This window comes from Neobacillus piezotolerans (assembly GCF_003362805.1).
Classification (GTDB): Bacteria; Bacillota; Bacilli; order Bacillales; family Cytobacillaceae; genus Bacillus_D; species Bacillus_D piezotolerans.
Genome location: NZ_QNQT01000001.1, coordinates 1 through 55,511, shown reverse-complemented (window position 1 = coordinate 55,511; position 55,511 = coordinate 1). Strand labels below are relative to the sequence as shown.

66 protein-coding genes, 1 pseudogene and 1 riboswitch are annotated in these 55,511 nt (G+C 44.8%); of the genes and pseudogenes, 23 read left to right on the top strand and 44 right to left on the bottom strand.

Annotated elements, in window-relative coordinates; all coding sequences use genetic code 11:
- Positions 1 to 148: 148 nt before the first annotated feature.
- From DRW41_RS00325 to DRW41_RS00270, 12 genes are all read right to left on the bottom strand, one after another.
- Positions 149 to 1,114 carry an alpha/beta hydrolase gene (locus DRW41_RS00325; protein WP_181884349.1) on the bottom strand — a complete coding sequence of 322 codons (966 nt, stop codon included), beginning with the start codon at positions 1,112 to 1,114 and terminating at the stop codon, positions 149 to 151.
- Between the two features lie 27 nt (positions 1,115 to 1,141).
- The gene (locus DRW41_RS00320) at positions 1,142 to 1,660 is read right to left on the bottom strand and encodes a helix-turn-helix domain-containing protein (RefSeq protein WP_115449967.1); all 519 of its coding nucleotides are present in this window, start codon (positions 1,658 to 1,660) and stop codon (positions 1,142 to 1,144) included.
- 267 nt (positions 1,661 to 1,927) lie between these two features.
- A complete protein-coding gene (locus DRW41_RS00315) occupies positions 1,928 to 2,407 on the bottom strand; it encodes a branched-chain amino acid aminotransferase (RefSeq protein ID WP_115449966.1) in 480 nt (159 codons plus the stop codon).
- Positions 2,408 to 2,585: 178 nt separating this feature from the next.
- Entirely contained in the window at positions 2,586 to 2,957 is a 372-nt protein-coding gene (locus DRW41_RS00310; RefSeq protein WP_181884348.1) for a DUF3899 domain-containing protein, read from the bottom strand.
- 78 nt (positions 2,958 to 3,035) lie between these two features.
- Positions 3,036 to 4,670 carry a peptide ABC transporter substrate-binding protein gene (locus tag DRW41_RS00305; RefSeq protein WP_115449964.1) on the bottom strand — a complete coding sequence of 545 codons (1,635 nt, stop codon included), beginning with the start codon at positions 4,668 to 4,670 and terminating at the stop codon, positions 3,036 to 3,038.
- Positions 4,671 to 4,682: 12 nt separating this feature from the next.
- Positions 4,683 to 5,693: an ABC transporter ATP-binding protein gene (locus tag DRW41_RS00300; protein ID WP_115449963.1), complete on the bottom strand. Its 1,011-nt coding sequence runs from the start codon at positions 5,691 to 5,693 to the stop codon at positions 4,683 to 4,685.
- On the bottom strand, positions 5,693 to 6,709 hold the full coding sequence (locus tag DRW41_RS00295; RefSeq protein ID WP_115449962.1) for an ABC transporter ATP-binding protein: 1,017 nt from the start codon (positions 6,707 to 6,709) through the stop codon (positions 5,693 to 5,695). The genes DRW41_RS00300 and DRW41_RS00295 overlap by 1 nt, the downstream gene beginning before the upstream one ends.
- A gap of 12 nt (positions 6,710 to 6,721) precedes the next feature.
- Positions 6,722 to 7,663 carry an ABC transporter permease gene (locus tag DRW41_RS00290; RefSeq protein WP_115449961.1) on the bottom strand — a complete coding sequence of 314 codons (942 nt, stop codon included), beginning with the start codon at positions 7,661 to 7,663 and terminating at the stop codon, positions 6,722 to 6,724.
- A 1-nt stretch (position 7,664) separates the two neighbouring features.
- Positions 7,665 to 8,591 carry an ABC transporter permease gene (locus DRW41_RS00285; protein ID WP_115450856.1) on the bottom strand — a complete coding sequence of 309 codons (927 nt, stop codon included), beginning with the start codon at positions 8,589 to 8,591 and terminating at the stop codon, positions 7,665 to 7,667.
- A gap of 180 nt (positions 8,592 to 8,771) precedes the next feature.
- Positions 8,772 to 9,623 carry a M55 family metallopeptidase gene (locus DRW41_RS00280; RefSeq protein ID WP_115449960.1) on the bottom strand — a complete coding sequence of 284 codons (852 nt, stop codon included), beginning with the start codon at positions 9,621 to 9,623 and terminating at the stop codon, positions 8,772 to 8,774.
- Positions 9,624 to 9,695: 72 nt separating this feature from the next.
- Positions 9,696 to 10,757, bottom strand: coding sequence for a M42 family metallopeptidase (locus DRW41_RS00275; RefSeq protein WP_115449959.1), 1,062 nt, complete (start codon positions 10,755 to 10,757; stop codon positions 9,696 to 9,698).
- A 12-nt stretch (positions 10,758 to 10,769) separates the two neighbouring features.
- Positions 10,770 to 11,216 carry an Lrp/AsnC family transcriptional regulator gene (locus DRW41_RS00270; protein WP_115449958.1) on the bottom strand — a complete coding sequence of 149 codons (447 nt, stop codon included), beginning with the start codon at positions 11,214 to 11,216 and terminating at the stop codon, positions 10,770 to 10,772.
- 311 nt (positions 11,217 to 11,527) lie between these two features.
- Between DRW41_RS00270 and DRW41_RS00265 the strand changes: the two genes are divergently transcribed.
- On the top strand, positions 11,528 to 12,247 hold the full coding sequence (locus DRW41_RS00265) for a suppressor of fused domain protein (protein ID WP_115449957.1): 720 nt from the start codon (positions 11,528 to 11,530) through the stop codon (positions 12,245 to 12,247).
- A gap of 72 nt (positions 12,248 to 12,319) precedes the next feature.
- On the opposite strand, the gene DRW41_RS00260 is transcribed toward DRW41_RS00265, so the two are convergent.
- Positions 12,320 to 13,258 carry a VanW family protein gene (locus DRW41_RS00260; RefSeq protein WP_342771975.1) on the bottom strand — a complete coding sequence of 313 codons (939 nt, stop codon included), beginning with the start codon at positions 13,256 to 13,258 and terminating at the stop codon, positions 12,320 to 12,322.
- Positions 13,259 to 13,635: 377 nt separating this feature from the next.
- On the opposite strand from DRW41_RS00260, the gene DRW41_RS00255 reads away from it, so the two are divergent.
- Both DRW41_RS00255 and DRW41_RS00250 read left to right on the top strand, forming a co-directional pair.
- Complete coding sequence (locus tag DRW41_RS00255) at positions 13,636 to 14,865, top strand: RNA-guided endonuclease TnpB family protein (protein WP_115449955.1); 1,230 nt, start codon at positions 13,636 to 13,638, stop codon at positions 14,863 to 14,865.
- Between the two features lie 242 nt (positions 14,866 to 15,107).
- Positions 15,108 to 15,284 (top strand): STAS domain-containing protein, encoded by a 177-nt coding sequence (locus DRW41_RS00250; protein ID WP_115449954.1) that lies wholly within the window; start codon positions 15,108 to 15,110, stop codon positions 15,282 to 15,284.
- 439 nt (positions 15,285 to 15,723) lie between these two features.
- Here the strand turns inward: DRW41_RS00250 and DRW41_RS00245 are convergent, their stop codons facing one another.
- A complete protein-coding gene (locus DRW41_RS00245) occupies positions 15,724 to 16,035 on the bottom strand; it encodes a winged helix-turn-helix transcriptional regulator (protein ID WP_115449953.1) in 312 nt (103 codons plus the stop codon).
- 152 nt (positions 16,036 to 16,187) lie between these two features.
- Between DRW41_RS00245 and DRW41_RS00240 the strand changes: the two genes are divergently transcribed.
- Genes DRW41_RS00240 through DRW41_RS00230 form a run of 3 tightly spaced genes read left to right on the top strand, consistent with a single transcriptional unit; the run spans position 16,188 to position 18,751 of the window.
- Entirely contained in the window at positions 16,188 to 17,033 is an 846-nt protein-coding gene (locus tag DRW41_RS00240) for a VOC family protein (protein ID WP_115449952.1), read from the top strand.
- A gap of 38 nt (positions 17,034 to 17,071) precedes the next feature.
- Positions 17,072 to 18,118 carry an LLM class flavin-dependent oxidoreductase gene (locus DRW41_RS00235; protein ID WP_115450855.1) on the top strand — a complete coding sequence of 349 codons (1,047 nt, stop codon included), beginning with the start codon at positions 17,072 to 17,074 and terminating at the stop codon, positions 18,116 to 18,118.
- Between the two features lie 36 nt (positions 18,119 to 18,154).
- A complete protein-coding gene (locus DRW41_RS00230; protein WP_115449951.1) occupies positions 18,155 to 18,751 on the top strand; it encodes an NADPH-dependent FMN reductase in 597 nt (198 codons plus the stop codon).
- A gap of 599 nt (positions 18,752 to 19,350) precedes the next feature.
- Here DRW41_RS00230 and DRW41_RS00225 read toward each other — a convergent pair.
- The 12 genes and pseudogenes from DRW41_RS00225 to DRW41_RS00170 all read right to left on the bottom strand — a co-directional run bounded on the left by DRW41_RS00225 (position 19,351) and on the right by DRW41_RS00170 (position 28,026).
- A complete protein-coding gene (locus DRW41_RS00225; protein WP_245959296.1) occupies positions 19,351 to 19,863 on the bottom strand; it encodes an NUDIX hydrolase in 513 nt (170 codons plus the stop codon).
- 77 nt (positions 19,864 to 19,940) lie between these two features.
- A complete protein-coding gene (locus tag DRW41_RS00220; protein WP_115449950.1) occupies positions 19,941 to 20,300 on the bottom strand; it encodes a hypothetical protein in 360 nt (119 codons plus the stop codon).
- Between the two features lie 105 nt (positions 20,301 to 20,405).
- The gene (locus tag DRW41_RS00215; protein ID WP_115449949.1) at positions 20,406 to 20,735 is read right to left on the bottom strand and encodes a hypothetical protein; all 330 of its coding nucleotides are present in this window, start codon (positions 20,733 to 20,735) and stop codon (positions 20,406 to 20,408) included.
- 278 nt (positions 20,736 to 21,013) lie between these two features.
- Positions 21,014 to 22,468 carry a right-handed parallel beta-helix repeat-containing protein gene (locus DRW41_RS00210; protein ID WP_115449948.1) on the bottom strand — a complete coding sequence of 485 codons (1,455 nt, stop codon included), beginning with the start codon at positions 22,466 to 22,468 and terminating at the stop codon, positions 21,014 to 21,016.
- A gap of 343 nt (positions 22,469 to 22,811) precedes the next feature.
- On the bottom strand, positions 22,812 to 23,324 hold the full coding sequence (locus DRW41_RS00205; protein ID WP_115449947.1) for a DinB family protein: 513 nt from the start codon (positions 23,322 to 23,324) through the stop codon (positions 22,812 to 22,814).
- Between the two features lie 97 nt (positions 23,325 to 23,421).
- On the bottom strand, positions 23,422 to 24,693 hold the full coding sequence (locus DRW41_RS00200; RefSeq protein ID WP_115449946.1) for an RNA polymerase sigma factor: 1,272 nt from the start codon (positions 24,691 to 24,693) through the stop codon (positions 23,422 to 23,424).
- A gap of 47 nt (positions 24,694 to 24,740) precedes the next feature.
- On the bottom strand, positions 24,741 to 25,103 hold the full coding sequence (locus DRW41_RS00195; RefSeq protein WP_115449945.1) for a YciI family protein: 363 nt from the start codon (positions 25,101 to 25,103) through the stop codon (positions 24,741 to 24,743).
- Between the two features lie 272 nt (positions 25,104 to 25,375).
- Entirely contained in the window at positions 25,376 to 25,621 is a 246-nt protein-coding gene (locus tag DRW41_RS00190) for a cytoplasmic protein (RefSeq protein ID WP_115449944.1), read from the bottom strand.
- 252 nt (positions 25,622 to 25,873) lie between these two features.
- Positions 25,874 to 26,371: a DUF1572 family protein gene (locus tag DRW41_RS00185; protein WP_115449943.1), complete on the bottom strand. Its 498-nt coding sequence runs from the start codon at positions 26,369 to 26,371 to the stop codon at positions 25,874 to 25,876.
- Between the two features lie 86 nt (positions 26,372 to 26,457).
- Positions 26,458 to 26,692, bottom strand: a pseudogene (locus tag DRW41_RS00180) (DinB family protein); the annotation flags it as partial.
- Between the two features lie 39 nt (positions 26,693 to 26,731).
- Complete coding sequence (locus DRW41_RS00175; protein WP_115449942.1) at positions 26,732 to 27,412, bottom strand: hypothetical protein; 681 nt, start codon at positions 27,410 to 27,412, stop codon at positions 26,732 to 26,734.
- A 173-nt stretch (positions 27,413 to 27,585) separates the two neighbouring features.
- Positions 27,586 to 28,026: an SRPBCC family protein gene (locus tag DRW41_RS00170; RefSeq protein ID WP_115449941.1), complete on the bottom strand. Its 441-nt coding sequence runs from the start codon at positions 28,024 to 28,026 to the stop codon at positions 27,586 to 27,588.
- 346 nt (positions 28,027 to 28,372) lie between these two features.
- Between DRW41_RS00170 and DRW41_RS00165 the strand changes: the two genes are divergently transcribed.
- The 3 genes from DRW41_RS00165 (at position 28,373) to DRW41_RS00155 (ending at position 29,536) form a co-directional block, all read left to right on the top strand.
- A complete protein-coding gene (locus tag DRW41_RS00165) occupies positions 28,373 to 28,819 on the top strand; it encodes a hypothetical protein (RefSeq protein ID WP_115449940.1) in 447 nt (148 codons plus the stop codon).
- A gap of 290 nt (positions 28,820 to 29,109) precedes the next feature.
- Entirely contained in the window at positions 29,110 to 29,307 is a 198-nt protein-coding gene (locus DRW41_RS22750) for a hypothetical protein (protein ID WP_115449939.1), read from the top strand.
- A gap of 31 nt (positions 29,308 to 29,338) precedes the next feature.
- The gene (locus DRW41_RS00155; RefSeq protein ID WP_115449938.1) at positions 29,339 to 29,536 is read left to right on the top strand and encodes a hypothetical protein; all 198 of its coding nucleotides are present in this window, start codon (positions 29,339 to 29,341) and stop codon (positions 29,534 to 29,536) included.
- Between the two features lie 114 nt (positions 29,537 to 29,650).
- On the opposite strand, the gene DRW41_RS00150 is transcribed toward DRW41_RS00155, so the two are convergent.
- Together DRW41_RS00150 and DRW41_RS00145 are read right to left on the bottom strand one after the other, a co-directional pair.
- The gene (locus DRW41_RS00150) at positions 29,651 to 30,943 is read right to left on the bottom strand and encodes an Nramp family divalent metal transporter (RefSeq protein WP_115449937.1); all 1,293 of its coding nucleotides are present in this window, start codon (positions 30,941 to 30,943) and stop codon (positions 29,651 to 29,653) included.
- Between the two features lie 228 nt (positions 30,944 to 31,171).
- A complete protein-coding gene (locus DRW41_RS00145) occupies positions 31,172 to 31,627 on the bottom strand; it encodes a GNAT family N-acetyltransferase (protein ID WP_115449936.1) in 456 nt (151 codons plus the stop codon).
- Between the two features lie 193 nt (positions 31,628 to 31,820).
- Between DRW41_RS00145 and DRW41_RS00140 the strand changes: the two genes are divergently transcribed.
- A complete protein-coding gene (locus DRW41_RS00140) occupies positions 31,821 to 32,234 on the top strand; it encodes an ester cyclase (RefSeq protein ID WP_115449935.1) in 414 nt (137 codons plus the stop codon).
- Between the two features lie 55 nt (positions 32,235 to 32,289).
- On the opposite strand, the gene DRW41_RS00135 is transcribed toward DRW41_RS00140, so the two are convergent.
- From DRW41_RS00135 to DRW41_RS00110, 6 genes are all read right to left on the bottom strand, one after another.
- A complete protein-coding gene (locus DRW41_RS00135; RefSeq protein WP_115449934.1) occupies positions 32,290 to 33,078 on the bottom strand; it encodes a TatD family hydrolase in 789 nt (262 codons plus the stop codon).
- Positions 33,065 to 33,823, bottom strand: coding sequence for an ABC transporter ATP-binding protein (locus tag DRW41_RS00130; protein WP_115449933.1), 759 nt, complete (start codon positions 33,821 to 33,823; stop codon positions 33,065 to 33,067). Before DRW41_RS00130 ends, DRW41_RS00135 begins: the two co-directional genes overlap by 14 nt.
- Positions 33,823 to 34,584: an ABC transporter permease gene (locus DRW41_RS00125; protein WP_115449932.1), complete on the bottom strand. Its 762-nt coding sequence runs from the start codon at positions 34,582 to 34,584 to the stop codon at positions 33,823 to 33,825. The genes DRW41_RS00130 and DRW41_RS00125 overlap by 1 nt, the downstream gene beginning before the upstream one ends.
- Complete coding sequence (locus tag DRW41_RS00120) at positions 34,581 to 34,874, bottom strand: thiamine-binding protein (RefSeq protein ID WP_115449931.1); 294 nt, start codon at positions 34,872 to 34,874, stop codon at positions 34,581 to 34,583. Before DRW41_RS00120 ends, DRW41_RS00125 begins: the two co-directional genes overlap by 4 nt.
- Positions 34,875 to 34,887: 13 nt before the next feature.
- Positions 34,888 to 35,880 (bottom strand): ABC transporter substrate-binding protein, encoded by a 993-nt coding sequence (locus tag DRW41_RS00115; RefSeq protein ID WP_115449930.1) that lies wholly within the window; start codon positions 35,878 to 35,880, stop codon positions 34,888 to 34,890.
- Positions 35,881 to 36,048: 168 nt separating this feature from the next.
- Positions 36,049 to 36,156, bottom strand: a riboswitch (TPP riboswitch).
- A 61-nt stretch (positions 36,157 to 36,217) separates the two neighbouring features.
- Positions 36,218 to 36,871 carry a DsbA family oxidoreductase gene (locus DRW41_RS00110; RefSeq protein ID WP_281272279.1) on the bottom strand — a complete coding sequence of 218 codons (654 nt, stop codon included), beginning with the start codon at positions 36,869 to 36,871 and terminating at the stop codon, positions 36,218 to 36,220.
- A 189-nt stretch (positions 36,872 to 37,060) separates the two neighbouring features.
- Between DRW41_RS00110 and DRW41_RS00105 the strand changes: the two genes are divergently transcribed.
- Complete coding sequence (locus tag DRW41_RS00105) at positions 37,061 to 37,324, top strand: hypothetical protein (protein WP_115449928.1); 264 nt, start codon at positions 37,061 to 37,063, stop codon at positions 37,322 to 37,324.
- A gap of 189 nt (positions 37,325 to 37,513) precedes the next feature.
- Positions 37,514 to 37,693 carry a hypothetical protein gene (locus DRW41_RS22745; RefSeq protein ID WP_181884346.1) on the top strand — a complete coding sequence of 60 codons (180 nt, stop codon included), beginning with the start codon at positions 37,514 to 37,516 and terminating at the stop codon, positions 37,691 to 37,693.
- Between the two features lie 101 nt (positions 37,694 to 37,794).
- Here DRW41_RS22745 and DRW41_RS00100 read toward each other — a convergent pair whose 3' ends face one another.
- On the bottom strand, positions 37,795 to 38,655 hold the full coding sequence (locus DRW41_RS00100; RefSeq protein WP_115449927.1) for an AraC family transcriptional regulator: 861 nt from the start codon (positions 38,653 to 38,655) through the stop codon (positions 37,795 to 37,797).
- 219 nt (positions 38,656 to 38,874) lie between these two features.
- On the opposite strand from DRW41_RS00100, the gene DRW41_RS00095 reads away from it, so the two are divergent.
- Complete coding sequence (locus tag DRW41_RS00095) at positions 38,875 to 39,693, top strand: cobalamin-binding protein (RefSeq protein ID WP_115449926.1); 819 nt, start codon at positions 38,875 to 38,877, stop codon at positions 39,691 to 39,693.
- 151 nt (positions 39,694 to 39,844) lie between these two features.
- Here DRW41_RS00095 and DRW41_RS00090 read toward each other — a convergent pair whose 3' ends face one another.
- Positions 39,845 to 41,005, bottom strand: a complete 1,161-nt coding sequence (locus DRW41_RS00090) for a DUF4317 domain-containing protein (RefSeq protein ID WP_115449925.1) — start codon at positions 41,003 to 41,005, stop codon at positions 39,845 to 39,847.
- A gap of 236 nt (positions 41,006 to 41,241) precedes the next feature.
- Between DRW41_RS00090 and DRW41_RS00085 the strand changes: the two genes are divergently transcribed.
- The 3 genes from DRW41_RS00085 to DRW41_RS00075 are packed head-to-tail and all read left to right on the top strand — an operon-like array spanning position 41,242 to position 45,360.
- On the top strand, positions 41,242 to 43,053 hold the full coding sequence (locus DRW41_RS00085; protein WP_115449924.1) for a S41 family peptidase: 1,812 nt from the start codon (positions 41,242 to 41,244) through the stop codon (positions 43,051 to 43,053).
- 20 nt (positions 43,054 to 43,073) lie between these two features.
- Positions 43,074 to 44,882, top strand: coding sequence for a S41 family peptidase (locus DRW41_RS00080; protein WP_115449923.1), 1,809 nt, complete (start codon positions 43,074 to 43,076; stop codon positions 44,880 to 44,882).
- Positions 44,883 to 44,910: 28 nt separating this feature from the next.
- Entirely contained in the window at positions 44,911 to 45,360 is a 450-nt protein-coding gene (locus DRW41_RS00075; protein WP_281272274.1) for an NUDIX hydrolase, read from the top strand.
- A gap of 41 nt (positions 45,361 to 45,401) precedes the next feature.
- On the opposite strand, the gene DRW41_RS00070 is transcribed toward DRW41_RS00075, so the two are convergent.
- Positions 45,402 to 45,830: a hypothetical protein gene (locus tag DRW41_RS00070; RefSeq protein ID WP_115449921.1), complete on the bottom strand. Its 429-nt coding sequence runs from the start codon at positions 45,828 to 45,830 to the stop codon at positions 45,402 to 45,404.
- Between the two features lie 113 nt (positions 45,831 to 45,943).
- On the opposite strand from DRW41_RS00070, the gene DRW41_RS00065 reads away from it, so the two are divergent.
- A complete protein-coding gene (locus tag DRW41_RS00065; protein WP_115449920.1) occupies positions 45,944 to 46,504 on the top strand; it encodes a DEAD/DEAH box helicase family protein in 561 nt (186 codons plus the stop codon).
- Between the two features lie 24 nt (positions 46,505 to 46,528).
- Here DRW41_RS00065 and DRW41_RS00060 read toward each other — a convergent pair whose 3' ends face one another.
- A complete protein-coding gene (locus DRW41_RS00060; RefSeq protein WP_115449919.1) occupies positions 46,529 to 47,122 on the bottom strand; it encodes an NUDIX hydrolase in 594 nt (197 codons plus the stop codon).
- Between the two features lie 201 nt (positions 47,123 to 47,323).
- Positions 47,324 to 47,479: a hypothetical protein gene (locus DRW41_RS22740; protein WP_181884345.1), complete on the bottom strand. Its 156-nt coding sequence runs from the start codon at positions 47,477 to 47,479 to the stop codon at positions 47,324 to 47,326.
- 155 nt (positions 47,480 to 47,634) lie between these two features.
- Between DRW41_RS22740 and DRW41_RS00055 the strand changes: the two genes are divergently transcribed.
- From DRW41_RS00055 to DRW41_RS00045, 3 genes are all read left to right on the top strand, one after another.
- A complete protein-coding gene (locus DRW41_RS00055) occupies positions 47,635 to 48,108 on the top strand; it encodes an 8-oxo-dGTP diphosphatase (RefSeq protein ID WP_115449918.1) in 474 nt (157 codons plus the stop codon).
- Positions 48,109 to 48,460: 352 nt separating this feature from the next.
- Positions 48,461 to 48,946 carry an acyl-CoA thioesterase gene (locus DRW41_RS00050; protein ID WP_115449917.1) on the top strand — a complete coding sequence of 162 codons (486 nt, stop codon included), beginning with the start codon at positions 48,461 to 48,463 and terminating at the stop codon, positions 48,944 to 48,946.
- A 122-nt stretch (positions 48,947 to 49,068) separates the two neighbouring features.
- Positions 49,069 to 49,545, top strand: a complete 477-nt coding sequence (locus DRW41_RS00045) for a RidA family protein (protein ID WP_245959295.1) — start codon at positions 49,069 to 49,071, stop codon at positions 49,543 to 49,545.
- Here the strand turns inward: DRW41_RS00045 and DRW41_RS00040 are convergent.
- The 4 genes from DRW41_RS00040 to DRW41_RS00025 all read right to left on the bottom strand — a co-directional run bounded on the left by DRW41_RS00040 (position 49,508) and on the right by DRW41_RS00025 (position 52,529).
- Positions 49,508 to 50,212, bottom strand: a complete 705-nt coding sequence (locus DRW41_RS00040) for a class I SAM-dependent methyltransferase (RefSeq protein ID WP_115449916.1) — start codon at positions 50,210 to 50,212, stop codon at positions 49,508 to 49,510. The two genes, DRW41_RS00045 and DRW41_RS00040, sit on opposite strands and share 38 nt — an antisense overlap.
- A 15-nt stretch (positions 50,213 to 50,227) precedes the next feature.
- Complete coding sequence (locus DRW41_RS00035; RefSeq protein WP_115450853.1) at positions 50,228 to 50,947, bottom strand: nucleotidyltransferase domain-containing protein; 720 nt, start codon at positions 50,945 to 50,947, stop codon at positions 50,228 to 50,230.
- 61 nt (positions 50,948 to 51,008) lie between these two features.
- Complete coding sequence (locus DRW41_RS00030) at positions 51,009 to 52,037, bottom strand: hypothetical protein (protein ID WP_115449915.1); 1,029 nt, start codon at positions 52,035 to 52,037, stop codon at positions 51,009 to 51,011.
- A 12-nt stretch (positions 52,038 to 52,049) separates the two neighbouring features.
- On the bottom strand, positions 52,050 to 52,529 hold the full coding sequence (locus DRW41_RS00025; RefSeq protein ID WP_115449914.1) for a GNAT family N-acetyltransferase: 480 nt from the start codon (positions 52,527 to 52,529) through the stop codon (positions 52,050 to 52,052).
- A 118-nt stretch (positions 52,530 to 52,647) separates the two neighbouring features.
- Here DRW41_RS00025 and DRW41_RS00020 point away from each other — a divergent pair, with 118 nt between their 5' ends.
- Positions 52,648 to 53,190, top strand: a complete 543-nt coding sequence (locus DRW41_RS00020) for a ribonuclease FAU-1 family protein (protein ID WP_115449913.1) — start codon at positions 52,648 to 52,650, stop codon at positions 53,188 to 53,190.
- A gap of 49 nt (positions 53,191 to 53,239) precedes the next feature.
- Here DRW41_RS00020 and DRW41_RS00015 read toward each other — a convergent pair whose 3' ends face one another.
- The gene (locus tag DRW41_RS00015; protein ID WP_245959294.1) at positions 53,240 to 53,743 is read right to left on the bottom strand and encodes an AAA family ATPase; all 504 of its coding nucleotides are present in this window, start codon (positions 53,741 to 53,743) and stop codon (positions 53,240 to 53,242) included.
- Between the two features lie 236 nt (positions 53,744 to 53,979).
- On the opposite strand from DRW41_RS00015, the gene DRW41_RS00010 reads away from it, so the two are divergent.
- Complete coding sequence (locus DRW41_RS00010; RefSeq protein WP_115449911.1) at positions 53,980 to 54,426, top strand: SRPBCC family protein; 447 nt, start codon at positions 53,980 to 53,982, stop codon at positions 54,424 to 54,426.
- A 64-nt stretch (positions 54,427 to 54,490) separates the two neighbouring features.
- On the top strand, positions 54,491 to 54,997 hold the full coding sequence (locus DRW41_RS00005; RefSeq protein ID WP_245959293.1) for a GNAT family N-acetyltransferase: 507 nt from the start codon (positions 54,491 to 54,493) through the stop codon (positions 54,995 to 54,997).
- Positions 54,998 to 55,511: the final 514 nt, after the last annotated feature.

Here is a 55,511-nt window from a genome sequence, read left to right as displayed (position 1 = left end):
ACATTAAGTCAAATTAATTTTACAGATAATTGCGCCTTTTTTGAAAAAACCAGGTTTTTTGTTCATCAACACAAAAACTGCGGGAGAATTAAATCTCCCGCAGTGCTGCACAATCTCTCCACTATCCTTTATTTATGCCAACATTGGTTTAGCCCACATGCTCTTTATGGTTGTTAGCCAGGTAATTTTCATTCAGCCAGCCTTCGAGTTTGGACAATGCTTCTGGATGAAGAGGGCGTTTTAGGATTTCTTTGAATCTCTTCCCAGATTTTAAAATACTGAGTTCCTCGGTTTGAATGCGCAAGCCGTGTTCCATGTCCTTTATGATTGCGAATTCGGACTTCCCTTTGACGAGGGATGGAAGCTCTGCAAGCACTTCTTTGTCTGCCAGATGATCCTTGTCACCGATTACGGCGAGGACGGGACAGCTCATCGATTTTAAGGCTTCACGCGTATTAAATGCGCCATGTTCTCTGTACCATTTTGCAGGCTGTTTAAAGAAAATTTGGACTTTAACAATGTCTTCCTTGGACTGTTTGAATTTTTCCATCATCTTTGCTGCCGAATTTTCGCTTTTTTGTGCAACATTTATAAGCTTAAAGAACTTCCCAAGAACAGGCTTTGCAAGCAATTCATTGCTTCCAAGTTCCCTCTGCTTACTCAGTGCTTCAAAAAGGTTGTCGACCCCGCCTGAAAGGAAGATAACTCCCCCCAATGGCATCGATTTACCCAAAGCAGTGGCTAGAATCGTTCCTTCACTATGTCCGGCTACGATGATTCTCTCCTTATCCACGTTCGGGTTGGCTTGAAGGTATTCTACCGCAGTACGGGCATCTCCCACGAGATCCCACATCCCTGCAGCCATCCAGTTGCCTTCCCGCTTGCCTGTTCCCGGCTTATCATAGCGAAGCGTAACAAAACCAAGTCCAGTAAAGAACTCGGCCAGTTCCTTATAAAGGTTGGTCGTGAGCTTCCCATTCCCTACATTTCCATCGCGGTCCAGCGGCCCTGACCCCGCAATTAGCAGAATGGCAGGGTACACCCCTTCACCCGCCGGCAATGACAATGTTCCATAAATCCGATTTTTCTCTCCAAATACAACTTCTTTTTCCATCCCAATCCCCTCCATTAACTTTCTACATTAATTTTTTTCCGGAATGACAATCGTCGCAAGATTTCGCGGCGTCCGTTCAGAAGATGGCTCATTCTTCATCGCCTCACTAATCAAGCGGCCGATATTTTGGGCAAGTTCCAGGAATTCTTCATCGGTCAGATGCATTCTGGCCACGCGGTAAGTAACGCCGTCCCTTTGCAAATCGAAATCAGTCGATAGATATTGCTCATACGTACCCATTAATTGCGCCAAAAAGGTGAAAAATAACTCTAAATGCTGCTCTTTGCTTATCCTGTCTACATGTATCCGGGCTGTTTGTTTTAGGGCATATACTTTTTCAACTGTTCCCCTGACCTGGTTCTCCTGGACAACTTCAATGAATCCTGCTTCCAGCAGTTTGTTCAAATGGCGGTACAATGTTGCCTGAGGTACATCCTTGATATGGTCCAGGAGTTCAAACGCTGTTCGATGCCGACCGTTCACCAGTGACTGGAGAATCTTCATCCGGACTGGGTGAAGAATAAGTTTAGTACGATCAAAATCCATTCTGAATAACACTCCTCTGATGTTCATTATCAAAATTGATAATATTAGTGCAAAAAATAAGTCATTTAATATTATTATCACTTTTGATAATAATACTATACCTTTAACATGTCAACCTATTTTTCACATAAAAAACAATGCACTCTCCGAATGAGAGATACATTGCTTAATCCAAAGGTTACAGTTCCACTTCTTGTGCCAGGGCAAATAGAAATCCATACACAAGGTTTAACGTTTCTCCAACTGTACGTTCCTCGTTGAAGTCCTTCAATGCCTCAATCGACAAATTGAAATTCCAGATTCCCTCCCCCCGTCAAATACGAGGCTGTAGTCCTTTTTCGGGAATTCGAATTTCTCCTGTAAAAGCTGGTTCAAGGCTTCCCCAAATTTCTTCTGCAGCTTTAATCCGAGCAACGCCTGATAGTTTCGGAAAACATCGTCCACCTCAAGGACGACCGCGTCTGCGTCGACCAGCTCGAACCATTTCGATTCGACGTACAAGAACTGATTCATGTTCTTTTTAAAATAAGAAACTGGCTGCCGCAATACTTCCGCTCCGCCTTTTGAAACCATTTGTTCCGTTTCCTTGTCAGTCAGTTCAATATAAGCATCCTCAAAGCGTTCCGCCGGGTCTCTCCCGCTTAGTGCCCCTTCTTCAATCAAGCCTAGTTTTTCCGCGTATTTTATCTCTTCGGCAAATAAGGATTCATTTTTCTTCAACAATTTCTCCATGTTCGTCTTCAGCATCTCAGTAATCTCCTTTAATCGGGCTCTATATTTGGTTATACCATTTTCCGCCGCGATTAAAAAGTTTGTACCCAATCTTTCAAGCTGATCTTCTTAATCCTGAACCGTTTTACTTAATGGAATCTGAGTACAAAAAAACCGGCTCCTCAGGCTGAACTGCACCTGAATGGGCCGGTTTTTAATAGTAAATAATCAATCCAAGCAAAGAAACGCTGACGGAACTGAAGCCGATTAAAGATGTGTAGGTGATCAGATGGCGAAGCAGGCTGCCTTTAAATTCCGCAAGGCTTTCATCCTCCTTGGCCCGCTCGTCTTCCCGCTCCATTGCCCTGGACTTTGGAGAGATGAATGAACCCACTTTATTGAAGCCTTCCATAAACAAGGTAAGGAATCCTGTTTTTAAAATCAAAAAGATGGCGCTGGCCATGAGGAAGCTGATGCCTGCCAAAAAAGAATGATTAATAAATTCTATCCATGACATAGACAAGACGAATTTCGCAATCAGCCACATAATAATGAATAGTATAAAACCTGCACTCTTTTTGGCCATCATACTTCCTCCCTTAACCAACATGCAGGAAAAAGCGACTAGTGCACTCTTTCCTGCTTTTTTAAAAACAAACCCTACTTATTCAGAAACCTTTTTCGCCCACTTCACATTTGGATAGCGGTTGAAAGGATAAATAATATCTTTGAACTTTGGTGATGTCAGGTATGTGTTGGTATAATGGTAAACCGGAAAGAACGGAAGCTCTTCCATCAGGATATCCTCTGCCTGGTGAAGGAGTTCAAAATGCTTGTCCTTATCCTGTTCAGCCTTTGCCTGGGCCATCAATTTGTCGTATTCCTCATTTACCCAGCGGGAGCGGTTGTTCGGGCTGTCGCCAAGGTAGTAATCGAGGATTACTACCGGATCCAGCAGTGATCCAATCCATCCCATGCGCGCCATCTGGAAGTTGCCTTGATGGGTTGTATCAAGATAGGTTTTCCATTCCTGGTTCGCCAGTTTGACGTCCACACCAAGGTTTTTCTTCAACATTTCCTGGACCGCTTCAGTGATTTTCTTATTGTTTTCGGACGTGTTGTAAATTATTGTAACAGGAGGCAGCGTACTCCAGCCTTCTTCCGCCATTCCCTCTTGCAAAAGTTTCTTCGCTTGTTCACTGTCTTCTTTAAAGTAGTCGCCGCCAACTTCACGGAAATCCCCTTTGGATGTTTCCACTCCTTGAGGAACGAATGCATATGCCGGGGTTTCGCCCGCTTTTGTAATATTCTTTGTTATCGGTTCCCGGTTGATGGCCAATGCGAACGCGCGGCGTACTTTCGCATTCGTAAATGGTTCTTTGGTTACGTTGAACATGTACATGTAGGTTCCAAAGTAAGGAACGTTTTTGTACTCTTTGTTGCTCTTTTCTTGTTCTACAACATCTGTCGGAAGCGTCTGGATCAGGTCAAGCTCCCCAGTTTTGTACATCTGGTAGTATGTTGTCGCGTCGTTCACGACTTTCCAGGTAATCTTTTCGAGTGCGATGTTTTTGCTGTCATAATAGTTCTCGTTCTTTTCCGCGACAACCTGGCTGTCATGCTTCCATTCCGTCATTTTGAACGGCCCGTTGCTGATATAGACGTCTGCTCCGGCGGCCCAGTCCTTATTCTGTTCAACTAGGTCCTTTTTGACCGGATAGAATGTCCTCAAAGTCAAAAGTTCCTCGAAATAGCCAAGAGGATTGTTCAGTTCGACGACGAGGGTATGATCATCCGTTGCTTTTACCCCGACATCTTCAATTGTTCCTTTCCCTTTGTTAAACTCTTCAGCGCCTTTGATGTAATACATATAAAATGCAAATTGCGCCCCTGTATCAGGGTTCATTGTGCGTTTCCAGCTGTACTCAAAATCATGAGCTGTCACCGGTGAGCCGTCGGACCATTTGGCATCGTCACGGATTGTGAACGTATACGTTTTGCCATCATCGGAAACCTTTACATCCTTCGCTGTTCCAAGAACCGGCTTGTCATCCTTGTTTTTTACATACAAGCCTTCAAACGTGTGATCCAAAATCCATGCGGAGGTTGTATCCGTAGCCATAGCCGGATCCAATGAAGGCGGCTCATTAATTGCATTGAGGACAAGTTCCTGCTTAATTCCTTTCGTGCTATCCTTCGACCCGGTAGCCGATGATTTTTGATTTCCGCCGCCGTAACAGCCGGTTAAAACTGAGCTGAGTACCATAAGGGCAGCTAACATCCAAACCCATTTCTTCATTTCCCTTCCTCCTTAGGTGTAATTTCTTTCGTTATATAGATGGCACGCCACCCAATGCTCCGGCTGGACTTCCCTGAAAGCAGGGATCGCTTCGGCACAAATGGACATGGCATGCGGGCATCTCGTACGGAATCTGCAGCCGCTCGGCGGATTGACCGGACTTGGGGGATCCCCCTTAAGCACGATTCTTTCCCTTTTCGCGGCCCCGGGTTTAGCGACTGGAATCGCGGACATTAATGCCGTTGTGTACGGGTGGAGAGGCTCTGCGAAAAGATCATCACTGGTTGCGAGTTCCATCATCTTTCCTAAGTACATGACGCCGATCCGGTCGCTGATGTGCTTGACCATCCCAAGGTCATGCGCGATGAACAAATAGGTTAGCCCTTCCTGTTCCCTCAGGTCTTCAAGCAGATTGATGACCTGTGCCTGAATGGAAACATCAAGCGCGGAAATCGGTTCATCAGCGACGATGAACTTTGGATTAACCGCAAGCGCCCTCGCAATCCCGATCCTCTGCCGCTGCCCGCCGCTGAATTCATGCGGATATCTTCGCGCATGCTCGGGGCGGAGGCCGACCCTTTCAAGCAAATCGTAGACGCGCTCCTGCCTTTCTTTTCCCTTTGCCAGGCCGTGGGCGTCGATGCCTTCAGCGATGATGTCCCCAACGCGCATCCTTGGGTTCAGGGACGCGTGCGGATCTTGGAAAATAATCTGCATTTCCCGGTTGGCGATCGCCTTTTCCTTTCTTCCAAGGGTGCTTAGGTCAGCTCCGTTGTAAAACATTCTGCCTTCGGTCGGATCCTGCAGGCCGACAATCGTTTTGCCTAGCGTTGACTTGCCGCTCCCTGATTCGCCGACAAGGCCAAAGGTTTCCCCGCGTTTGATTTCAATCGAGATATCGTCGACCGACTTAACGGTCTGGTTGTTTTTGATCGTAAAATATTTCTTCAGATTCTCTACTTTAAGAAGCGTATCGGATGAGGCGGACTGTTTTTCCGCGGCCTCCACTAGCAATTTGGCCATCAGTTTTCCCTCCCTGCTGCCACAAGGTCTTCAGCCTTTGGAGCCCTTGGGTCGTTTAGCCAGCACCTAGAGTAATGTCCGGTTTCTATTTCGAAAGCCGGCGGCATTTCAGAAAGGCAGACTTCCATCGCGTATTTACACCTAGGGGCGAATGGGCAGCCCGCCGGAGGTGAAAAAAGATCCGGGGGGGTTCCTTCAATGGGAACTAGCCGCTCTTTTTCCGCGCTTGTATGGTCGGGTATGGATTCCATCAGCCCCCATGTGTACGGATGGCGGGGATTTTCAAAAAGTTCGCGGACTGTGCCGCTCTCCACCATCATTCCGGCATACATGACGATAACCCGTTCCGCTGTTTCCGCCACTACCCCAAGATCATGCGTGATAAGGATGATTGCAGTATCGGTTTTTTCTTTTAAATCCCTCATTAAATCAAGAACCTGGGCTTGAATGGTCACATCAAGCGCGGTTGTCGGCTCATCGGCAATCAGGAGTTCAGGGTTGCAGGCAAGCGCGATGGCAATCATCGCCCTTTGCCTCATTCCGCCACTGAATTCGTGAGGGTATTGATTGTATCGCTCTTCAGGGTTCGGAATGCCGACAAGGCGAATCATGTCGATTGCGCGCTTCTTCGCTTCCGTATTCCCGAGCTTTTGATGGACAATCAACCCTTCCTCAATTTGCTTGCCTATTTTCATCGTTGGATTAAGCGACGTCATCGGGTCCTGGAAGATCATACTGATTTTTGACCCTTTTACTTTTTGCATTTCACGTTTTGAAAGCTTCAGAAGATTTTTTCCTTCAAAAAGGACTTCCCCATTTTTGATAATCCCGGGCGGTGTCGGGATGAGCCCCATGACCGTCTGGACCGTGACGCTCTTTCCGCTTCCGCTTTCCCCCACAATGGCGACGATTTCGCCTTTATCAATATGGAAGGAAACATTGCGGACTGCCTTTACCTCGCCGCCGTAAGTTTTAAAATTCACTTCGAGGTTTTTTACTTCGAGTAAATGGCTCACAATTGCTCCCTCCTATTTCCGGTTTCTAGGGTCCAAGGCGTCCTGGAGCCCGTCCCCGAATGCATTGAATGCAAACATTGTCAGTGAAATTAAGAACCCAGGGAAGAACAGCCTCCACCAATGACCGCTCAAAATGACTCCAAGCGCGTCGTTCGCCATCGTCCCCCAGCTTGCGTGTGGCGCCTGTACGCCAAGCCCAAGAAAACTGAGGAATGATTCCGCGAATATGGCCTGCGGAATTGTAAAGGTCAGGTTGACGATGATGATGCCAAGCGCATTTGGCAAAAGGTGCCTCAGGACAATTTTTGCATGGGACGTCCCGAGCTTTTCCGCTGCCATAACATATTCCTGTGATTTCAATTGGAGTATTTGGCCCCTTGTGATCCTTGCCATGCTGACCCAGCCAGTAACGGTCAGGGCGATGATTATGGATGTGACGCCAGGCTCCATGATTACCATCAGCAAAATAACAATCAAAAGGTAAGGAATTCCATAAAGTATTTCGATAATCCTCATGATGATATTATCGACGCGATCGCCCTTCTTGCTCCGGCCGGCCATGTAGCCGGCTATCCCACCAATTGTGACTCCGAGAACGAGGTCAATTAATGCGGCCACAAAACCGATTGTCAGTGAGACCCGTGCCCCGTACCATGTGCGCGCCCACATATCCCGGCCGAGGTCATCGGTACCGAACCAGTGCTTTCCGGGCGCCAAGTTCCCATTTGTCAAATCCTGGCCAGAAGCGCTGTAGGGAACCATTTTCGGCCCGAATATGGCAAAAAACAAGATGATTACCAGTATCGACATGCCGAGGACGGCCAATTTGTTTTTCATGATATTCATCAGCGTTTCTTTCCAAACACTCAGGGACGGCCGCTGGATTGGGTCAACGATCCTTTTTTCCGCGGAGACAGGGACAAACAGTGAGCCTTCCAGTTTTTTCGCCTCCATTTTACTTCCCTCCGCTCGAAAGTTTGATCCTTGGGTCGATCAGCCTGTAAGAAATGTCGATCAGGAACAGGATGACGACAAGAATCGTACTGAAAAAGATAGTCGTCCCAAGGATGACTGGATAATCACGGTTGAAGATGCTGTCCACGAAATACTTTCCAAGGCCCGGAATCGCGAAAATCTTTTCGATAACGAATGTACCGGTAATGAGTGCGACAGCCAGCGGGCCGATAAAGGTAATGACGGGCAGGATTGCGTTCCGTATTCCGTGCTTGATGACAAGCCGTGGTGTTGAAAGGCCTTTCGCATTGGCTGTCTTGATGTAATTCTGGTTCATGACGTCAATCATGCTCGACCGCATAAAGCGTGCGATAACGGCCATTGGCGAGGCCGCAAGCGCGAGTGAAGGCAAGATGCTGTGCTGGAAGCTTCCCCATGAAGCAACGGGCAAAAGCCGCCATTCGACCGCGAAATACTTGATTAAGAGCGGCGCCAAAATAAAGCTTGGCACCGAAATCCCGAGAATCGCGATCATCATCGCCAGGAAGTCGATTGGTTTATTATGGTTCAGCGCCGCCATGATCCCAAGAAGCAGGCCAAAGAACAATGCAATGACCAGTGCCTGAATCCCGAGCGTTGCCGATGCAGGGATGCCGTCCGCAATGATGCTGTTGACCGTCCGGGTCTCCGATTTTATGGAAGGGCCGAGGTCCATCATCACAAGGTTTTTCATATAAAGGGCGTACTGGACCGGCAGAGGCTTGTCCAAATTGTATTTCGCCCGGATGTTTTGCAATACTTCCTCCGGCAGGGCATCTGCATCCGATGCGAATGGATCTCCCGGTATGAATTTCATGATGACAAAGGTTAACGTAATAATGACCCAAAGCGTCAAGAGCATCGTTAACAGCCTTTTGACAATGTACATTTCCATTCACCTCGCTGCATTCATTTGTTGGTGGAACGAACTCCTATTCAGTCATAGTTTCTAGAAGGTAGTTCAATGATTTCATAATCTATAAGAACCTCTCGGTTGATTTCCGCTCCAGGCACTTCGCAATTCAAACGAAGTGTATAATGTTTTTCAACCTATTTAGTCCACTAATTCCTAAGCATTCACCGATCCAAGGACGCCGTTTGTCGCTGTCATGGCGATGATAACGCATCCCCACATGTGTTTGTAGGCTGTGACCATGTTGTCACACGTGAAGCGGATGCTCTTCGGACCGGTGAGTTCGACGGTTGGCAAGGTCGTTGTCATTTTTGCCTGCTGCGGCCCTTTGAATTTCAGGTCGAATGTGACAGGGCCTTCGCCAATTACAAGCGGCTTTGCCTGTTTCGCTTTTTTAACAGCCGCTTCGGCTTTTTCCCGGATTTCCTTGCGGGCGACTTCCGGATGGAGAAGCTCAGCCGCGAAACGGTCAACCGCCCTTTTGGTGACGGCTCCTTCTACTTCAGGCAGGGTTTCCTGGACTTCCTTCACATAGGCGTCATCGCCGCTGATGAACAATGGAGGAACTCCCATTGCACCCGCAACGTAGGAATTCATTTCTGTTTCGCCGACGACTTTACCGTTTATTTTCATCTCTTCTACGCAAATCCCGGCGAGCGTATGGCTGATGACGGTAACATCGGATCCGCCTTCCCGCCCGTGGTGGCCGACGAACATGATACCTTCGAATGATTCATCAAGGCCCTCCAACTGGCACATCACCCTGTTGTTTCCTGAAACGAGGCGGGCCCTCGGGTCGAGCTCTTCGATGATGATGTTCGACATGTTGCCATGGCCGTCCGCGACAACGACTTCGGTCGCTCCCCCGTTGAACGCCCCTTCGATCGCGGCATTTACATCGGCTGTCATCAGTTTGCGGAAGCGCTGGTATTCCGATGGCGTTTTTAGCTGCTGGTTTGTCGCGACCCCGGAAATGCCTTCCATGTCTGCAGAGATAAAGATTTTCATAGTTTTTCCCCCATAATTCGAAATTTTGATTTTTTATGATAAAGAGAGGGCTTGCGCCGTTCTCCTTTACTACTAAAATTCAAATCTCTGATTTTCCTTGAGGTTGAGGATGAATGCTTTTAACAAATCCTTTGTGGCTTCGAGGTCTTTCAGATCTATCACTTCTACCGGCGAGTGTGCGTATCGTGACGGGATGGAAAGGACGCCGGTCGGAATTCCCTTGTTGGCATAGTTGACGGCGCCGCCATCGGTTCCGATTCCCGGGAACACTTCAAGCTGGTAAGGGATGCCCTGTTCTTTCGCCAGTTTTACAAGTGTATCTTTCATCGTCTTATGGACGATGAGGCTGAAGTCCATCACTTTGATTCCGGTCCCCCGGCCGAGTCCGAGACTCTGGTCCATCGTTTCTTCCGGCGTATCGCTGACCGCGGTTGTATCGACGGCGATCGCCGCATCGGCGCGGAGATGTTCCGATGCTGTTTTTGCCCCTCTTAAGCCAACTTCTTCCTGGACGGCAAAAAGGAAAATCAGCTCGCCCGCAAACTCCTCTTGCCGGACTTCCTCAAGCGCCTGCAGGAGGACCGCGCATCCAGCCCGGTCGTCAAGGGATTTGGCGCGAATTTTCGGCGCTTGCTTCGGCCCGAAAACGACAAAGTCCGTACCCCAGGTAATTGGCGTTCCGACTTCAACGCCCATTTGCTCCGCTTCCTCTTTTGAAGAAGCACCGATATCTATGTATAGCTGGCTGTGCCTTCTCACTTTTGAGGGATCATCGAACTTCACGTAATGCGCCGACATCGTCCCAATGACTCCGGAGAGCAATCCCTCATTCCCCATTACAGTTACTGGCTGGGCCAACAGGATTCGGTCATCATTTCCGCCGAGCTTCTCGAATCGCAATAATCCGTTCTGTTCGATTTTTTTGACGATAAAGCCGATTTCATCAATGTGGGCGGTCAATATTACCGTGGGCCCGGGGCCGGTGCCTTTTTTCCTGGCAATTACGTTTCCGATTGGATCAATTTGAACATCATCAACTCTGCCGCTTAGGTACTCTTTTAAAAAATAGGATACTGAATGCTCATATCCGCATGGCCCCGACAAGCTTGTCAAAGTTTTTAACTGTTCTATCAACGCCTTTGCCCCCTAATAGTATTCGTATGAATTCTTGTAAACTTCGAGCTGAATGATCGAATTCATCTCGGTAATGCATGTCAGTTGGTTTATTTTTAATAGGGTCTCCGTTATGTCATCCTGTGTCGGGACCGCGATTTGCACCAAAAGCGAGTATGGTCCGGAAGTCATGGTTATGTAACGGATTTCCCGAAACTTCTTGAGTTCCTCCACTGCCTCTTTCACTCGTTGAGGCATTACTTTTAATTGGATGATTGCTCCGGCCTTCACGCCGATCGCAACTGGGTTGACGACCCCGAAAACGCCCATAATCCCGTTATCCAAGAGATTTTTATACCGCAGGCGTACAGTCTTTTCGGTCACATTCAGAGCCGCCGCGATTTCCGTGAACGACATCCGCCCATCTCTGGCCAATTGCTTGATGATGCCCCTATCCAGCTCATCAACCTGATACTTCATACCTACTCCTCATTTCAGCTTCCATACTTTTTTCCTATTTTTATCTCCAAATTCAGTATTTAATTTTTCTCGGAATATCAGATTGAGTACTTAACTCCTTTTTTTGGTACGTTTTTAGGAATTAAAGAGAATTATAATCAACTGGTTTTGAAAAAGCAAGAATTATATGAAAATTTCATTTGTTCAGTTAAATGGCATTAAAAATTAAAAATAACCCTTTCATACTCGCCTACTTTTGCAGGATTTAGGAAAAGGCCGGAGAATTATCTTATATACAAATAATGTTAATTGCATTTAAGGAGGCAATGTGAGTGTGGTTTAAGAGGAAGCAAAAGGTTTCGAAGTCGGGGGCGCCAGTGTACCAGTACGATTCAGTAAAGACGAAGTTCGAAGGAGTAAGGGATTTTGACGCTGAGGCGAAGGAGATGTTTGAGGAGCATATTGAAAAATATGTCGGGAAAATCAATAAGGTGTTTCATGAGATAGTTTCGAATATCGTCCATGTAGATGTGTACCATGTGGCCCCTACAAAAGAACGGCCCTTCCATACGATGATCACACATGGAATGAGCGACCTCCCGATGACTGTCCCGGAAGGAGCGGAGGCCTGGAAATATGCGGAGCTTGTTTGCTTTTTGCCGGAGGAGTTCGATATTACAGAAGAGGGATTCAAAAATGAACGGAATTATTGGCCAATCAGGAATTTGAAGTTCCTGGCCCGCTTTCCTCATGAGTACAAGACATGGCTTGCTTATGGCCATACTTTGCAAAACGGCAACCCAATCGAGCCGTTTATCGAGGGCACGAAGCTCTGCGCTTCCCTGCTGATACCGCCAACGATTGTGGACAGTGAATTTTTCCGGCTGAAAGTTAGGGATGACAAACTGATAAACGTTTACAATGTGTTTCCTCTCTATCTTGAGGAGATGCAATTTAAGATGGATCATGGCATCGACGAACTTACCGAGAAATTCGATCGTTTCGGGGTTAATGATTTATACGATTTGCGGCGGGTGAATACTTGCCGGTAGCCCACTGGATCTTTTTTTAAAAATCGTACAGGAAATCCGCTTCCCGAGAAGGAAAGCGGATTTTTCATAAGACTACACTCTTTTTTTAATTGTTCCCTTGAATTTGCCGGCGGTCCGGATTTCGACCGTCAGCACGCCTTTTCCGTAAATGGCCTTGATGAGGAACGGGGCGCCGCTTGTGTTTTTAAAACGGAAGTCAGGTCCCCCGTATGAGACAGTCGCATCCCTTCCGGCCGGGACATATCCAACGCTTAATGAATGGTTGTGCTTCTCCACGTACTCGACTCCAAGTTGGTCGACAGCGTTGAAGAGAGTCGAGGATGTTTGGCAAATGCCCCCGCCGATACCCATGACGAGCTTTTTATTGACGATTTCCTTGGCGGGTTGGTAACCATGCGCCTCGTCACTCGGGCCGACCATCGTGTTAAACGAAAAAATGTCTTCTTCCCCGACAATGACGTTGTTAATCGCCATGGCTGACAATTCTATATTTTTCGCCCGGCCGGCTACTTTACTATCAAATTTGGTCGTATACGAAGCTAAAAGTTCCTCGGATAAATGCACAGCATCCGCGGGGTCATAAGTATTTTCCGTTGTATAGACAGGCAGCACAACATCCCCGCCCTTGTCGGAAACTTGCAAAACCTTTTCCACGAGTTCGGCCTCTTCAAGAATGACCCGCGGTTCCCCTTTAATGATGTTCCCGTTTGCGCCTATCCTATCCAGTGAGCCGCGCCGGTCATACCCAGGCTGGCCATCCTTCCCGGCCGCGAGTTCACGCGCCCATTTCTCAATTTCCTTTTTATATTGCTCGTTATCCGTACCATACCCCAAATCCTTTGGAATAAAAGCATAGATGGCATTGCTTACTGTTGGATCCTTTATATAAACGACCGCGGCGACAGGCTTTTCCGCAGGTTTTCTCACAGGCTCTTCAGCTTTTGGCGTTTCCGGCGAATCGGTGACTATAACCTTACCTGGCTCCGACTTTTTAACAATAGCCTCCTGCACCGAACACCCGCCTAAGCCTATTAAACTGCTGATCAACAAGACTGTTACTCTCTTTGTCCGCATAAAACAACTTCCCCCAACCCGGAAATTTGATTGCCACTTCAAAAAAACGCACTTCACTATTATATTCATTATCTATTATAGGGATACCTTCAATTTTTTGGTAAAAGCAAATTTTACCAAATTTTCATGAAATGTGATAACTTTGTGTATTAAAAGAAACGTATATTTTTGATTTAAAACCGCCCGCACACTGGTTACATTAGTATTGATTTAGGGCGGTGGTTTTTAAGCTATGTTCTACACATTTTAGTACATATGTTCGATTTTTGTGTTATAATAGTGAAGGTGGAAAAACTTCCTAGGAAGTGAAACGAATGGCACGAAAAACAACGAAACAACGAAATGAAGAATTGGCTCCTGATGGCAAACAATTACGTCATTATGGACTTAAACTACGCATGGAGCCAAATCCAATACAAGAAAAACAAATTCATCAAACCATCGGGAATGCCCGTTTCACCTATAATTTTTATCTTTCCAAGAAAAAGGAAGTCTATCAATTAACAGGCGATACCTTAACTTACGGAGAATTTAAAAAAGCATTCAATCGCTTAAAAGACCATCCCTACTATTCGTGGTTGAAGGCTTCGGATAAGTTTGCTTTGGAAACTGCCATGGAGCACGTGGATGATGCGTTTGAACGCTTCTTCAGCGGTCAAAACAAGTTTCCAAAGTTTAAAAGGAAACATAAATCGAAACAGTCTTATTCTACGAAAGAAACCAACGGAAACATTAAATTAAATATAGAAAAGCAAACCATTCAACTTCCTAAATTAGGGGAAATAAAAGTACGTTTATCTAAAAACCATCGAATGATGCTTAAAGAAACCGGACTAAAAGGAGCGATTAAATCGGCAACCGTTACCTACCATAGCAGTGGTCAATATGATGTATCATTTAAAATGGAAGAAGTCACCCATTTAAAAGAGCCTGTCGATGCATCGAAGATTCCTGATGAATCCTTCATTGGCTTGGATTTAGGATTGACACATTTCTATATTGACTCAAACGGAAAGAAAGTGGAGAACCCCCACTACCTCAAAAAAAGCCTTCATAAGTTAGCGTTGCTTCAACGCCAATTAAAAAACAAAAGCATCGGAAGCCACAACTACAAGAAATTGCAGAAAAAGATTAGTAAACTCCACCTTCATATTGCCAACCAACGAAAAGACTTTTTGCATATAGAATCCCGTAAGGTTGTGGACGAAAACCAAGTCATAATCTTAGAGGATCTTCATGTAAAGGGCATGATTCGTAACAAAAAGTTGGCACGCAGCATCGCTGATGCAGGGTGGGGCCTATTTAAAACCTTCATCACCTACAAAGCATCATGGGCAAACAAAACCGTGGTGTTCGTCAACCGATTTTTTGCATCATCGAAATTGTGCAACGGCTGCCATACGAAAAACATCATGCTGTCCCTTTCAGACAGAGAGTGGATATGCCCGTCCTGTGGGACAAAACATGACCGTGACATCAACGCATCCAAAAATATCAAAGAAGAAGGAATGAGAATCCTGCATTCCCTTCCTCTTTCAGCATAGCAAAAGAATAACCTTTTACCGTTGGAACAACGGGGTGTGCCTGTCAACACTACAGGTGTTGTTTGTCCTTCATCCGAAGGACAATGGAGGGAATGTAAGACGTTCACCAAATGAACGCAGTTCCCGATGAAGCAGGAATCCAGCGACTTGCTTTAGGTCAGTAAGGATTTTGTTCCCACTAGGGAAATAGAATCCTTCGGCTTTAGTCGAGGGAGGTTCAAACGAAACGGTCGCAGGAACCGATGGAAAAAGCTCTGAATCAGGGGTCGGAGCTGGGGCTTAGCTATGTTATCTTTGATTTATCGGGCGTCCCGATTATTGATACAATGGTGGCGAACCACATCTTTAATGTGGTAGATGCGCCGGAGTTAATCGGCATCCAGTCCATTTTAACGGGCGCCCGCCCCGAAATCGCCTAGACGATGATTAGTCTCGGTATTAAATCAACCAATGTTGCCACATTTGCAAGCCTACATAATGCCATTAATTACCTTCAAGCAAAAATATAATTTTTCCCAAGTACATTCCCGCGGATGTACTTTTTTATTGCCAAGGATGATTTGTATTGAAGTACTTTTGAGTGACAAAGTTTGGGGCAAATTCGGAAAAGGTGTCAAGCAAATCCGTTTGAGCGACAAAGATTCGGCCAAATCCTAAAAAGGTGTCACTAAAATCCCGTTGAGTTACCTTGTTCGGGCAAATTCCGGAAAGGATGTCACTTAAATCTGGTTGAGCGACAAAGTTTAGGCAGTATACGGAAAAAAATTCTCATTCAGGGGCATACTAAAAAAAATAAATAGGATACAAACTGTGGCAAGCTGCCGCCCCAGTTTGTATCCTTTTAAATTAATTGTGTGGTTATTCTGTTCTCAACCAGTTTTCAGACCAGTGTTCGATGTCTTTCATCAAAGGTTCCAACGCCTTGCCCTTGTCGGTCAGCGAGTATTCGATGCGGACAGGGGTTTCTGGATAGACCTGGCGGTTGACGATTCCTTCATTCTCCAAATCCTTCAGCCTTTCGGAGAGCACTCTCCCGCTGACGCCGATGGAAGATTCTATGGTACAAAAGCGCTGCGGCCCCGACAGGAGCTGGTAAATGATCAATCCTGTCCATCGCTGGCTCAGCAGGCCCATTGCTTTTTCGAATTTGGGGCAAATAGATTTATCCAACTTGATCAGCTCCTTTATTCTCCATTATACCCGTTTTAAAAAAAAATTAAATTACTTTTTACAATTAAACACACTTGACGTAATTAAATTTTAAAAATATAATAGCTTACATAAAGTAACCAACTAACAAAACAAACAAGGAGGTGTCAAACATGAATTTTCACCGTGAACCAGCAACATTTGTTGGGCAGGTAAATTTGAAAGTACAGGATTTGGAACGGTCCATTTCTTTTTATAAAGAAGTGATTGGCTTTACCGTTTTGAATCAGTCTGAACGAAAAGCGAGCCTGACTGCTGATGGAAAGACAGTTCTATTAACGATAGAGCAGCCGGAAGCTGCCGGACCGAAGCAGCCTCGCACGACCGGGCTTTACCACTTTGCCCTGTTGCTGCCAAATCGCTCCGACCTGGCAAGCATCGTTGGCCATTTTATGAAAATCGGCCAGCGGATTGGCTCATCCGATCATCTAGTCAGCGAAGCCCTTTATTTATCGGATCCGGATGGAAACGGTATCGAGATCTATATCGACCGCGACCCTTCCGAATGGACCTGGTCCGGCGCTGAAGTTGCAATGACTGTTGACCCACTGGACTTCGCAGACCTCCTATCTGGTGGAGTTGCACCGTGGGAAGGACTCCCTGCCGAAACTGTGATGGGCCATATCCATTTGCATGTAGCCGAGCTGCGTAAAGTGGAGGAATTTTATACAAAGGGACTTGGGTTTGAGGTTGTGAACCGTTTCGGAAGCCAGGCGCTCTTTATTTCCACAGCGAAATACCATCACCATATTGGATTGAATACGTGGAATGGCGTAGGGGCTCCAAGGCCTGATAGAAACAGCCCTGGGCTCAAGTCCTATACGCTGGTTCTTCCTACCGAGGAGTCAAGGACAGCCGTTGTGGGGAATTTGAAGGCAATTGGCGCGGATGTCACTGAAGAAAATGGAACATACGCGACCGAGGATCCGTCCGGAAACCGGATTATCCTGGTGGTTTAATACAGAAACAGTTCAAATGGAAGAAGGAAACAGCAATGATGGAAATTGGCCTTTATACTTTGGGAGACATCGGCCCCGAGCCTTTTAGCGGTTCAACCATAAGCGCCCATCAAAGAATTAAGGACATTATCGAAGCCGCGAAACTAGCGGAGGAAGCGGGTCTTGATCTATTCGGGGTTGGTGAGCATCACCGCCTTGACTATGCTGTTTCTTCCATTCCGGTTGTGCTAGCTGCGATTGCCCAGGTCACGAGCCGAATCAAGCTGACGAGCGCGACGACCGTTTTGAGCACGGTCGACCCGGTCCGTTTATTCGAGGATTTCGCAACACTCGACCTTGTTTCCAATGGCCGCGCCGAAATCATTGCTGGCCGGGGAGCGTTTATCGAGTCCTTCCCTCTGTTCGGGTTTAACACAGATGATTATGATGCCTTGTTCACAGAACATATGGAGCTGTTCTTAAAGCTTAATAAGAACGAACGTATTACGTGGAATGGCCAATTTCGCGCTCCATTGCGGAATGCGGAAATTGCTCCCCGACCGGTCCAAAAGGAAATTCCTATCTGGGTTGGCGTAGGCGGCTCGCCTGAAAGCGCAGCACGCGCCGGCAGGCTGGGAGTGGGCATGGCGATAGCAATCCTTGGAGGAAAGCCTGAACGGTTCCAACCGCTGGTAGACCTATACCGCAAAACCGGAATCGAATACGGGCACCCTGCCGATCACCTGAACGTTGGAATCACCGGCCATGGGTACATTGCGAAAACGACCCAGCAAGCAATGGATGAATATTTTCCTTATTACTCCAATTACTGGTCTTATGTAAATCGCCAGCGCGGCATGGGCGGAACCATTGGAAGATCGGACTTCGACCGAATGGCTGGCCCTGATACGGCTTTGTTCGTGGGCAGTCCCCAGCAAATTGTCGAAAAGATTCTTTATCAGTACGAATTGTTTGGACATACCCGCTTTTTAGCTCAGATCGATATCGGCGGTTTGCCGTTCAAAAAGGTCGCGGAGGGTATCGAGCTGTTAGCTACGCAGGTCGCTCCGATTGTCCGGAGGGAAACGGCTAAGGAAAGCAACTAGGAATTACTACTTGACATCATTAAGGCGGTGCAGAAAATGGGTTTTTTCACTAAATTGTTTGGTACATCAAAGGAGGAAGTTGCAATGACAACTGAAAAATTAAACATTGGTATTATTTTGGGAAGTACACGTCAAGGCCGAGTAAGCCCACAGGTAGGCGAATGGGTAAAGTCAATCGCTGACAAGCGCGGCGACGCGAACTATGAAATCGTGGATATCGCGGACTTCAACCTGCCGTTCCTTGGAACAACTGACGGAACAGAGCCAGGAATCGCGGCTTGGAACGAAAAGCTTGCTAACCTAGATGGATTCGTGTTCGTCGTTCAAGAATACAACCACAGCATTACCGGCGCATTAAAAAATGCCCTCGATTTCGCGCGTGAAGCATGGAACAATAAAGCGGCAGGCATCGTGAGCTACGGTTCAACCGGCGGTGCGCGTGCTGCCGAGCATTTGCGCGGCATTTGCGGCGAGCTGAAAATTGCCGACGTTCGCACGCATCCAACTCTGTCCCTGTTCACTGATTTTGAAAACGGATCAGAGTTCAAGCCACATGAGCTTCACCTTACAAACGTCAACGCCATGCTTGATGAAGTTGTATCTTGGAGCGGCGCTCTTAAAACAGTTCGATAATAGTTTGATAGACAAAGAGCGGGATTTGGTCCCGCTCTTTTTTAGTTCGTTTTTTAAAGGGTTAGCACCCATTCGTTTAAGCGCAATATTTCACAATCTTTCTTGTGCGAACAATGGGAAGTTTGTATTTAAAAAATCACCCATAGTTGAAAAAAAGTAGGGTTTTATTAACTTAATTATTATATTTAACTTTAAACACCTGATGAAATCAAAGCAAAAAAGATAATTACTCCTCCAACAATAATAAAAATGGATAGAAATAAATTAATCAAACCCCATAAGATTATTTTCTTTGAAGTTATTAAGAAAATTGAAAAGCAAAAACCAATTAATAAAAAACCAAGTGAGAACTGGACAGTGTAGGAACCAAAGAAGCCAGTTGTTAAACAAAGGATTGCTAAAATCGGAAATATAAATTGAAGAAAACAGAGTAATACTCTCATAAAATCAACATCCTTTACAACAGGATTTTTTATTATAATACTTCGGTTTTCCTCATTTCCCTATGATTTTAATATACTTATTTAACGATTCAGCCCCGTTAGCAAAAGACGGACAAAAGCAAAGGCATTAACCCCTCTGGAAAAGCATCTGTAAACTTATAGCCGATTTAATGCCTCATTAACTGCCCAACTTTGATGCTCATGGAACAGATTTTCTATGGCTTTAATCGGCTCAATCCATATAAGGACATTATCTTCTTCTGTTGGTTTACTTATCTGCCTACCTGTTTCACACAAATAAAAATAACCTTCGCTAAGGTAATATTTGTATTCATTAGTCGAATAAAAATACCTTCGAGCACACCCTAAAAAAGGTCCAATTTCAATATCCATTCCCATCTCTTCTAGAGCTTCCCTTTTTAAACACTCTTCGTGAGTTTCATTGTTTTCAATTCCTCCGCCAGGAAGAAAATACTTACCATCACCTGTTTGAATAATGGCTATTTTCTTCCTTCCACTATCAAACATCAAACAATAAACAGCAGGTCTATTTAGGTATTCGTTACCCTCTTCTTTACGTCCAAAAGTAATCACATCCATCAGATAAATCTCCTCAGCTAATTGTACATTTATTATTTCTTCTTTAAGGAAACTGCCGCGTTTGCTCAATAAGGGATTCAATAAAAGGGCGTATATCCATTCCTAAATCATCGCACCCGATTTTTAAAAAGCCAATTAAGGTATAGTTATCTGATATCCACTTTATTCTGTATGAACTCTATCTCTTTAAAGTCTCCGATAAATCCTTTTGCTTCAATTGAAAAAAACTCATGGGGATCATTAGCATTTCTGTATAGCCTTTTGATTTGCATTCCCATAGCCAAAAATCCTGTTGAAGAATCATAGTACCCATCTGTGTGATTATACGTCTTACCTCCTATTTCTAAAGAAGAACAATCAAAATCAGTATCGAGGCAATTTACATCATATTCTTTTTCAAACCATTGAACAAAATCAATTTCATTTGGTTTACTCATAAAAATCCCAATCACTGCAACTAATATAAGCCCAGCCATAACGATTAAAAAAAATCTCTTCTTCTTCAAAGTATTCCCCCCTTGATTGTAAACTTGCTTTAAATGCACCTTTTGATTAATAAGGTATTCAATAAAAAAGGGCGGATATCCTTTCTGGAACATCGCACCCTTGGCTCAATTAGAAACTTCGGTATTTATCTTATTTTTAAGGAAAAATACTGTCCAATATGCAAACAGGTATAGAAAACCTATAATTGAATAAATAGACCAAATTGCACCCTGTTGTAACTGAGTAATTAAGTGTTCAAATTCATTCATACCCTCTGCTCTTCCAATACTATTAAACATACTAATAATAGGAACAGTAATAGTTAGAACAATTGCAAGAATCGACAGACCTAACATTCTTTTTCGAATAACATTCAAAATTCCAGTTCCTAATGTTATAAATAAAAATAAAAAATAAATTACCCAGACCCAACTAGGAAGTGTCTCCCAATACATATTCTCCACCTCTCCAGATTTGTGTTCCTCAAACCGTATTTTACCACAAATTTTCCATTTAAATGTTAAAAACCTTCTTTTCTTTTAACAAACCACCCCTTATGTTGAATAAGATCTCCAATGTTTAAACAAAAAAGAAGCAGTCCAATTTAGTTGTGTGAATTGGACTGCTAATCTGCCTGCTAATTAAGTTCTTGTTCTTGAAAACCGAATCCGTTACTCTCCTGATAATGTGTTTAGAGATTCCTATAAAGCTCGGGCGTCACCTGGTACACAATTTAATTTAAAATAAACTTTACATGGCTGCCTGTTCCTCCTGCTATAGGAAGAACATAGTTATTCGTATTCTTACCAATGACCAGTTTCATATTGGTTTTTGTGGATATATTGATTCCGCGAACAGATACATAGGAGTTTAATTTTCCGTTTTTCTTGATAAGTTTGTTCCCAGCTATCGTACCGGCATTATTGCCGGAACGAAAGGCAATGGCAGAAGGCGTCTTATACAAAGAATCCTGTACATCCTCCACCCTGTTTTCAGTAACTGAAAACTGCTGATTATGAGTATAAAGGTGGAGACCATTTGCGTACGAATTTACCAATGTATTCTTTTTTATAACCAAACCCTTCGTATAGGAAGCCTGGATTGCACCAGAGATACTATTCCCCTGCTGGCCCGCCTCCAATAAATGGTTTCCTTCAATGGTACAGCCTCTGCTATAATCAGATGGCGTTCCAGCAACAACGATTCCATATCCCTTGCCGATTCCTTCAATCTGATTGCCTTTTGCCGTACACTTTTGGGAACCAAATAGCTCCTTCCCACCTTTTCCTGTTGCGTTTACAAATGCAATGCCAACCTTTGTATTTCGTATCGTATTATTGTTAAACACAATATTTTCCCCGCCATGAGTATCAAGTGCCTCCCATAACGGAATGTCCTCAATGATGCTGTCAGTCACCGAACTATTTGTGCTCTTGGGGTGTGCCTTTAAGTTGCTCTCGGCACCTTTTCGCGAAAAAAAGACTCCGTAAGCATTTCCTTTGTTTCCTGGCGAGATTGATTTTATATGGCTCTTGTTAATATGCATATTACGAACAGACAATCCGCCCACTCCAGCAAAACCAATATCACGGATAACCGTATTTGAAATCCTTACATTGTCTGCAAATTCAGCATTAATACCATAAAAACCAACATCATGAATAAAACAATCTTCTATAACAATGTTTCGGACATAATTAGATGCATTTGCCCCCCGAATCCTTATTCCGACTCCCTTTGAATCTGCTTTTTTATTGCCCGCACCCTGGAGCTCAATCCCGTATAACTTTACCCCATTGCCAATTGTCATAAGAGTTTGATGTTTTTTATCGTTGAATAGTTTTGATCCATACCCAACTATCGTGGTATTGTCGGGTACGACTAAGCCGCTGATTTTAAATGAGCTGCCATTAGGCAAAACGATAACTTTTCCAGCTCCAAGATTTAAAGCTTTTTGTAACTCTTTTGTCATGCCAGCTTCATTTTTGGCCAAATTTTTATCAACCACAACATTTATAATTTTGGTTTTATCAAGATTAGGTATTTTCTTTTCCCAAAGATCATCTATGCCATTATTATTTTTGTCTAAAATCAGATTACTAGTCCCTGCCAATACAGTGGGAACATACAAGAAAAAAAGCAGGACAATGATAACCATACTTAGAAAATAAACTTTTTGTTGCTGCATCTTCGTACTCCTTATAAACGAACCATTTTAATCCTTGTAATAAAATACAGAAAATTCAATTAGTTCTTTTTTCATGGTAGATTTCCATCATTTAGATATTATATAATATTTTAGGTATTTATATATAGGTAAAAGGATACAAATTCAGCGTGATAAAGCATATTTTTGGAAGGAAATTAAGAGGGAAGTTATTGCAACAGGTCGTGGAAAGAAAAAAGCACTCGCTGCGTTGTCGCATCGAATGCTTCGAATCATTTACTCACTTTTAATAAACAAAGAACGTTGTAGAAGGAGTTAATTTCGTTTCCTTATTGCTCACACAGGAGTCTATGGATAATAAAGTTTAGTGCGCCGCTTCTAGGAGTAATTTCATCTCTTTTATCTGTTCTGTGTGCCGTTGTTCATGCAAATAGATCTGGTCTATCCATTGATCAAGCGGTAAGTCGCCTAAGGCAGGATGCTTAAAAGATTTTTCCTCCAATATCGATTGATCTTCTATTTTACTAAGGAAAGTCAGCAAATTTTCTCTGGATTCGTTTAACAAATCAATCATTGTTTGAACTGCAAATGGATCTGCAGATGGTTCAACCAATTGTGGGGCTTTAAATTTTTTCGTGCGGTCCAGCATAAGATGAACGTTTTTACGTTCTGTTTGAGTATTATCAACCTGTTTTAATCCCCATGCAATTGCCTTTATCGTTGCCTGTTCCACTAAAACCAAGTGATGGCAAACTTGTGCTATGCTCCACATATCCATACCAAGCCTGTCATTGAATTGAGTATTACTTAATGAGGTAATCTCATGTATTAAGTTGCTTCTCGTTTCATACAATTGGTCACTTACTAAATTTTTCATCAAATTCCCCCTTCACCAGAGTAAATATCTAAGTTCCTATCCTGTATATATTCTCTGCGGTGAAAAGTATTCTTTGAGTATTTACTACCCCCGTTAACTATTTGGCCGAATTGGATGTCCCCGGAAGATTGGACGCACGTTTAAGGAGGAGTTCGCGTTCCCGTTCGTTTCGTGTTAGCGAAGCCGCTCGAGTGAACTCAGCGAAGGCTTCAGCATTTCGCCCGAGCTTCGCGAGCAAATCACCCCGGACACTGGGCAACTGGTGTGAGTCTTTCAGCACCGCATCATTCATCAACGGCTCGATGAACTCAAGCGCTATTTCCGGACCGAACGCCCTCGACAATGCCACTGCACGATTCAGTTCCACTATTGGTGACGGGGATATTTGCCCAAGAGCATCATACAATGCGGCGATGCGCAGCCAGTCTGTCTCCGATGCTGTTTTCGACTTTGCATGGCAAGCAGCAATTTCGGCCTGGATCCTGTATGGTCCGAACACGCCACCTAGGCTCTCCGCGCGTTCAAGTGCATCCAGCCCTCGCCTGATAAGAAGTTGATCCCATTGTACCCTGTTTTGATCTTCAAGCAAGATGGGCTCGCCGGATTCACCGATACGAGCCCTGAATCGCGATGATTGAATCTCCATGAGCGAAACGAGTCCGTGGACTTCAGCATCTTTAGGAACCAGTTCTGCCAATATTCGGCCAAGCCGAAGCGCCTCTTCGCAGAGCACAGGCCTTATCCAATCCTCGCCTGATGTCGCGGAATAGCCCTCATTGAAAATTAGATACAGCACTTCAAGCACCGATGCAAGACGCGCTTCTAAATCTCTCCCTTCCGGCAAGTCAAAGGGAACCTGCGCCGCCCTCAAGGTTCGCTTGGCTCTTACGATGCGCTGGGCGACAGTCGACTCTGATATCAAAAATGCACGCGCAATTTCCAGCGTTGTCAAGCCACCCCAGAGGCGAAGCGCAAGTGCAATGCGTGCTTCGCGGGAAAGGATTGGGTGACAGGTCATAAAAATGAGGCGCAGAAGATCGTCTTCAACTTCTGATCCGAGGTTGGCATCGAAATCCGGTTGATAATAGCCGTCCATCTCCCGGATCAACTCTGAATACTTTCGTTTGTGTAACTGATTGCGGCGCAACATGTCAAAAGCTCGACGCTTGGCTGTCGTCATGAGCCAGGCACCAGGATTGTCGGGTATGCCGGACTCTGGCCATCGTTCCATTGCAATGATGAGGGCATCGTGGGCAAGATCTTCCGCCAGTCCCACATCGCGAACAAGCCGGGTGAGCCCTGCAATCAGCCTCGCCGACTCAATCCGCCAAATGGCTTCGATTGTACGATGGGCATCTGCTTCTGTCACGATTTCTTCCCCCGTTCAACTTTTTTGCGAAGTTCAACTTCTTTTGTTTATTCGAATACTTGGCGAAGCTCAATCTGTCCTTCTCCAAGGCCATGCGGATCTGGTGCACGCATCGCCCACTCGATGGCTTCCTCGCGCGACTTCACATCTATGAACCAGTATCCTGCAATCAGTTCCTTGACTTCAGTGAAAGGGCCATCTGTAACGACTGGCCGTTCTCCTGGCACAGGGAACGAAATACGAATGCCGTTGGAGCTTGGATGGAGTCCGCCGACTGCCACCAGGACGCCGGCTTTCTTCAGTTCCTCATTGTATTTCTTCATGCAGGCAAACATCTGCTCCATCTGCTCTTTTGGCATCGTACCTTCTTCTGAATCCTTCGAAGCCTTCACAATCATCATGAATCTCATTTGTAACTCCTCCTAAGCATTTACTAGATTAAGAGCTTTTCAAATCCCCTATACGACGTAGTGGATCAATGCCCCCTATATAAGGCGACGAATGGCGCACGTCAAAATCGACACAGTTTTAAAAAAATTATTAATTTCGATGGCATCTTTAACAATAGAGGAAGGAATTTATGGGGAATAACTTTAATCGAGAGACGGCAGTTCGATAACAAGGATGGTTCCGTGCCCCGGTAAACCTAAAAATGAAATCAGCCCATCATGCCTCCAAACAGCTAAAACCAATACTTATGCATCTCTTTTAAAAATAGTTCAGTGATTGGAAATCCTAAACTCTCACCAATAATAGAATCGATTCCACAATAAGGACATATTGCTGTATTTTCATTATCAGTCCAAGCAGAAATTTCAGATGGATTAAAGATTTTCAAACAATAAAAGCATCCGCATTTTTTGTCCTTTACTAGTTCCTCTCGATGATGGCTGCTAAATCGATGTGCTATCTTACACTCTTTCTCCACTATTTATCTCCTTCCTAAACTAGATTTCCATTATTAGCCACATTATATCAGAAGGGAGACTTTTGATGGCGGGAACAATTAAAAAAACACCCACCTTTAATAAGAATTAAAGTGAGTGTTTATATAATTCCAATAGAAACCTTTAGTACGGGTCACGTCTGGAATTCCCGAAGCTTCGGCACGGAATCCTTTTTTAAATTCTTTTTTCATCTGTACCGCATTTGCGAACCCAATGATGATTTAAATTTAGGTTCATTTTTTACGGGGAATGGTCAGTGTCTTCCAATCATTTGATTTTAAAATTTTTGCTATATAAATGATTTGCCCAACATGATTAGAATAATGGTACATTTGGCGTTCAATGGCTCCTAAAACTGTATGGGGTTCATTACGGATGGTGATTGTTTTTAAAAGGTGGTCCTCATTTATATCTTCCAATGCAGCTAAAAAGATTTCCCATCCGTGTTCCCATATTTCCATTACCTGTTCTTTCGTTTGGATATCTCCGACAACAAATTCACCATCACGGTCTCGATTCGGTTTTTCCCCATCCGTTGTTAAGAAATCCGTCCAGCGGGATACCATATTGCCGCTCATGTGTTTCACAATTACGGCTACACTATTTGACTCTTCATTTGGAAACCAAAATAATTCGCTTTCAGTTAATTGATCCATAGCTCTCTCTGCTGCTACCTTTGCTTCCTTAAATTCTTGGGTAACTGTTTTTAAATACTCTGTACCTATGGTCATGCCATCACCTCTCCGCACGTTTCTTTATCTATTCTTCAAAAATATGTTAAACCCTTTTATTTATAGCTACGTTTTGACATTGTTTTACCATCAAGATGATGTGTCCATTCACGGCCTTCTAGTGTTGCTGCAAGTCTCTCTTTATAGTAAATAAGATGATTAACATTTTCCCAAATTGTTTTGGTTCCTCTCCTGCTGGTCTCCACCTAGTCTGTTCGGCGGTGAGTCCTTCTATTGCCGGTTGAAAGGCGCATACCAACTATCCTTGTCGAACGTTGTATCGAGCATTCTTATGAGCAAGTCAGCCAGAATCACTATCATCTTCCTCCTTTTAAATTGAGTCGCCATATTGTGGCAACTTCACGACCGAATCTTCCTGTTTTTCCCCTTTGTCCTTAGCCTGTAGAGCAACCATGATTTAACGATCGATTCGGTATCTTTGTGGCAGGAAACACTGTTCAAAAAAAGAAAGTCGTAAGGTTCGACAAGGACCTTAGCAATTGGTTTGACCGGCGTTTCGCTGACCCATTCGTCAAATGAAACGAGCCCATTGCCCGCGCGCTTAAAGGTTTCGCCGGGCAGGAAGTAAATCATCCCGGTTGTCCATGGACCGGCATCCAGTGTTTCCTTGTTCAACGAGAAAAAGTAATGGGGACTGCCGCCTTCCACTTTTAAACACGCGTTGCGAATCCCTCCTTTGACCTTTTTTTTATCAAGGACGGCATAGAACAATGGCCAGATGCCATCTTTTGTTCCGAAAACCGCGTTGACGATTTGTCCGTTGTACAGCGTCTGCCTCCGCGCTTCAAATTCACTGATTTCACTGTTATTCGAACCATGAAGAATGACCGGCTTCGTTGCCGCGATGTATTGGATAAAGCGGTGTTTCGGGTACTTGCTGGTATAGTTGACTTCGGTATTTTCCGTAGCGGCAATCAAGTACATTTTTTCAAATTCCCTGCGCTCTTCCTCGGAAAAATAGAACACTTGCGCACGATAAAAAAGAATCCCCATTAGCCCAGACACAACTTTACTTATCATCCTCTTCCTCCAGCAAAGGAGACCCGCTCCCGTTTAGTTCTGTTTTCTCCTTAATACATATTCAGCTTGCAAAGGCTATTTCCTCCCTCCGGCTCCCAGTTTCCAGACATAAAAAAGAGCAGCCGCTTAATAAGTGACTGCTCTTTTTGTATCGACTAATGATTTATAGTAGCTTAATGAACCAAAGATGCCCTTAAAGTGTTAATTCCATTTTCAAGATAGGCTTTCAAGCATGTCAGCATGTAGATCCAGCCCTGCTGCTGGCCAAGCAGTTTGTTAATAAGATGAGGGTCATCTTCCTTAAAGCCGGATTCAGTTACTTCAACTATTGTATTTCCGGCCTCTTGCTGATTCAGTTGGATGGTGACAAGTGTTTCTTCCCCTTCCCCGCCCCAGGAAAAGACGATTTTCCGGTTTTCCTCTGTTTCAATCACCTTAATATTTCCTTCGGCGTTGTACTCATCGTATCTCCAGGTGATTGTCCTCCCCGTTTCAATTCTCGCGGTTCCCGATGAGAACCAGTAATTGGCCATTTTTTCAGGATTGGCAATCGCTTCATACACTTCGTTGGCGGGCTTATGTATGTTCATTTTCGAGGTGATTTCGGTAGTCATGGCATTCTTCCTCCGTTCAAATTGTATTTAGTCCAGAATAAAAGATTTTTACGGAACTGTCCATTTCGTAGAAATTAAAGGATTTTCGAGTAATGGTGTTAAATATTTACAAAAGGAGGATTCTTTTCAGCGGCACTGTACAGCTCACTTCAAGACCGACTATGTTTTTAGGGCTCGAGAGGCTTTCCTCAGTGGTTATCGATTTATTACGGCATGAAAATCATCACACGCCTTTTTCTGAAAGGGTTCTCGCTAACCAGTTTAACAAAACTGGAGTCTTCGGAGATACATGCGTTGTACATTAACATGCAAGATTAGTAATGAAATTTACTTACTGGAGGTTCTTATGAGAAGAATTGCCTTGTTATTTCTTTTACTTTTATTTATGATTTCCACCTCAGTTCAAGCATTATCTTGGGCTTACCCTTTTGTTGTTTGGGAAGGAAAGGTTTATGAGGTCAAACGAGAAGAACTCATAGAAAAAAATAAGATTGGTAAAACCATAGGAAAAGTTAAGACCAAACCAGATGATATGACGGGCAGCCATTACGGAAATGCTTCAAATTATTACCCAGTAGGCACAAAATATTATGAAATAAAAGGGACATCCCCTTCCGTTGCAATTGCTGTAAGAGAAGATAACCGTTGGGTAAAGGCGGTTTATGCTCATAAAGCACCTTTTCACATAATGAATATACTCACTAACTTTTATTTCATTTTTTCAATTTTAGTTATTATCCTGTTTATCTTCAGGGCCATATTGAGAAATAAAACGGCTAAAAAACAGGGGTGAGTTATAGACAAGGAACGTTTTTCATCACTATTGAATAAGGAGGATTGTCAATATGTAGGAGATAGCTGGTTTACTTCTGATTTTAATAACTCTGCTATCAATCGAAGGACAGCTTAAAAAGAATAATAAACAAAATGCCGAAATAATTGTATTACAGAATGAAATAAAAAAAATGGTTCGAGGTAAAAAGGGAGTTGGGAAATCTGGGTAATAGAAGAAAGTGGCTTTTTCGACTTTCAATTTGCTTAAACGTCATACTTGCCGCCTTGCTAACTTGGAATCATATTATAATGAATTTTGCCATTGATCAGATTTCCATAATGGGTGTGCAGAATGATTTAGTGGAATTGGAAGGGATAATCGCCTATCAAATGGAGAAAGGTTGGCCGGATCCGAATCTTGTTACAACAGAATTGGGAGATGTATTGGATGGGCTAGCGATTGGCGTTACAATTGGCGAATATGCAGGAACAATTTTCACAAACTGAACGGGAAATTCTTTAAAAACTCTCTATTAAATTGGCCCAATATCCACATGACAAATTATATGCTTTTTCTGAGGTAACCGAAGAAGACAAACAAAACTTCGAAAAATTAAGGGCCAAACTCCGGGATGCCGGGCTTGGTATGAACATAACAATTCATGAAAATATGGATTATTTTATTCAACAAACCAAGCGGTTAGAGAACAATATTGATGTCCCGCTAAATTGGTAGATTGTACAACAAAAACCCTCCTCAGCTTGGAAAAGGGCTAGTTATTAATTCAGAAAAAGCAGCAAGTCTTGGAATGTCTTCCTTCCAATACCTTCTGCTTTTTCTTTTATTGGTTTAACCCAAAAACGTTTCCCCGAGAAGGAATAAGTTTAGGGCGATGATGACGGCAGCGATGACCCAGGCTGTAATGGTGGTGATTTTCTTGTTGACGAGTCCTCCCATGATCTTTTTGCTGCTTGTGAACATGACCAGCGGAATTAACGCGAACGCGATCCCGAACGACAGGACGACTTGGCTGAAGACGAGCGCCTTTGTCGGATTGATGCCAAGGACAATGATGGTTAGCGGCGGCAGCATTGTGATGAAGCGCCTTAAGTAAACCGGAATTCTCCGCCTGATGAACCCCTGCATGATGACATCTCCGGACATCGTCCCAACCGAGGAGCTCGAAAGGCCGGCGAGCAAGAGCCCTATGCCGAAACAGATGGCGGAATGCTGGCCAAGCAAATGGCCAAATTGGTTATAGGCTACATCCAAATCCTCAACCTTCAGGCCCGTTTTATGGAAAAGCGCGGCCGCGACAATCAGCATGCTCGCGTTAATCCCGCCGGCAACAACCATGGCGATAATAACATCGATTGTTTCAAACTTGAAGATCCGTTTCTTCTCACGCTCATTTTTTCCCACAATCCGTTTCTGGGTTAAGGCAGAATGCAGGTAAATCGCATGCGGCATGACGGTCGCCCCAAGCATCCCGGCCGCGAGAAGGATACTATCGACCCCCTCGAACTTCGGCACGAACAGTCCCGCCATAAGTGGCGCCGCTTCCGGCTTGGCGTCGAAAACCTGGATGCCAAATGCGATGACCACGACGAAAATCATTCCGGTTATGATCGCTTCAAGCGGACGGACCCCCCGCCTTTGCAGTTCAAGGATTGCGAATGACCCAACAGCCGCAAGGAGCGCAGCCATGATCATCGGAATATCGAAGAGCAAATACAATCCCAATGCGGCCCCGATAAATTCCGCCAGGTCGGTCGCCATGACAACAAGTTCCGCCTGAATCCAAAGCAGGATGGACGTTCGCTTGGAAAATTGGTCCCGGCATACTTCCGGAAGGTTTTTTCCTGTTGCGATGCCGAGTTTCGCCGACATAACCTGGATCAGCACCGCCATTAAATTTGAAGCGAGGATAACCCAGAGCAATTTATAGCCATATTGCGAGCCGGCCGCGATGTTCGTGGCATAGTTTCCCGGGTCGATATAGGCGACCGCCGCGATGAAAGCAGGACCAAGGAACGGCAGCAGCCCCCTTAATCCATTGGCGTTTCCCGACAGTGACTTGGCCGCACTGATTTCCAGGCCATGATTCCACTTTCTTGCGGTACTCTCCTGATGCACACCCATTTTTATCCCATCTCACTTTCTTTACTGTTTGACAGAATGTTTCCTCAGGATAACTTTTTTAAGTAATATTAATTTTATGTTGATGTACAAGAAATTGTCAAACTTTTTTATTAAAAAATTAACAATAACAGCGAGCATGACAGATTGGTTTTTTGAAATTATATCGATTAATTCGTTAACTTAGTAAGGGCCGAAACCATAAAAAAACCCTCCTCCGCTGGAAAAGGGTTAAAAATTATATTTAATCATTAAATACCTTGGGTCGCCGTTCTCATCCTCGTACGGTCTGAGGATTTCGTAGCCGTTCCGCTCGTAGAAGGCGACTGCGGATACATTCATGCCACTTGCCTGAAGGATGCAATAGCCCGGGTCCTTTACTCCTTTTTCAAAATGGTCGAGGAGCAGTTTGCCGTACCCTTTTCCCCTTAGCTTACCCGAAACGAACATCTGCGACAAATAGCCGGATCCTTCCTTGTACTGGGCCAGGTAGAAACCGGAAACCTCTTCATTTTCCAGGAGGACAAAGGCTTTCCATTCAGGGTTTTCGAGCGCCTCATGATACCAGGAAAGGATCATGTCGTAGAACTCCTTGTTGAACACCATGTTCCTGAAGTTCATGCTATAAAGCTCTTTTTGGGCCTGGAGGATTTTCGGTATATGTGTGATGGCCATTGGCACAATCATGGCGGCGCGCTCCGTTCTCTGTTTATCTCCCTCTATTTTAGCCGAAACCTTCAGTTTTTTTAAATGATTTACTTGTGAGGACCAAAGTTCGGAGATTCATCTCGGATTGTTTTCTTTCTTTTAAAAATAGATTCATCATCTTTTCATAAAAGGTATTTAATCGCATATATCATAAATTGAAAGGGGAGATACTATGTCCTATAAAGAAATTGTTCAGCGTTTTCATGACGAGGTGTTAAACGAAAGAAAGTATGAGAATACCAGTGAGTTTGTTTCACCTCAATTTGTTTTTTGCTCAAACAACAGCCCTGCGTCAGAAGGAATGGAGTCGTTTCGAAAGTATATGAGTGTTTTTCAAGATGGTTTTCCTGACCTGACATTTGAAACCTTGCATATGGCGGAGGAAGGGGATGTGGTTTATCTTTATTGGAAAGGAAGCGGAAATAATACAGCTTCATTGATGGGAATGCCGCCAACGAATAAATATGTCGAGATACAAGGCATTTCCCTATTTGAACTAGATCAAGGAAAGATTAAAATGAACCGGGTTGTTTTCAATACAGTAGACATGTTCCAACAGCTTGGTGTTAATCCGCCACAACTATAACAGTAAACATATAAGAGACACTGATTAATTTGAATCGGTGTCTCTTTTTTAGTTTTCAAAAGATATCCTTAAGCTTGTAAAAACGTTTTGTATTCGCATGAAGGATGGAGCTCGCTTGTTCAACAGGAATTCCCTTTATGAACGCCAGCTCTTTCACAACATCAAGGATCATAGCGGGATGAGTCATTTTTCCGGAAAACCTTCCTTCAAACGGCCAAGGTCCGTCCGTTTCCGCCATCATTAACTGCAAAGGATACTGATCGGCAACCTCCCTCGTTTCTTTTTCATATAAAACATCAGGAGTGAACGAAACATGATACCCATTCGCAATCATCCGCTCAACTGTTTTCTTGTCACCTTTAAACCAATGGAAATGCGCTTTCTCGATGTTATGCTTTTCCAAGAGCCCGCAGGCAATTGGTGCGTCATCGTAAACGGCGTGCAGGATGACTGGCTTGTTAAACTTATTTGCAAATAGGATGAACTGCTCAAGCAATTCTACATATCTTTCATACGAAAAAGCGCCCGTCTTGTCCTCGGCACGCAAATAATACGGCAGGCCGACCTCGCCAATCGCAGCCATTTTTTCTTTATTGCCACCGATCCATGTGAACAGCTTATCGAGCTCTGAATCGGAAGGAAGCTGCTGCTCCGGGTGGTAGCCGAATGCCGGAAGAATCCGCGGGCAGTTCTCAAAGAGCCTCAGGTTTTCCGTGCAGGAAGCCAGGTCCATCGAAACGGAAATCAAAGCCTCAACCTGATTTTCCCCTAAGCTATTGATGATCCGCTCTCGTTCGTCCTTTGGATATTTGTCCAAATGGATATGCGCATCAATGGCTTTCATGCGTTTCTCCTTCTTTCATGGCACCGTAAATCTCGCGTTTTAGCTGTAAAAAGGAATCATCCAGCAGAAGCCGGTCGGTCCTTGGCCGATTGAGCGGTACCTTAAATTCTTTTATGACTTTCGCTGGACGCGGTGACAAAAGCACAATCCTATCTGATAAAAACAGCGCCTCTTCAATATTGTGGGTGATGAACAGGACAGACTTCCGTTTTTCTTCCCAGATGGCCAGGAGCCATTTTTGCATATCGAACCGTGTAAATTCGTCGAGCGCGGAAAACGGTTCATCGAGCAGCATGATTGGCTGCGGAGAAAGGAGCGCACGAATGAACGCGACCCGCTGCTTCATTCCTCCAGAGAGCTGGTGCGGGTAGGCATTTTCATAGCCTGATAGTCCAACTTTGGCAAGCCATGTTCGCACTTCTGATTCATCCGTCCTGCCGGCAAGTTCCTGGGCGAGGAGGACATTATTTAAAACAGTCCGCCACGGAAGCAGAGAGGCCTGCTGTGGCATATAGGAAATGTTTCCGGTTTCCCCGTTAATCCTCCTCCCCTCCAGAAAAATGTCTCCCCCTTCCGGCTTCAGCAAACCGCCAATCGTTTGAAAAATAGTGCTTTTCCCGCTTCCCGACGGGCCGATGATTGAAACAAATTCACCATCGTTTACATGAAGCGAAATTCCATTCAGGACAAGGCCCGTTTCTTTAAATGAATGGGTAATATTTTCAAGCCTGATTTTCGCTTCCATCACTGATCTCCCTCCCGTGCCCATTTGATGACTGTTTTTTCAAGCAGAGTAATGAGGCTGTATAACAGCATACTCAAGATTACAATAATGAAAATGGCAATAAAAACACGATCGGTACGGAACGCCGAGGACGAAAGGGTCATAAATACGCCGATTCCCTTTTCCGCGCCGAGCCACTCGGAAATGACAGCACCCATCACACTGTACGTTGCCGATATTTTCAAGCCCGAGAATAGCGGCGGCAATGCGTTTGGAAACTGGACTTTCGAAAACAACTGGAAAGACGTCGCACCGGACATTTTCATGTAATGGACGAGCTCTCTTGGCGCATTCCTGAATCCGTCCAAAAGTGCGATTGTTATTGGGAAGAAGCAAACGAGCGTTATGATGATCAGCTTAGGCAGGTAGCCGAAGCCAAACCAGATGACTAACAGCGGCGCAAGGACGATGATTGGGACATTTTGCGAGATGATTAAAAAGGGATACAGCGCCATCCGTAATGGCGGTACGAGGTGCAGCACTGTCGCGATGATAAAACCGATCGATGCCCCAAGCAGAAGCCCTGAAGCAGCAAGCATCACCGTTGAACCTACATCCGGCAAAAATAGCTGGTAATTCGTGAATGCTTCTTTAAAAATAGCCGTCGGTGCTGGCAGAAGCCAAGCCGGAATTTCAAAAAGGGAAGCCAGCCCTTCCCAAACCATGAAGAAAAGGAGGAGCACCGCAATCGGGCTCCACCCTATGTTCCCAAACCTTTTCATCCGCGGTACTTCTCCGTTAACCGGTCCATCGTAATGCCATCCGGCTGGTAGAGGATTTTTACCTGAGAAATGACATTCGGCGTTCCAAGTTCAATCATTCTTACATTCATCTTTTCAATCACGCCTAGCAGCTGGCTAAGTTCGCCTTCCATCGTTGTTTCCAACGGGTGGACCTCGTACTTCACTCCTGATTGGTCAATTACCTCAATTGCGGCATCGACTAATTTTATCGTCTCCTCTATCGTCCCAGTTTTCGGTATAATTTGGATGCTCACAAGCGCATTCGCCATCATTTACTCCTCCTTATTCAGGTAAAAATTCGTTTGTAAAAGCTTTTTCGGCTTCGAGTTCCTTTTCTAGAAGGCCGTTTTCGAACATCCATTGGCTATAATTTTCCCATATTTCAAGCTTCTGTTCGCCCCACCGCTTTGCATCGTCCTGATACTTTGGCGCGAGCCATTCCTGGCTTTTTTTCACAAGTTCAGAATCAAGGTCAGGAACCGCTTTCAGTAAAATATCAGCACTCTCGGATGGATTCTTAATTGCAAATTGGTAACCCTCGGAAACCGCGGCGACGAATGCCTCCACTGTCTCAGGGTCGTTCTTAATCATTTTTTCATTTGTGGCGATGACAGGCGTGTAATAGTCGAGCTTCTCGGAATGGTCGGTCAAGTAAACCATGTTGATTGGTTCGTTCCGCAGCTCCGCCTCAATCCCAGTCCATGCATAGTAAATCCATGCGAAATCTATGTCCCGCTTTACAGCCGTGAAGAAGTCGGAATCGCCCATGTTGACGATTTTCACTTTGTCCACGTCTGCATTTTCCTGCTTCATCAACAGGCTCAAAACCGCTTTTTCGACTGGCGATCCCCAGCCGCCGTACGTTTTGCCTTCAAAGTCCTTAGGAGATGTTATGTTTTTCGCTTTTGGTGAAGCGAATCCGGACGTGTTGTGCTGGATAACAGCCGCAACCGACACAAGCGGAACGCCCTGAATTCTGGCCTGGGTAATCGATTCCTGGTAGCTAACCCCGAATTCCGATTTACCGGACGCAACCAGCTGGTCGGCGCCCGCCTCGCCAGGAAGGATAATGTCGACATCAAGCCCATGTTTTTTAAAATAACCCTTCTCTTTTGCGACATAAATCCCTGTATGGTTCGTGTTCGGCGCCCAATCAAGGACAATCTTGACCTTCTTCAACGATTCTGCGGTGCCTGGCTCCTTTTTGTCCGCTGAACAGGCGGCAAGGCCCAGTGCCAGTAATACTGTGGATAATGCAATAAGCAGCTTTCTCATGATTTTCCCCTCTCATCTGTTTTTTTGACAATGAAGCGGAAAAGATGGTCGGGTTAAGAAATGTATGTACATGTAGGCTAGTTGGATTTATATTTTTGCTAGCAAGCCAATTAAAAAAGCGCACGGGTTATCCCGAGCGCATAAAAAAATTCATAATAGGCGAATAAACGTCTACTAGAAGATGTTCCCTACGCTGGTACTATCCAGATCAGGTAAAAGGGTCAGCATCTTTGGATACTATCTCAGCCGGCACCACCGGCTCCCCTACATTTCCGAGCTTCAATTGTCACCATTACTATATAAGAAAAATGTTGAGCCGTCCAGAAAAGAGGCATGCCTACTTCTTCGGGATTTCGCAGCCATCGTCGTCACACATGTCTCCACCCATGTTATTTAAGACGACGATTTTATCCTCAGCAAGTACTTTTTCCAATGCCTGGACAAACACTTCTGCTGGCTGGGCACCGGAAAGAGCGTACTTTTTATTTATGAGAAAGAATGGGACACCGGAAATGCCATACTGACGCGCAGTTTGTTCATCGGCACGTACTTCCTCTGCCATCCCGCCACTAGCCAACATGTTGGATACTTCTTCCCGGTCAAGTCCGACTTCCACCGCTAGGTCCGTCAATGTTTCATGGTCGCCAATATGTTTGGATTCCGTGAAATAGGCGCGGAGAATCCTTTCTGTCATTTCTTTCATTAAACCTTTCGTTTTTGCAAACATCGTCAAACGGTGGGCGTCAAAGGTGTTGGTCAAAATCATTGTATCCATATTGTACTCAAGTCCAACTTCCTTCGCCATTCTCACCACATTTTCAGTGTTTGCTTTGGCCTGAGCAATGCTCATCCCGTATTTTCTCGCCAACATTTCATACATATTCTCTTTAATATCACGGCCCGCATTCGGGTCCAGTTCAAAGCACCGATATGTTACTTCTATTGGTTGACCAATCTTCTGAATAGCGTCCTCCAGACGCCTTTTGCCAATATAGCAGAATGGTCAAGCAAAATCTGTCCACATTTCAATCTGCACATGAATCCCTCCAGTCTTTCTTTTTAGTATAGGGGCAAGGCATGGATTTTACACCAAAAATGCTTGGTACGAACCCAGATGGATCTTGGGATTGTTCTTTTCCCAAAGGGTAAAACTAACCCAAACTGAAAAAGGGGCGAAACGATGATAATAGAGGGTAGCATCATTTCGGGTGAATTCGATCCATCAATGAATGAATTTTCTTTGCACAAGGTGAAAAATTTGAACACCCAATCGGTCCTGAAGGAAAACCAATTAACGGCAATTTACAACTATTTAAAAAAACATGAGAACGATGATGACGGGCAAATTATTACGTTGAATGATCAAATGCCTATTCGGCTAACCCGGGAGGAATTGCTAAAATTGGCCGCTGATTTTAAAAAAATCCTGTCCATGTATGACTGAAAAGCGGCTCCGAAACTTTATTTTTTGCGGAAAAAAGACGAAAATAGTCGAAAATAACCTTGATTTAATTTTAACAATCATAAATAATACTGACAGGGAATTGTTTTTTAAAAAAATGCAGGAGACTCCTGCATTCATCCAGTTGTTTTGTCAAAAGAAATATTGTGTAGGCAGTCATGGTTATTTCACATGAATGGGAAGGTAGAAAGTATGAAAGTTAATAAAGAAGAATTAGTCAAGAGGGCCAGTGCAATATTGGGCCGCGATGTGACGCATGAATCAATCATGAAAACGGTTGAGTCCCTGGTGGAAATGCTCGAAAAAGAGAAGGCAGCTGCAGATGAAAGGCAATTTGCAGCAATTAAATAATTTCGGCATATAAAATCTTTTATAATAAGTCATTGGTTAAACCATATTCCCGCTAAAAAGCCCGTTAGGCATACATAATCCTAATGGGCTTTTTTTTCATGCTATTTTTTAATCGGAATCCAGATTTCGCTATAATAATCCTCGGAGTAAGGGTCGGCCGGACTGCAGTATACTTCCAATTCAGGTCCGTCGTCATGCTCATACCCCGTTGCCGGGAACCATTCGGAAAAAATCCTGCCCCAAACCTTTTGTATTGCGTCAGGCATGGCGCCGTGAACAGGAAAAACAGCCCACGTCGCAGATGGTATCTCCCTCTCCTCCCAGTCCTCCGGGAGAACGCTGATATTTTTCTCCGCACCAATCATGTAGGTTAAGTTTTCCTGATCTTTATCAAACTCAACGCAAGCCCCTATTAACCCGAGCTGGCCGCAGTTTTTCACAAGCTCCTTGGACAATCCATTCTCGTTCGATTCAACCCAGTAAGCCGCTATGTTCCGGTTGTTCTCCCCTCCAATGGTAGAAGTCCGGATACTTTTCCCCACTATCGTAAACGCTTCTTTTTCAATAATCCTGTAATCCATTTCCACATCACCCTTCAACTGAATTTGAAAAGAGAGCCTTGGGTACGCCTTCAAGGATTGGCTGCTTTTCTTTGCATCCGACGGGCTGATTCCATGGATGCGCCGAAATGCTTTCGCAAACGATTCAGGACTTTCATATCCGTATTTCATGGACACATCGATTACCCTGGTTTTCTGGTTCACTAGCTCCTGCGCGGCCAATGTGAGCCTGCGATTGCGGATATATTCACTTACGGTATATCCAGTCAGCATACTGAACATCCGTTGAAAGTGAAACTTGGACATACAGGCGACCGCTGCGATGCCATCAATCGAAAGCTCATTGTCCAGATTCTGTTCCATATACTCGATGCTGTCCAGCATCCTTTGAAGACCCTCCATAAACAACCCTCTCCTCTTAAACCCAGTCTACCAGCATCGAACCCGCTCCTCCTGTTCATTCGTGCTCATTTGAATCAGATGGATAGCAGTTTTTACCTGGTGGACTATTTTCGACTTCACTGTGTGTTTTTCCTTTAAAATGAATAACGGTTTCGCTTCATGAACCGCTTTTACTATAATGGTGGGTGTAGAGAAGAACTTATGAGGGGGGTGGTTGCCTTGAAACTAATTTCAATTTGTCCGAGCAATACCGAGCTGGCGGCTTATTTGGGGTTGGCGCCGTCGCTTATTGGGGTGGATGATTTCTCCGACTGGCCAGAGGAAATTAAAGATTTGTCCCGCCTTGGACCAGATTTGAACATTGACATGGATAAGGTTGAGTCACTCCGGCCTGACCTGGTTTTAGCCTCGCTGTCCGTCCCGGGAATGGAGCGAAACATAAAGGAACTTGAGAAAAGGGACATCCCGTATGTTATTGTTCCGAATCCAAAAACATTGAAGGAAGTCGGCGACTGCATCCTGTTTGTCGGCCAAGCTACAAATACGTCCGAAAAGGCTGGCCAGCTTTTTGAAAAATTCAATCGCATTCTCACTTTCTATGAAATTTTAAGCCTCAAGGTAGAAGCGCCTAAAAACGTATACTGGGAGTGGTGGGCAAAGCCGATTTTCACCCCAGGCGCTGCGAACTGGCTCACTGAAATCAGCAGCCTCGCCGGCGGCCGGAATGTTTTTGAAGACCGGCCAGAAGCAAGCGTGCAAACCGATTGGGACGACGTAAAGGAACGGAATCCGGACGTAATTTGTATTGTATGGGTAGGCGTGCACAAAAAGAAGGTCAACCCAAAGGTCATTTTGAAACGCCCAGGCTGGGAAGAAATCTCGGCAATCAAAAACAACCAGCTGCACATACTAGATGAACCGCTTTATTGCAGGCCGTCGCCCCTATTGCTGAACGGCCTTGCGCAAATCGCCCACATTCTGCATCCTGGCATTTATCCTCCATTCGTTGAGGGGAAAGATTTGTTAATCAATTTTTAAAGAAACCTTGAGGGATTGGCTAGGCTTTCTGCGTGGAGAGGCTTTCTTCGTTACGGTTGCTCTTAAGAACCTCCCTCAAGAATCACTGCTATATAGAAAAAGCATGCTCCTTTCTTCAAATAAGAGGCATGCTTTTTGTTATTATTCCAAACTACAAAGATACATTTTCCAACTGGAATCCTTCAACCACCGCGTCTTCCTCGACTTCAAGCAGGAGGCAGCGTTTTCCGTTGATAGTCACGTACCGGACATTTTTCAAGTCCTCGGGACTGATTGTCACGGTTGCGACCTTGGTATTGATTTTGACTGTTTTCGGGACGAGGCTGCTTGCCTTGATTTCTTTTTTCTCATTGTCGAGGACGTTTTTAAATGCAAATTCAACTTTTTCGGATGTGATGTCCTTGACGCCGCTGTCTGCCAAAATCCGTTCGACATCATGGTAATCAAGCATCGGTGCCTCAATCTCTTCGGCCTCCGCTGCTTCCTTAACGACCTTGTTGATTTCACTGTAGATGTTTGAGAGCACTTCCGTCTCGACCTTTTCTCCAATCAGCGTCTGCAGGACCTGTTCGAAATTGTCCTTTTCTTCTTTTGCCGTGTTTATTGGCTCGCATGAGAGGACGTGTTCAACGAAATGCGGCGAAGGCTGGTTCGGCTTTCCGGCGGAATAAAGGATATGGTTCACATCCGCCGCCCCCTGGTTGAATGTCGGGAAAAGGAATCCGAACATTGGCGCCGACAGATTGATGATCGGGTCGACGGCGCTGCTCGCCTTGAACGCCTTCTCGATGTAATCGAAGATGAGCGCGGACTTTGGTTGGTCGGTCCGGTTCAGGCTGCAAAGGATGAATTTATGGGCAAATACTTCATCATCGCCCCCCTCTTCGGAATCCGTACTCCTCATTCTCGTTTGGATTCTGAATTCGCCGCGGATGAACGTGACAACCGTATCCATTTCATAAAAAAGCCCGTCGAACAATTTTGCTACAATCGCGAGCATACCTTCCTGCCAGGCCGCGGTGTCGGCGTAATGCAGGCTTTCAAACAGAATGGTCTGGGTACTGCCTTCCTCCCCGCGCCTGAATTTTAAATCAAACAGCTTGGAATCCAGCTGCCCCGCCACAACCTTCTTAAAGTTTTCCATGAAAAGCTCCTGCTGGAATTGCTCCAGCATCCCGAATGGATGGCTTTCCATATGATAGATTTCCGATGTTTCCTTTTTTACATAAACATTGAAAATTTCCGTGATATTCAAGCGTTCATTGTCTATTTTGAATTGTTTCCGAACCGTGCTGACATCTTTATTGTTCAAGTGAATTCTCCTCTCTCAGAAAGTTGATTTTACCACTCGCAATCTATCGATTCAAGGTCGTAGGCCGTTTTTTAAAAAAGCAATAGGCAGAAAAACATACGGTTTTAGCCTCTTAATTTTATGCTTGTTTCTGCACTTTTTTCCTATTAATTTCTCTGTAAATCTATCTCGCACTCCTATTACTGGTCTATAATGGAAGATAAGGAAATTTTCAACCAGGGGGATTTTTTTAAAAAATGGACAGGAAGAAATTACGCATCTTTGGATTGATCTTGATTGTTGGTTTGGCCATCGTTGGCTTAAATTTCGTGCCCGACGACGAAGCTGCCACAACTGTGAAAAAACAAAACATTGAACGCCGTGTTGCCAACCTGGATGCCTTTGGGCGTATGTACGGATATGTGCGTTATTTCCACCCGAGCGATGAATCGGCCGGGCTTAACTGGGACCGGTTTGCGGTGTACGGAGCAGGCCGGGTGAAGGATGCCGCGGATGACGAAGAATTAAAGAAAGCGCTAGAGGAATTATTTTTGCCAATCGCGCCTTCATTGGTGATTACCGAAAAAGGAAAAAAGGCCGCGAAACCACGGGAACCACAAAAAAGTGCGGAAGTAATCGCCTGGCAGCACTATGGGCCGCCTGGGACAGATACTCACTTTTTTAAAAGCAGCAGGGTCCACGCTTACCTTATTGATGGTGCGTATTCATTTGATGATGGAATGTTATTTCCAAACTATCCAAAGCTTGAAGAAAAATACAACTTTACTTTAAATGAGTCACTTCGCATTTCCATGCCGCTCATCCTGTATGTCGAGAACGGCAAAACACTCGGCACTACGGAAAAAAGCTGGAACAAGTTTGAAAAGCTAAAAGAGGCGCTCGCTGGCATGGACCCGAATCTGACGAGCGAAGATGAGGATGTCCGGTTTGCTGGGGTGATTACCACCTGGAACCTCCTTGCCCACTTCCAGCCTTCCGACCCGACTACAGCCCGTAAAATAAGAGGGAGCCTCGCCGCCGTGCTGAAGGACGCTGCCGATGACAGCACACGGGAAGAATATATCGAAACTATCGCCCTTCTTTTAGAAAAAACAGGGGACGGCATGGCGGAGAATACATTTATCAGCGCTCACTCCAGATGGGAGCGCCTGCCATTCGCGCTTGATATTGTGGAGGGCAAGCTAATCGTCACAGCCGCGGACCGAATGGCCAATGTGAAAGTTGGCGACATCGTTGAAAAGGTAAACGGAGCCGGCTGGGTTGAATACTTGGACAAGCAAGCGAGTAAGATTCCAGGTTCATCTCAGTACAAGGGCTGGCGGGCAATCGATAAAATCACTGAAATGGATGAAGTAAAGCTGGGGATCAGGCGGGAAGGCCTTGTCTTTGACGTCACGGTGGATAGGAGCCGCTACGGGCTTTTTGATGAATTCAACCGTACCGTTACCTTTAAAGAACTCGGGGAAGGAATCTATTATATAAATATGACGGATGACGCCCGGAGAGCGGTTGAAGCAAATGCGGAAGTACTCATCCAGGCGAAAGGGATTGTTGTTGACCTACGGAATCCACAATACGATGCAGAGTTTTTCGAAAAACTTATCGGGCAGCTGCTGGATAAGCCGGTTAAGGGGCCAGTTCTAAAAATAATGCAAACAATCTACCCTTATCAGTGGAAATCAACATACATCGGAATCCAGGATGAACTCACGCCACAAGAGCCGTCCTTCAATGGGAAGGCAGTATTTCTTGCGTACAGCGGTACAAAAGCCATGGCTGAAACCCTTATTGGCTATATAAAAGATAACGGGCTTGGGACGATTGTTGGCCAAGATACAGCGGGCGCGCACGGATATTTGCAAATGTACCCAATCAACGGGAACCTGAGGGGCGTAATGACAGGCACAGAGACGTTCAATGCCGAGGGTAAATCCACTTTTAAGTTTGGGATTAAACCTGATGTTTTCGTTTTCCGGACAATGGATGGCGTCCTAAAAGGCGTTGACGAGTATGTTGAGAAAGCAATTGAAGTAATTGAGGGAAATTAAGCATTTCATAGGAGGCTGCGATGGAGAGGTCAAAGCTGCGGATCATTGGTTTGGTTATCATTGCCTGTATTGCGTTCGCCGGGTTGAATTTCTTTCCCGAGGAACAGGCTTCCGTCAAGGTGAAAAAGCAAACTCCGGAACGCCTCTATACCAATTTGGAGGCGTTCGGAAAGCTCTATGGGTATATCCGCTATTTTCATCCTAGTGATGAAGCGGCCGAGCTTGATTGGACCCGTTTCGGGATTTATGGGGCTGGCAAAGTTAAGGATGCAAAAAATGACAAGGAATTGAAGTCTGCGCTAGAGGAACTGTTCCTGCCGATTGCCCCCACCCTCTCATTATTTTTAAAAGAGGAAAAACCGCCAACACAGAAAAAAGTAACTCCTACCGGAAAGGTCGTCTCCTGGCAGCACTTCGGCCCTCCAGGCCTTCAAAGTTCTTTTTATAAAAGCAAGCGTGTCGGGGCCACCATTGCGGACGGCAACTTGACATTTGAAGAAGGGCACCTGTTTCCCAACTACCCCAAAGTTGTTGAATGGTACGAAGGCGCGTTGGCCGATTCCTTAAACTTTAAGTTCCCTCTCACCCTCTTTGTGGATAATGGCAAAACGCTCGGCACCACGAAAAAAAGCTGGGAAAGCTTTGAAAAACTTAAATCCAAACTTGAGCAAATGAACGAAGAGTTGAATCCCGGGAATGAGAATTACCGGTATGCCGGCATCATTTCGGGTTGGAATGTCCTTGTCCACTTTCATCCTTCCGCTATTAGCTTCTCCATCAACCCTAACCAGGAAATGCGTCTCGCGCTAGAAGATGCGGCGGATGATAAAAAGCCTGAGGACTATTTCCAGACACTTACTTCTTTAATGAAAAAAACCGATGACGGGCAGACAGCCCTGCCCTTCAGTGAATCTATGAAAAGCAGCAGGCGGCTTCCAATCATGATGGATGTCGTGGAGGGCAAGGTCGTCGTGACCGGTTCCAACGATTCTATGAATTTCCAGGCTGGCGATATTATTGAATCAATTAATGGCGTTGAGGCACGGGGGTATGTGGAACGCCTGTCCCAAAGCCTGCCTGGATCCCCGCAATTCAGAACGCGGATGGCAATTGATTCAATCCTTGATTCCGATCGTGCTGAAATTGTCTATACCCGGGATGGAGAGGAGAAAAGGGTAATCCTTTCAGGCTGGGAACATGCATCTGTAGATGAGTTCAATCGGATTGACCATTTCTGGGAAATTGAAGACGGCATTTATTATTTCAATCTCTCCATGGACATAAAAGAGACATGGAATTTGTATCTTCACGTTCTTGATAAGGCAAAAGGCATTATTTTTGATATGCGCACAATGAAATCCGACGATTTATTATACAGGGAAATAATCGGGCATTTAACCGATCGAACAGTGGCTGGACCAGCCGAGCAGGTCATGCAAGTTATCTACCCCCATAAAGAAAATGCGACTTTTTCAGAAAAGCAGGACGCAATTGACCCGGCCGACCCCAAATTCAAGGGAAAAATTATTTTTTTGGCAAACGCCGGAACGGTTGGCGCGCCGGAATACTTCCTTCGTTATATAAAGGATCATAAGCTTGGGACGATTGTCGGCCGGCTTACCGGTGGAAGCTACGGGAAAACGCAAACCTATCAGGCTGTCCCGTATATTCGGGGAGCTTTGACTGGCACCAAAACACTTGGACTGGATGGAAATGAGACTTATCATACCGCCATCGAACCCGATGTACCTGTTACAAGGACATACGAAGGTGTCAGGAATCAAATTGATGAGGATTTAGTAAAAGCCCTTAGAGTGATTAAGGAATGATTCTGTTTTTTAAATGAGGTGTTTTGTGGTGGAAAAAACGTTTGTTTTAGCCGTAAAAGGCGTTGTCGTCAAAGATGGCAGGATGCTGATTGTAAAACGGTCCGCGGATGACGAGACGGGCGGCGGCACTTGGGAATGCCCAGGCGGAAAGCTGGATTTCGGGGAAACGCTCGAAACCGCGTTGGTTCGGGAAATTGCTGAAGAAACCGGGCTTGAAGTTGTGGCCGGGCAACTGCTTTTCGCAACATCCATTCTTACGAGCCCCGTCAGGCAGGTCGCCATCCTTACTTATCTATGCCAGGCCGAAAGCGATGATGTCCGGCTTTCAGCGGAACACGCTGATTTCTGCTGGGCAGGCAAGGATGAAGTAAAAGCGCTCCTGGCTCCGGGGATCGTCAGCGATTTTGAAAAACATGGGGTTTTTGAGCGTGCTGAAATTTGGGAAGGCATGGGGAACCCGGCAAGCTTCATTCACTAAGCTTTTCTGGTGGTAATAACTATCTTAACCAGTAAGGGCCCTTATTTGCAGGGCCCTTTTTCATAATGGTCTCCATCCCCCGGAAGTTTTCCCTCCGGCGGGGTCCAGCCAGTTTGGCAAATTTTATTATTCTTACCGACAAAATACATATACATCCAGTCCGTTTCGTTATTGAAGGTAACCTTCAATATGTTCTGATTTTCATGCCTGCCGGTGGGCCTGGTGATATACCATTCCTCGCCTGGATAGTGGCTTTCAAGGTATGAATTAAGAACTTCTTTCTTTTTAACATATTGAAAGTCGTACCAAAAGGGGCGTACAGCGAAAAAAACTATGATTGCCGCCGTTAGGAACAAGGCAGTCCCCATTCCAACTTTCCTCCGTCTAGGCGGCAAAAGAAATACACAAGCAAAAAGGACAATGACAAAAACACTAGATGTGATGAGTTCAACCACTGATTTTGGCTCCATGACGGCCCCCTTTAAAAAATGAAGCTTTTGAGTAAAGGATTTACTATAATGATATGAAAAAGGAAATATTTTACGAGAACTATAGTGCTTTTTCGTAATAAAAAGGAGGATTTATGAAATTCGTCTTGATCATCGGACCCCAGGCTGTCGGTAAAATGACTGTTGGCTACGAACTTTCTAAACTAACTGAATTGAAGCTTTTCCATAATCACATGACGATTGACCTGGTCAATCAATTTTTTGATTACAGCACCCCTGAAGGGAAAAGATTGGTGAGCCTTTTCCGACAGGAAATTTTTGAAGAAGTGTCAAAGAGCGATTTGGACGGGCTGATTTTTACCTACGTGTGGGCATTCAACCTCCAGGCGGATTGGGATTATGTCGAACGGATCTGCTCCCTTTTCGAATCGAGGGGCGGTACTGTTTATATTGTAGAATTGGAGGCCGACCTTGAAGAAAGGATCCATCGTAATAAAACGCCGTACCGGCTAGAGCAAAAACCGAGCAAAAGGAACCTAGCCTGGTCCGAAACGAATTTGATTGATTCATTGGAAAAATACCGATTGAATTCACATGATGGGGAAATTACCAGGGAGAATTATTTCCGGTTGAACAATACAAATATAAGTGCGGTGGATGCCGCCCGTTTAATTAAAGATAAGTTTAATTTATAGGGACCGAAAAATTCCGGTCCCTTTTTATAGTGGTTTTTTCCTAAGTTCCTTTATCCTTTTAAAAACTTCAATATAGTAGCCATCGTGGCCGACAAAGCTGTCCTTTGAAACGTTTTGGCTTGCTCCGCCGTCAACCGGGGTTACTTCAATCGTTTGCGAAACGCCGTTGAAAAGATTCAGCGCGTCTTCAAGCCTTATTTTATGGATGCTTTCCACTTCTTCCTCTTGCAGTGTAAATGTCGGCATTTCACCGCACTCATAGAGAAAGACATGGCAAAATTCACGGTCGTATATTGTCTCGAGCTTAATCTCTTCTTTTATAATTCCCAGGGAAATCAGGTCATTATATTGGAGTTTTACCCCAAGTTCTTCCTCTAACTCCCTGACCCCATCCTGAATCGTTTCATCCGCCATTAAATGGCCGGCGGAGGTGATATCGAAGAGGCCGGGGTAATCTTTTTTCGTCTTTGACCGTTTCTGGACGAGGATATCCTCTCCAAGTGAGAACCAGCAATGGAAGGTTTCATGCCAGTCCCCTGTCCTATGGACTTCTTCCCTTGCCTTTTCACCAATGCAATTCATATCGCCATCAAAAATTCTTATGATTTCTGTTGTCATGTATGGTACCTTTTGCCTCTCAATTAAGTTTGGGGTTCATTCTAATATCCTCAAGACCATTTCAAGAAAATCACCATACCGAACGGTTTTTAGAACCCCGATGAAGACACTTTCACCCGTCCGGCCGCTCCGAACCTATCTTCATTTATTCTTTCGGGAAAAATCAAATCCCTTCGAAGTGAACAAACTACGAGCTATTCTTTAAAACACCACGTTTTTCAGATACAGAAAGCCATACAGCAAGGCGCCGCCCAGAAAAATCAGGACGGAAAACAATAAAAAGCCATAAATGAAGCCTTTTACCATTGCCCAAACATCTAAAAAGAGGTTTTTAAAAAAGTCCACAATCGCATACATTTGTTTTCCCCCCCGCCTGCAGCTTTTTATCATTATACCATAATCATCCAATTCGATTGACCAATTAGCCTAGAGGCCCTGATTTAACCTCTGTCACGAAACATTGTAATAAGCTAAACTGTCTTTAAAGGTCTATTTTCCAAGGGGGATCATCCGTGAGCGAAACGGTAAATTATAAATTCTGGACAGTGTGCATGGTGCAGGATGGGGATTCCATTCTCCTGCTTGACCGGCAGCATGATTCTTTTAAAGGGTTTATACCGCCCGGAGGAAAGGTAGAGTTTCCGGAGAGTTTTGTAGAGGCGGCGATCAGGGAGGTCAAGGAAGAAACGGGGCTCACGGTGAGCAATCTAATCTTCAAAGGACTCTATGAATATGTGAATCCCGCGAAAAATGACCGCTACATAATTTTCAACTATTTGACGAAAGACTTCACAGGTTCCCTTTTGGATGTTTCTCTAGAAGGAAAACCTGTCTGGGTGCCCATAGCGGAAGCGTACAACCTTCCAATGCAGACTTCTATTAAAAGAAGGTTTCCTTACTTTTTTGAAGAAGGGACGTTCGAGATACAGGTCGAATGGGACAATGAACTTGATAAAGAAGGCAAGGTTACAATAAGGAAAACGTGATGATAAAAGGAGCAGCTCCCGCTCCTTTACCTGTTCAGCCTCATTAACGTACTGCCGTTTACCTCCGTCGAGAAGCCGAATCGTTTATAATACGCCAGCAGCCGTTCGGGGCAATACAGTTCCTCCCTTTCCCCTGAAATCCGGCCATTCCAAGCACATCAATCCAAACAGGATAGCAAGCCCATTTGTGGTAAAAAAATCATAAAGTTGGCATACTAGAAATTGTATACTAAATTAAACATATACGCCGAGTTATGGGTTATTACTATAGTAAAACTAGATAGGGATTAACCGGTCCATCATAGCAAACTGATGGCTTTTTACATTTTCAAAAAGAAAGAAGGACGATGCAATGGAACAACGCCTATCCACCAATGTTTCCAGGACAATTCAAACGAAGCTTGTCCTTCCACCGGATACGAATCATATGGGAACGATTTTTGGTGGGAAAATCCTCGCCATGATCGATGAAATCGCGGGAATTGCAGCTATGAGGCACAGCAAATCAGAAGTAGTGACTGCCTCGATTGACAAAGTCAATTTCCTGTCCACTGTAAAAGTAGGAGACATCCTCACGTTTGAAGGATTCGTGATTTCAACGGGAAGGACTTCGATGGAAGTGTATGTGAAAGTGGTGTGCGAGCACCCCGATACCGGACAGCGCAGGCTGACCACAGACTCCTTCCTGACAATGGTTGCCGTTGACAGCGCGGGCAAGCCAACGCCGGTTCCCGGAGTGATCCCTGAAACTGATGAGGAAAAGGAATTATACAAACAGTCACTGGAACGCCGTCAGCGCAGGCTATTGGCAAAGCAGGCCAGAAAAACCGAAAAGTAAATCTAAAGATAATGAGTTAGGGGCATCCGGTTGGATGCCCCTTTTCATTCGCTGCCTTTTCAGCCAAAATAGCCGTCTTTTTGCAAGTACTTAGGTTAAATCCCTTTTACAGGAGGCAGGGCATGGAAATCAAAAAATCTAATCCCGAAAACGTTGCGCCGCCAATCGCCGCATACCACCATGTAACGGTCATTCCCCGGGATGCCGAACTGGTAGTTTTGTCCGGCCAAATTGGCAATGATAAGGAAGGCACTTTACCCGACGACATTGAGAGCCAATTCGCGAAAACATTGGAGAATATTAAAACCATTTTAAAGAGCGAAGGCGTTGAACTCAGCAATGTTTTCAAAATCAACTTTTGGCTAACCGAGAAAATCGACCGAGAGTTTTATTTGAAAAATGGAGCGCCTTCCACAATCAATCGCCGCCCGCCACGACCCTCGCGTATGTATCAGCCTTGGCCCGGCCAGAAATCAAGGTCGAAATTGAAGCCTGGGCAGCGAAATAAACGAATTTTTTGGATGCTAAAGGCATCTTTTTTGTTAAAAGAAAAATGCTTTGTTATTTTTTTCTTACAACATACGTCACCGCGTTGGTAGTCAATAGTACTTCCCTATCACCACGAACGATGGTGTACTCAAGCGGTTTTACAAGGTGCTTTAAAACATCCCAGCCCACATAATTCAAAAACAGTTTTCTCTCCATTATCTCGGTGCTGACGTTGACTTCCATCATGGCTTCCAGTTCCTCGCCGGTTTTCAAATCGGTTTCCCTCACCTGCGAGTTTAAGATAATACAATTAATCCCACCGCTTTTTGTTCCAGCGGACATGTTTTTCAATACTTGATCGAGTTTTCCCTCGGATGAGACATGCTCAAGGCTTGAGACAGCTATGATTAAGTCATAGCCACCCGTTTTTATTTGGTAATCGGCAATATCCGCCTGCTCAAGTTCAATAACATCCTCGACATTGAACTCTTTTCGGTACTCATCTAATTTCTCTATTGCGGATGGCAATAGGTCGACACAGATGACCTTGCCATTAGATCCTTTAATTTCCTCGGCTATCGGAATACTATTCCTTCCCACTCCGCACCCTAGATCAAGAACCCGGCAATTCAGTTTCCCTTTCAAGAATGGAAGCAAATCCATTACCGTCTGAACCGGCTTATGCAGCCAGGAACCCTGCTCGAATAGTCTATAATTTTCATAGCAAAAGTCGTGATAAAGTTTCTCTTCTTTACGTATTAGTTCAATATTGCTCAAACCACAACGCTCCCTCTACATAAGGCCTGGAATTTTTCCAAGGCTAAAGCCTTCAAATAACCGGCCGCCATACGGCTCCATGATGCCGTCAACAAGTTCGATGACCTTATCCTTCTTATTGGTTTTGTAAAAACAGTCAAAGGCCACGGTGAAGCGCTCCGCAAATTTTTCATCGTATTCCTTAAGGGAACGGAAAATCCATTTTGATTTGCCTATCCATTTCCCGTTGACCCGCAAAACGAATTCGCTCGCTAAATTTGCCAGGGTCAATGCGATGAAAATGGCTTCCGGCCTGTTTGTGCAGCCAATGAAATCATCCAATGCATCCGTTAGGAAGTAACGTTTTGTTACGATCAAATCATCCGACCATTCTTCCGGCCCTTTTTCCATAAGTTTTTTCGCTTCTTCTTTTATGGGGCGGATAATGTCCTCCCCCTTTAGGACGACGCCTTCAGAAACCATCCTTACGAGCGAAGGCACTCCCCTCTCTATGTCTGACTTAAAAAAGTCCCTATACGAAGTGAGGTTATGGACAAACGCTTCAATCGGCCAGCCGTTGTCTATCAAAGATTCCCTGTAGGGAGCGAAGAGATTGCCATCAAATATGACCATATCAAGGTCAGACCTATCGGTTGCCTCCCCGCGTACCACGCTGCCGGCAAGCAATGCAGCCTGGCAATTAGGAAACTTGGCGTTTATGATCTTCAAAGCATCTTCAATCGGATTTCGTTTCATCACGGTTTTCCCCCCTTACCGCCTTGTAAAAAACATCTCCAAAATCTTTTTTAATAAAAGTTCATACTTCTTGAACAGTTTCGCGAATTTGCTCGTCTTCATTTATCCTAATGCCCTTTTCCGATTTGTTTTTATGAAGAAGCTCCTGCCTGTATACATATAATCCGTCTTCGCCCCAGACATCAATTAGCTTTTCCTTCGTGATGATTTGCCACGGATTTATGAACATTTGGCCGTGTTTGTTGAAGAAAAATCCATTCCTTAAATGGTAGGCGGCATGCTGGATACCGTTAGAATCCTTCCAAACAAAAACGTCTCCCGGAAGCAGATTTTCACTGCCTCCTTCAACATTGAAATACCCGTTTGCTTTCAGGGCATTTTCAAAAACATACCCGCCAGCCCACTTTGAAATCAACCATTCCGTTTCGGCCGACTCCCCCGCTACCGCCGCAAGGACAGCGGCGAGGCAGTTAGGCCCGTTGGCAGCCGAAAACGTATTAATGTACGGCGATAGATGCGGGTATGCCATTCGAAACTCGTTTAACTGAGTTTCGCTAATGTCAACATCATCGATGAATTGTCCTGCCATCCTCACAAGAAACGCCTGCTTAAATTCCAAAGGTAACTCCGCCCATAGATCTGCCTGCAGGGCGAGGTATTGCACCGACTCATATTCAAATACATATGGCGCAAGCATTTCAAGCAGCGATTCCATTCCGTTTCCATCCAAAAATGGCTCAATTATCTTCCATTCAAAAAGCAGCCCCCTGTTCAGCTTTTTCTGGATTTGAAATATTCTTTTCCTAAGAGAGGAGTCGACCAAGGCGATTGCCCCCGGATGCGCAACACATGCGAACGCCGCTTCCTGCCTGTTGACTTGCCACAACTGATATATGTTCAATGTATTAAAATCGTTGAAGAACGAATCCGAAAGAAATTCTTTTACCGGGATAGCCATCACATTCGGGCCCAGCCCTTCGATAATTGATTCATCTTCTTTCGTGAAGAAAAACAAGTCACTTTTCGGAAAATTATGTTCCATCCAATAGCTTAACGTCTCACTCTTAATTTCTACATTTTTTAAAAGCATGTCTTCCTCCCATTAAACTTCCAGTACCATCCGAATCGTCTTCAAAATATGACCTTCGAAATCTTCTTCCAATTCCTGTACTGCTTTAAAGCCCTTCGCCTCATAAAATGCCTTGCCGATCGCATTGTCACGTTCGACACTTATGTATATTTCCTTAACTCCATCCAACCGTAAGATTCCTTCATTCAAAAGCGCCGTCCCAATTCCCTTTCCCTGGATCTCGGGCAAAAGGTAGATCGCATAAAGTTCTACCTTTCCTCCATCCCTTACAGGTGAAAAATTCGCAAAACCCGTAACTCTGTCATCCTCATCGGCAACCAGCATCAAAGAACGCTCCATCCGCTGCTTCATCCTATCGTCATTGTATGCCGAATTTAAAAATCGTTCCCGAATCTCGCGTGGAATTATTCGTTCATAAGTCGAATTCCAGCTTGTTTTGGCTACATGCTGGACCTGTTTTATATCATCCGTATTCATATTTCGGATTTCCATCTATTGCCCCACCCCTTTGATTAGAAGCTCCTAAATTTGAACTTTACGAATTGGAAAATATATCTATAACATTACCATTGCAATGCTATAATTAGGTAAAACTTTTCAGGAGGAAAAGATGCATAAGCGAGTGTTCGGAAACCGGCCGGGATGGAAACGGATCACTAAAAGGAGATATTCTCAATCATACTTGGTCACTCAGGAGTTTAAAGGCTATATCTCCCTTCTCCACACAGTCGAGGTGGCCTCCCCGCTTTTCGTCGAGTATAAAACAGGGCGGATTTGCATCGTGGACAGCGGCTACTTCTGGCTTCAGCAGTTTCCCGAGGGGCAGAACCATTCCGTTACAACGATGTTCGATTGCTCCGGTGAAGTTGTCCAGTGGTACATTGACATCTGCATTCAAAATTCGGCCGAAAACGGAGTGCCCTTCTACGATGACCTCTACTTGGATCTCGTCGTGTTTCCATCTGGGGAAGTGATTCTGAAGGATGCCGATGAGCTTGATGAAGCCCTCTCTATAGGGCTTATTAATACAGACCAATACAATCTTGCATGGACGGAAGCTGAAAAACTTAAACGGCTGCTCGCCAATGGCGACTTCCCATTGCTGAAATTGTCGTGCGTTCATAGGGACCTGCTTCTCGAAACGATGGGGTAGTTTTTTAATTGAAGACAGTTTCGCTTGGACATCTGGTCCAAAACTGTCTTCATTGATATAAAAACTGTTTCAGCTGGCTTTTATTTTTCAATACTATGATTTTATCCGTATAGAGAGCGTAGTTTTTAAAAAAATTCGGTTTCCCGTTTTGCTCAAAATACTTGTTCCATTTAAACATCTTGAGGAAAATTCGGTATGTAACTTCATAGTGCGCCGTTTCGCGGCCGAGCTTTTGCAATATGAAACGCTTGATAATTCGGTAAGTCCTGACAGAGTAAGCGGGATCCAGAAAAACGATGACATCCGCCTCCCGGAAGCTCCCGGCTGCCCATTCTTCATTATGTACTCCCTCAATAACCCAGGCCTCTGACTTTATAAGAGTATCCAGCAGTTCCGTCCGCTCTTCCTCTGTCCTTCTTCTGTCCCCAGCCGGGTTCCTTTCCCATACGACATTGTCCAGTTCATAATAAGGAATACCCCACTCCTCGGAAAGACTGCGTGCCAACGTCGTTTTCCCGCTTCCAACAGAGCCGATAATCCGAATCCTTTTCACAGCACTTGCCTGCAAAATTCTCACCGCCTAAATGCTTCTTATCGTGTACTGTCACCTAACAATCTTTTAACTCATGTTTCCTTTCAGCCTATTATAAAGTATTCCTAACCCTAGTAGTCTAAATTTTCTTTAAATGTATATAACTGCCATGTTACTATTTATAAAAGGAATTATAAACTTGGAGGGATTGTGTTGAAAACAGCTTCTGACAATTTAGTTGTTTTAAAGAGGTAACGGTGAATGCATCGCTTGATCTCGTATGGTACGCGTGGACCCTTCCTGACAGGGTATCGGCCTGGTTTGCAGCAGAAACGGTGATTGAACCGAGGACGGGAGGCGCGTATGAACTTTATTTCATTCCGGGCAATAGAGAAGCCATGAATACGAAAGGCTGCAAGATTACCAAGCTTGTAGACAAGAATGAACTTCACTTTACATGGAAAGGTCCCGATCAATTCGCCGCCATTATGAACAATGAGGATAATTTAACCGTTGTGAAAGTAAGTCTGGAAGAAATCGGACCGGAAACAACGAAAATAACGGTCGAACATATCGGCTTCAAGGCGGAGGCACAATGGGCTGAAGCGCTTGAGTGGCATAAGATGGCCTGGTCTGGCGTGCTTGGCAGCCTTAAATCCGCAATCGAAACCGGCAAAGGCGCTCTCTGCTGCCAGCCAGAATAACGACCTATAAAATTTTCAGCATGGCTTAGCAAGCAAACAAAACCAGGCATTCATGGAGGTGCACATGAAAATCACTATTCGAAAAGCGACTCTCGAGGATGCCGAAGCTATCGCCAAGGTTCATGTCGCGAGCTGGCAAACAACCTATAAGGGCATTATGGACGAAGGATTTTTACAAAAGCTGAGTGTGGAAAAGCGGAAGGAATTGTGGCTGAACAACATTCCGCGCGAAGAAAGTATCGTCCTGGTCGCAGAATTGGATGGCGAAATTGTCGGCTTCGCGGATGGTTCGCCTGTAAAGGAAGGCGAGTACCCCGGTTACGGCGGCGATATCACGTCGATTTACTTCTATGAAGAACATCAGGGTAAAAGTTTTGGAAAGCAGCTCCTGAACCGTCTCCTTGACGGGTTCAGGCAGCAAGGTTTCACGAATGCAATTGTGAAGGTGCTGGAAGATAATGCGGCATGCAGGTTTTACGAAACCCTGGGGGCCAGACGCATCGATGAACATATAATTGAGGTCGCGGGCGGAAAAGCGAACCTCCTGACATATGCCTGGGACAAACTTTAAACTTGAACCTCCGCTTTCTAAAATTTTCTTAATTTTTTGAAAAACTAGGTTTACAAGGATTTGCCTCCGGGTAGAGTAATAATGTAGCGGCACAGAACAGAGATAACCGGGAAGTGTTAAGGTTGTTGGTAGCAGTACATTAACAATGTGTTAATGTGGATCGGTTATCATGCTGTTGTTGTGTACGCCTACTTTGGAGAAAGGTTTGCTTTCTCGGGCGATTGCAAGTGTTCGCCAATGGATATTTAGCAGTTGCTGCTAAATTGGGGCAGGGTTTGACTGCTGAATAGGGCAAGTCTTACTCCTCAAATTCCCCTATTAAGGGAATGGAGAAAGCCTGTACCCGAGCCGGTAGAGGCTTTTTTCATTATAAAAAATAATGGGCCGCAATTCCGATCAAGGGTTGCGGCCTTTTGGCATTCAGCTTTTCCTCATGGTGTTGTTTTTTTCCGCTCCATTTGTGACCATTGTCACACCTTCGTCAAGAAGCTTTGTCTAATTATTGAATAAACTG

Bases quoted from the DNA above. Each gene is read 5' to 3' on its own strand.
- DRW41_RS00325 (WP_181884349.1), bottom strand. From the start codon at position 1,114: ATGGAAAAAGAAGTTGTATTTGGAGAGAAAAATCGGATTTATGGAACA.
- DRW41_RS00320 (WP_115449967.1), bottom strand. From the start codon at position 1,660: ATGGATTTTGATCGTACTAAACTTATTCTTCACCCAGTCCGGATGAAG.
- DRW41_RS00315 (WP_115449966.1), bottom strand. From the start codon at position 2,407: ATGCTGAAGACGAACATGGAGAAATTGTTGAAGAAAAATGAATCCTTA.
- DRW41_RS00310 (WP_181884348.1), bottom strand. From the start codon at position 2,957: ATGGCCAAAAAGAGTGCAGGTTTTATACTATTCATTATTATGTGGCTG.
- DRW41_RS00305 (WP_115449964.1), bottom strand. From the start codon at position 4,670: ATGAAGAAATGGGTTTGGATGTTAGCTGCCCTTATGGTACTCAGCTCA.
- DRW41_RS00300 (WP_115449963.1), bottom strand. From the start codon at position 5,693: ATGGCCAAATTGCTAGTGGAGGCCGCGGAAAAACAGTCCGCCTCATCC.
- DRW41_RS00290 (WP_115449961.1), bottom strand. From the start codon at position 7,663: ATGGAGGCGAAAAAACTGGAAGGCTCACTGTTTGTCCCTGTCTCCGCG.
- DRW41_RS00285 (WP_115450856.1), bottom strand. From the start codon at position 8,591: ATGTACATTGTCAAAAGGCTGTTAACGATGCTCTTGACGCTTTGGGTC.
- DRW41_RS00280 (WP_115449960.1), bottom strand. From the start codon at position 9,623: ATGAAAATCTTTATCTCTGCAGACATGGAAGGCATTTCCGGGGTCGCG.
- DRW41_RS00270 (WP_115449958.1), bottom strand. From the start codon at position 11,216: ATGAAGTATCAGGTTGATGAGCTGGATAGGGGCATCATCAAGCAATTG.
- DRW41_RS00255 (WP_115449955.1), top strand. From the start codon at position 13,636: ATGGCACGAAAAACAACGAAACAACGAAATGAAGAATTGGCTCCTGAT.
- DRW41_RS00250 (WP_115449954.1), top strand. From the start codon at position 15,108: ATGGAAAAAGCTCTGAATCAGGGGTCGGAGCTGGGGCTTAGCTATGTT.
- DRW41_RS00240 (WP_115449952.1), top strand. From the start codon at position 16,188: ATGAATTTTCACCGTGAACCAGCAACATTTGTTGGGCAGGTAAATTTG.
- DRW41_RS00235 (WP_115450855.1), top strand. From the start codon at position 17,072: ATGGAAATTGGCCTTTATACTTTGGGAGACATCGGCCCCGAGCCTTTT.
- DRW41_RS00230 (WP_115449951.1), top strand. From the start codon at position 18,155: ATGGGTTTTTTCACTAAATTGTTTGGTACATCAAAGGAGGAAGTTGCA.
- DRW41_RS00215 (WP_115449949.1), bottom strand. From the start codon at position 20,735: ATGTATTGGGAGACACTTCCTAGTTGGGTCTGGGTAATTTATTTTTTA.
- DRW41_RS00210 (WP_115449948.1), bottom strand. From the start codon at position 22,468: ATGCAGCAACAAAAAGTTTATTTTCTAAGTATGGTTATCATTGTCCTG.
- DRW41_RS00205 (WP_115449947.1), bottom strand. From the start codon at position 23,324: ATGAAAAATTTAGTAAGTGACCAATTGTATGAAACGAGAAGCAACTTA.
- DRW41_RS00195 (WP_115449945.1), bottom strand. From the start codon at position 25,103: ATGAGATTCATGATGATTGTGAAGGCTTCGAAGGATTCAGAAGAAGGT.
- DRW41_RS00185 (WP_115449943.1), bottom strand. From the start codon at position 26,371: ATGACCATAGGTACAGAGTATTTAAAAACAGTTACCCAAGAATTTAAG.
- DRW41_RS00175 (WP_115449942.1), bottom strand. From the start codon at position 27,412: ATGATAAGTAAAGTTGTGTCTGGGCTAATGGGGATTCTTTTTTATCGT.
- DRW41_RS00170 (WP_115449941.1), bottom strand. From the start codon at position 28,026: ATGACTACCGAAATCACCTCGAAAATGAACATACATAAGCCCGCCAAC.
- DRW41_RS00165 (WP_115449940.1), top strand. From the start codon at position 28,373: ATGAGAAGAATTGCCTTGTTATTTCTTTTACTTTTATTTATGATTTCC.
- DRW41_RS22750 (WP_115449939.1), top strand. From the start codon at position 29,110: ATGAATTTTGCCATTGATCAGATTTCCATAATGGGTGTGCAGAATGAT.
- DRW41_RS00150 (WP_115449937.1), bottom strand. From the start codon at position 30,943: ATGGGTGTGCATCAGGAGAGTACCGCAAGAAAGTGGAATCATGGCCTG.
- DRW41_RS00145 (WP_115449936.1), bottom strand. From the start codon at position 31,627: ATGATTGTGCCAATGGCCATCACACATATACCGAAAATCCTCCAGGCC.
- DRW41_RS00140 (WP_115449935.1), top strand. From the start codon at position 31,821: ATGTCCTATAAAGAAATTGTTCAGCGTTTTCATGACGAGGTGTTAAAC.
- DRW41_RS00135 (WP_115449934.1), bottom strand. From the start codon at position 33,078: ATGAAAGCCATTGATGCGCATATCCATTTGGACAAATATCCAAAGGAC.
- DRW41_RS00130 (WP_115449933.1), bottom strand. From the start codon at position 33,823: ATGGAAGCGAAAATCAGGCTTGAAAATATTACCCATTCATTTAAAGAA.
- DRW41_RS00125 (WP_115449932.1), bottom strand. From the start codon at position 34,584: ATGAAAAGGTTTGGGAACATAGGGTGGAGCCCGATTGCGGTGCTCCTC.
- DRW41_RS00120 (WP_115449931.1), bottom strand. From the start codon at position 34,874: ATGGCGAATGCGCTTGTGAGCATCCAAATTATACCGAAAACTGGGACG.
- DRW41_RS00115 (WP_115449930.1), bottom strand. From the start codon at position 35,880: ATGAGAAAGCTGCTTATTGCATTATCCACAGTATTACTGGCACTGGGC.
- DRW41_RS00105 (WP_115449928.1), top strand. From the start codon at position 37,061: ATGATAATAGAGGGTAGCATCATTTCGGGTGAATTCGATCCATCAATG.
- DRW41_RS22745 (WP_181884346.1), top strand. From the start codon at position 37,514: ATGAATGGGAAGGTAGAAAGTATGAAAGTTAATAAAGAAGAATTAGTC.
- DRW41_RS00100 (WP_115449927.1), bottom strand. From the start codon at position 38,655: ATGGAGGGTCTTCAAAGGATGCTGGACAGCATCGAGTATATGGAACAG.
- DRW41_RS00085 (WP_115449924.1), top strand. From the start codon at position 41,242: ATGGACAGGAAGAAATTACGCATCTTTGGATTGATCTTGATTGTTGGT.
- DRW41_RS00080 (WP_115449923.1), top strand. From the start codon at position 43,074: ATGGAGAGGTCAAAGCTGCGGATCATTGGTTTGGTTATCATTGCCTGT.
- DRW41_RS00070 (WP_115449921.1), bottom strand. From the start codon at position 45,830: ATGGAGCCAAAATCAGTGGTTGAACTCATCACATCTAGTGTTTTTGTC.
- DRW41_RS00065 (WP_115449920.1), top strand. From the start codon at position 45,944: ATGAAATTCGTCTTGATCATCGGACCCCAGGCTGTCGGTAAAATGACT.
- DRW41_RS00060 (WP_115449919.1), bottom strand. From the start codon at position 47,122: ATGACAACAGAAATCATAAGAATTTTTGATGGCGATATGAATTGCATT.
- DRW41_RS22740 (WP_181884345.1), bottom strand. From the start codon at position 47,479: ATGTATGCGATTGTGGACTTTTTTAAAAACCTCTTTTTAGATGTTTGG.
- DRW41_RS00050 (WP_115449917.1), top strand. From the start codon at position 48,461: ATGGAACAACGCCTATCCACCAATGTTTCCAGGACAATTCAAACGAAG.
- DRW41_RS00045 (WP_245959295.1), top strand. From the start codon at position 49,069: ATGGAAATCAAAAAATCTAATCCCGAAAACGTTGCGCCGCCAATCGCC.
- DRW41_RS00035 (WP_115450853.1), bottom strand. From the start codon at position 50,947: ATGAAACGAAATCCGATTGAAGATGCTTTGAAGATCATAAACGCCAAG.
- DRW41_RS00030 (WP_115449915.1), bottom strand. From the start codon at position 52,037: ATGCTTTTAAAAAATGTAGAAATTAAGAGTGAGACGTTAAGCTATTGG.
- DRW41_RS00025 (WP_115449914.1), bottom strand. From the start codon at position 52,529: ATGGAAATCCGAAATATGAATACGGATGATATAAAACAGGTCCAGCAT.
- DRW41_RS00020 (WP_115449913.1), top strand. From the start codon at position 52,648: ATGCATAAGCGAGTGTTCGGAAACCGGCCGGGATGGAAACGGATCACT.
- DRW41_RS00005 (WP_245959293.1), top strand. From the start codon at position 54,491: ATGAAAATCACTATTCGAAAAGCGACTCTCGAGGATGCCGAAGCTATC.